The 57,433-nt window shown below is 72.7% G+C and carries 47 protein-coding genes (1 of these 47 cut by a window edge); 23 read left to right on the top strand and 24 right to left on the bottom strand.

What is annotated here, in order from left to right; translation table 11 throughout:
- The 3 genes in view from ACGFI9_RS27080 to ACGFI9_RS27070 are tightly spaced (at most 25 nt apart) and all read left to right on the top strand, a layout consistent with a single transcriptional unit that may run on beyond the window.
- A protein-coding gene (locus ACGFI9_RS27080; RefSeq protein ID WP_393182241.1) for an ABC transporter permease crosses the window boundary here: on the top strand, positions 1–577 show its 3' portion. It extends 410 nt beyond the left edge of the window; only the last 577 of its 987 coding nucleotides appear in the window; the start codon falls outside the window, past its left edge; its stop codon occupies positions 575–577.
- Positions 578–602: 25 nt separating this feature from the next.
- A complete protein-coding gene (locus tag ACGFI9_RS27075) occupies positions 603–1,631 on the top strand; it encodes an ABC transporter ATP-binding protein (protein ID WP_393182491.1) in 1,029 nt (342 codons plus the stop codon).
- The gene (locus tag ACGFI9_RS27070; protein WP_393182239.1) at positions 1,624–2,640 is read left to right on the top strand and encodes an ABC transporter ATP-binding protein; all 1,017 of its coding nucleotides are present in this window, start codon (positions 1,624–1,626) and stop codon (positions 2,638–2,640) included. The genes ACGFI9_RS27075 and ACGFI9_RS27070 overlap by 8 nt, the downstream gene beginning before the upstream one ends.
- Positions 2,641–2,712: 72 nt before the next feature.
- Here the strand turns inward: ACGFI9_RS27070 and ACGFI9_RS27065 are convergent, their stop codons facing one another.
- The gene (locus ACGFI9_RS27065) at positions 2,713–3,066 is read right to left on the bottom strand and encodes a chorismate mutase (protein ID WP_393182238.1); all 354 of its coding nucleotides are present in this window, start codon (positions 3,064–3,066) and stop codon (positions 2,713–2,715) included.
- A gap of 291 nt (positions 3,067–3,357) precedes the next feature.
- On the opposite strand from ACGFI9_RS27065, the gene pcrA reads away from it, so the two are divergent.
- Positions 3,358–5,859: a DNA helicase PcrA gene (gene pcrA, locus ACGFI9_RS27060; protein WP_393182236.1), complete on the top strand. Its 2,502-nt coding sequence runs from the start codon at positions 3,358–3,360 to the stop codon at positions 5,857–5,859.
- A gap of 59 nt (positions 5,860–5,918) precedes the next feature.
- On the opposite strand, the gene ACGFI9_RS27055 is transcribed toward pcrA, so the two are convergent.
- Complete coding sequence (locus tag ACGFI9_RS27055) at positions 5,919–6,695, bottom strand: M23 family metallopeptidase (protein ID WP_393182234.1); 777 nt, start codon at positions 6,693–6,695, stop codon at positions 5,919–5,921.
- Positions 6,696–6,944: 249 nt separating this feature from the next.
- On the bottom strand, positions 6,945–7,655 hold the full coding sequence (locus tag ACGFI9_RS27050) for a M23 family metallopeptidase (protein WP_393182232.1): 711 nt from the start codon (positions 7,653–7,655) through the stop codon (positions 6,945–6,947).
- Positions 7,656–8,295: 640 nt separating this feature from the next.
- On the opposite strand from ACGFI9_RS27050, the gene ACGFI9_RS27045 reads away from it, so the two are divergent.
- The 3 genes from ACGFI9_RS27045 (at position 8,296) to sucD (ending at position 11,314) form a co-directional block, all read left to right on the top strand.
- A complete protein-coding gene (locus tag ACGFI9_RS27045; RefSeq protein WP_393182230.1) occupies positions 8,296–8,700 on the top strand; it encodes a cobalamin B12-binding domain-containing protein in 405 nt (134 codons plus the stop codon).
- A 545-nt stretch (positions 8,701–9,245) separates the two neighbouring features.
- On the top strand, positions 9,246–10,424 hold the full coding sequence (gene sucC, locus ACGFI9_RS27040) for an ADP-forming succinate--CoA ligase subunit beta (RefSeq protein WP_393182229.1): 1,179 nt from the start codon (positions 9,246–9,248) through the stop codon (positions 10,422–10,424).
- 2 nt (positions 10,425–10,426) lie between these two features.
- Positions 10,427–11,314, top strand: coding sequence for a succinate--CoA ligase subunit alpha (gene sucD, locus ACGFI9_RS27035; RefSeq protein ID WP_393182227.1), 888 nt, complete (start codon positions 10,427–10,429; stop codon positions 11,312–11,314).
- 57 nt (positions 11,315–11,371) lie between these two features.
- Here the strand turns inward: sucD and ACGFI9_RS27030 are convergent, their stop codons facing one another.
- Positions 11,372–11,641 carry a DUF4190 domain-containing protein gene (locus tag ACGFI9_RS27030; RefSeq protein ID WP_393182225.1) on the bottom strand — a complete coding sequence of 90 codons (270 nt, stop codon included), beginning with the start codon at positions 11,639–11,641 and terminating at the stop codon, positions 11,372–11,374.
- A gap of 160 nt (positions 11,642–11,801) precedes the next feature.
- Here ACGFI9_RS27030 and ACGFI9_RS27025 point away from each other — a divergent pair, with 160 nt between their 5' ends.
- Positions 11,802–13,151 carry a DUF6350 family protein gene (locus ACGFI9_RS27025; RefSeq protein ID WP_393182223.1) on the top strand — a complete coding sequence of 450 codons (1,350 nt, stop codon included), beginning with the start codon at positions 11,802–11,804 and terminating at the stop codon, positions 13,149–13,151.
- 128 nt (positions 13,152–13,279) lie between these two features.
- Here ACGFI9_RS27025 and ACGFI9_RS27020 read toward each other — a convergent pair whose 3' ends face one another.
- The gene (locus tag ACGFI9_RS27020; protein WP_393182221.1) at positions 13,280–13,951 is read right to left on the bottom strand and encodes a DUF4190 domain-containing protein; all 672 of its coding nucleotides are present in this window, start codon (positions 13,949–13,951) and stop codon (positions 13,280–13,282) included.
- A gap of 245 nt (positions 13,952–14,196) precedes the next feature.
- Between ACGFI9_RS27020 and purN the strand changes: the two genes are divergently transcribed.
- The 4 genes from purN to ACGFI9_RS27000 all read left to right on the top strand — a co-directional run bounded on the left by purN (position 14,197) and on the right by ACGFI9_RS27000 (position 20,041).
- Positions 14,197–14,817 carry a phosphoribosylglycinamide formyltransferase gene (gene purN / locus ACGFI9_RS27015; RefSeq protein WP_393182220.1) on the top strand — a complete coding sequence of 207 codons (621 nt, stop codon included), beginning with the start codon at positions 14,197–14,199 and terminating at the stop codon, positions 14,815–14,817.
- Complete coding sequence (purH, locus tag ACGFI9_RS27010; RefSeq protein ID WP_393182218.1) at positions 14,814–16,385, top strand: bifunctional phosphoribosylaminoimidazolecarboxamide formyltransferase/IMP cyclohydrolase; 1,572 nt, start codon at positions 14,814–14,816, stop codon at positions 16,383–16,385. The genes purN and purH overlap by 4 nt, the downstream gene beginning before the upstream one ends.
- Positions 16,386–16,643: 258 nt before the next feature.
- Entirely contained in the window at positions 16,644–17,177 is a 534-nt protein-coding gene (locus ACGFI9_RS27005; protein WP_393182216.1) for a hypothetical protein, read from the top strand.
- 230 nt (positions 17,178–17,407) lie between these two features.
- Positions 17,408–20,041 (top strand): glycosyl hydrolase, encoded by a 2,634-nt coding sequence (locus ACGFI9_RS27000; protein WP_393182214.1) that lies wholly within the window; start codon positions 17,408–17,410, stop codon positions 20,039–20,041.
- A 124-nt stretch (positions 20,042–20,165) separates the two neighbouring features.
- Here the strand turns inward: ACGFI9_RS27000 and ACGFI9_RS26995 are convergent, their stop codons facing one another.
- From ACGFI9_RS26995 to ACGFI9_RS26975, 5 genes are all read right to left on the bottom strand, one after another.
- The gene (locus ACGFI9_RS26995) at positions 20,166–21,194 is read right to left on the bottom strand and encodes an ABC transporter ATP-binding protein (RefSeq protein WP_393182212.1); all 1,029 of its coding nucleotides are present in this window, start codon (positions 21,192–21,194) and stop codon (positions 20,166–20,168) included.
- Entirely contained in the window at positions 21,178–22,215 is a 1,038-nt protein-coding gene (locus ACGFI9_RS26990; RefSeq protein ID WP_393182210.1) for an ABC transporter ATP-binding protein, read from the bottom strand. The genes ACGFI9_RS26995 and ACGFI9_RS26990 overlap by 17 nt, the downstream gene beginning before the upstream one ends.
- Positions 22,216–22,220: 5 nt before the next feature.
- Positions 22,221–23,168: an ABC transporter permease gene (locus ACGFI9_RS26985; RefSeq protein ID WP_393182209.1), complete on the bottom strand. Its 948-nt coding sequence runs from the start codon at positions 23,166–23,168 to the stop codon at positions 22,221–22,223.
- Positions 23,161–24,099: an ABC transporter permease gene (locus tag ACGFI9_RS26980; protein ID WP_393182207.1), complete on the bottom strand. Its 939-nt coding sequence runs from the start codon at positions 24,097–24,099 to the stop codon at positions 23,161–23,163. The genes ACGFI9_RS26985 and ACGFI9_RS26980 overlap by 8 nt, the downstream gene beginning before the upstream one ends.
- Positions 24,100–24,188: 89 nt before the next feature.
- On the bottom strand, positions 24,189–25,787 hold the full coding sequence (locus ACGFI9_RS26975) for an ABC transporter substrate-binding protein (protein WP_393182205.1): 1,599 nt from the start codon (positions 25,785–25,787) through the stop codon (positions 24,189–24,191).
- A gap of 413 nt (positions 25,788–26,200) precedes the next feature.
- On the opposite strand from ACGFI9_RS26975, the gene ACGFI9_RS26970 reads away from it, so the two are divergent.
- Positions 26,201–27,064: a bifunctional methylenetetrahydrofolate dehydrogenase/methenyltetrahydrofolate cyclohydrolase gene (locus ACGFI9_RS26970; RefSeq protein WP_393182203.1), complete on the top strand. Its 864-nt coding sequence runs from the start codon at positions 26,201–26,203 to the stop codon at positions 27,062–27,064.
- 99 nt (positions 27,065–27,163) lie between these two features.
- A complete protein-coding gene (locus ACGFI9_RS26965) occupies positions 27,164–28,114 on the top strand; it encodes a malate dehydrogenase (RefSeq protein WP_393182201.1) in 951 nt (316 codons plus the stop codon).
- A 180-nt stretch (positions 28,115–28,294) separates the two neighbouring features.
- Here ACGFI9_RS26965 and ACGFI9_RS26960 read toward each other — a convergent pair whose 3' ends face one another.
- Positions 28,295–29,074 (bottom strand): MBL fold metallo-hydrolase, encoded by a 780-nt coding sequence (locus ACGFI9_RS26960; RefSeq protein ID WP_393182199.1) that lies wholly within the window; start codon positions 29,072–29,074, stop codon positions 28,295–28,297.
- 133 nt (positions 29,075–29,207) lie between these two features.
- Here ACGFI9_RS26960 and ACGFI9_RS26955 point away from each other — a divergent pair, with 133 nt between their 5' ends.
- Positions 29,208–30,425: an NADP-dependent isocitrate dehydrogenase gene (locus ACGFI9_RS26955; protein ID WP_393182197.1), complete on the top strand. Its 1,218-nt coding sequence runs from the start codon at positions 29,208–29,210 to the stop codon at positions 30,423–30,425.
- 316 nt (positions 30,426–30,741) lie between these two features.
- Here the strand turns inward: ACGFI9_RS26955 and galT are convergent, their stop codons facing one another.
- From galT to ACGFI9_RS26935, 4 genes are all read right to left on the bottom strand, one after another.
- Entirely contained in the window at positions 30,742–31,821 is a 1,080-nt protein-coding gene (gene galT / locus ACGFI9_RS26950) for a galactose-1-phosphate uridylyltransferase (RefSeq protein ID WP_393182195.1), read from the bottom strand.
- Positions 31,818–32,606, bottom strand: a complete 789-nt coding sequence (locus tag ACGFI9_RS26945; RefSeq protein WP_393182193.1) for a DeoR/GlpR family DNA-binding transcription regulator — start codon at positions 32,604–32,606, stop codon at positions 31,818–31,820. Before ACGFI9_RS26945 ends, galT begins: the two co-directional genes overlap by 4 nt.
- 162 nt (positions 32,607–32,768) lie before the next feature.
- Entirely contained in the window at positions 32,769–34,298 is a 1,530-nt protein-coding gene (gene cysC / locus ACGFI9_RS26940) for an adenylyl-sulfate kinase (protein ID WP_393182191.1), read from the bottom strand.
- A 222-nt stretch (positions 34,299–34,520) separates the two neighbouring features.
- A complete protein-coding gene (locus ACGFI9_RS26935; protein WP_393182189.1) occupies positions 34,521–36,068 on the bottom strand; it encodes a glycosyltransferase family 2 protein in 1,548 nt (515 codons plus the stop codon).
- 254 nt (positions 36,069–36,322) lie between these two features.
- Between ACGFI9_RS26935 and ACGFI9_RS26930 the strand changes: the two genes are divergently transcribed.
- The 4 genes from ACGFI9_RS26930 to ACGFI9_RS26915 are packed head-to-tail and all read left to right on the top strand — an operon-like array spanning position 36,323 to position 39,775.
- Positions 36,323–37,237 (top strand): ABC transporter ATP-binding protein, encoded by a 915-nt coding sequence (locus ACGFI9_RS26930; protein WP_393182187.1) that lies wholly within the window; start codon positions 36,323–36,325, stop codon positions 37,235–37,237.
- Positions 37,230–38,111, top strand: a complete 882-nt coding sequence (locus tag ACGFI9_RS26925) for an ABC transporter permease (protein ID WP_393182186.1) — start codon at positions 37,230–37,232, stop codon at positions 38,109–38,111. The genes ACGFI9_RS26930 and ACGFI9_RS26925 overlap by 8 nt, the downstream gene beginning before the upstream one ends.
- Positions 38,108–39,061 carry an ABC transporter ATP-binding protein gene (locus ACGFI9_RS26920; RefSeq protein WP_393182184.1) on the top strand — a complete coding sequence of 318 codons (954 nt, stop codon included), beginning with the start codon at positions 38,108–38,110 and terminating at the stop codon, positions 39,059–39,061. Before ACGFI9_RS26925 ends, ACGFI9_RS26920 begins: the two co-directional genes overlap by 4 nt.
- Positions 39,062–39,064: 3 nt before the next feature.
- The gene (locus tag ACGFI9_RS26915) at positions 39,065–39,775 is read left to right on the top strand and encodes an ABC transporter permease (RefSeq protein WP_393182182.1); all 711 of its coding nucleotides are present in this window, start codon (positions 39,065–39,067) and stop codon (positions 39,773–39,775) included.
- Positions 39,776–40,019: 244 nt separating this feature from the next.
- Here ACGFI9_RS26915 and valS read toward each other — a convergent pair whose 3' ends face one another.
- The 6 genes from valS to ACGFI9_RS26885 all read right to left on the bottom strand — a co-directional run bounded on the left by valS (position 40,020) and on the right by ACGFI9_RS26885 (position 50,235).
- Positions 40,020–42,638, bottom strand: a complete 2,619-nt coding sequence (gene valS / locus ACGFI9_RS26910) for a valine--tRNA ligase (RefSeq protein WP_393182180.1) — start codon at positions 42,636–42,638, stop codon at positions 40,020–40,022.
- 112 nt (positions 42,639–42,750) lie between these two features.
- The gene (locus tag ACGFI9_RS26905; protein ID WP_393182178.1) at positions 42,751–44,319 is read right to left on the bottom strand and encodes a trypsin-like serine protease; all 1,569 of its coding nucleotides are present in this window, start codon (positions 44,317–44,319) and stop codon (positions 42,751–42,753) included.
- Positions 44,320–44,482: 163 nt separating this feature from the next.
- Positions 44,483–46,387 carry an ABC transporter ATP-binding protein gene (locus ACGFI9_RS26900; RefSeq protein WP_393182176.1) on the bottom strand — a complete coding sequence of 635 codons (1,905 nt, stop codon included), beginning with the start codon at positions 46,385–46,387 and terminating at the stop codon, positions 44,483–44,485.
- Positions 46,384–48,198, bottom strand: coding sequence for an ABC transporter ATP-binding protein (locus tag ACGFI9_RS26895; protein WP_393182174.1), 1,815 nt, complete (start codon positions 48,196–48,198; stop codon positions 46,384–46,386). Before ACGFI9_RS26895 ends, ACGFI9_RS26900 begins: the two co-directional genes overlap by 4 nt.
- Before the next feature lie 37 nt (positions 48,199–48,235).
- A complete protein-coding gene (locus tag ACGFI9_RS26890; RefSeq protein WP_393182172.1) occupies positions 48,236–48,748 on the bottom strand; it encodes a methylated-DNA--[protein]-cysteine S-methyltransferase in 513 nt (170 codons plus the stop codon).
- Positions 48,745–50,235 (bottom strand): DNA-3-methyladenine glycosylase 2 family protein, encoded by a 1,491-nt coding sequence (locus ACGFI9_RS26885; RefSeq protein WP_393182170.1) that lies wholly within the window; start codon positions 50,233–50,235, stop codon positions 48,745–48,747. Before ACGFI9_RS26885 ends, ACGFI9_RS26890 begins: the two co-directional genes overlap by 4 nt.
- Positions 50,236–50,549: 314 nt before the next feature.
- Between ACGFI9_RS26885 and ACGFI9_RS26880 the strand changes: the two genes are divergently transcribed.
- Complete coding sequence (locus ACGFI9_RS26880; protein ID WP_393182168.1) at positions 50,550–51,005, top strand: hypothetical protein; 456 nt, start codon at positions 50,550–50,552, stop codon at positions 51,003–51,005.
- Here ACGFI9_RS26880 and ACGFI9_RS26875 read toward each other — a convergent pair.
- Complete coding sequence (locus ACGFI9_RS26875; RefSeq protein ID WP_393182166.1) at positions 50,937–51,962, bottom strand: EamA family transporter; 1,026 nt, start codon at positions 51,960–51,962, stop codon at positions 50,937–50,939. The two genes, ACGFI9_RS26880 and ACGFI9_RS26875, sit on opposite strands and share 69 nt — an antisense overlap.
- Before the next feature lie 92 nt (positions 51,963–52,054).
- Between ACGFI9_RS26875 and ACGFI9_RS26870 the strand changes: the two genes are divergently transcribed.
- Positions 52,055–52,564, top strand: a complete 510-nt coding sequence (locus ACGFI9_RS26870) for a MarR family winged helix-turn-helix transcriptional regulator (RefSeq protein ID WP_393182164.1) — start codon at positions 52,055–52,057, stop codon at positions 52,562–52,564.
- Between the two features lie 34 nt (positions 52,565–52,598).
- Complete coding sequence (locus ACGFI9_RS26865) at positions 52,599–53,345, top strand: Type 1 glutamine amidotransferase-like domain-containing protein (RefSeq protein WP_393182162.1); 747 nt, start codon at positions 52,599–52,601, stop codon at positions 53,343–53,345.
- On the opposite strand, the gene ACGFI9_RS26860 is transcribed toward ACGFI9_RS26865, so the two are convergent.
- A complete protein-coding gene (locus ACGFI9_RS26860; protein ID WP_393182160.1) occupies positions 53,333–53,896 on the bottom strand; it encodes an exonuclease in 564 nt (187 codons plus the stop codon). The two genes, ACGFI9_RS26865 and ACGFI9_RS26860, sit on opposite strands and share 13 nt — an antisense overlap.
- 104 nt (positions 53,897–54,000) lie before the next feature.
- On the opposite strand from ACGFI9_RS26860, the gene ychF reads away from it, so the two are divergent.
- Positions 54,001–55,086, top strand: coding sequence for a redox-regulated ATPase YchF (gene ychF / locus ACGFI9_RS26855; protein ID WP_393182158.1), 1,086 nt, complete (start codon positions 54,001–54,003; stop codon positions 55,084–55,086).
- Between the two features lie 448 nt (positions 55,087–55,534).
- Here ychF and ACGFI9_RS26850 read toward each other — a convergent pair whose 3' ends face one another.
- Positions 55,535–56,035 (bottom strand): hypothetical protein, encoded by a 501-nt coding sequence (locus tag ACGFI9_RS26850; RefSeq protein WP_393182156.1) that lies wholly within the window; start codon positions 56,033–56,035, stop codon positions 55,535–55,537.
- Positions 56,036–57,433 lie beyond the last annotated feature (1,398 nt).

Below are 57,433 nucleotides of genomic sequence, written 5' to 3'. Positions count from 1 at the left end.
CGCGATGGGCATCATCGCCGGCTACCGCGGTGGCTGGGTGGACGCGCTGCTCTCCCGGATCGCGGACATCTTCTTCGGCCTGCCGTTCGTGCTCGGCTCGATCGTCATCCTGACCACGTTCAACGGCGCGGGCACGGACAACAGCGAGTGGCAGATCATGGGCCTGGTGATCATGTCGCTCACCGTGCTGAGCTGGCCGGTGACCATGCGGCTGATGCGTTCCTCGGTGCTGGCCACCAAGGAGGCCGACTACATCGTCGCCGCGCGGGCGCTGGGTGCCGGCACCGGCCGGATCATCCTCAAGCACCTGCTGCCGAACTGCCTGGCTCCGCTGCTGGTGTACGGCACGATCATGGTCGGCTCGTTCATCGGCGCCGAGGCCACCCTGTCCTTCCTGGGCATCGGCCTGAAGACCCCCGTCGTGTCCTGGGGCATCATGATCAGCGAGGCGCAGAACTACATCCGGGTCTCGCCGTTCCTGCTGTTCTTCCCCGCCGCGTTCCTCGTCGCCGCCGTGCTGAGCTTCGTCATGCTCGGCGAGGCGGTCCGCGAGGCCCTCGACCCGAAGCTCCGATAGGGGAACTGAGTTGTCCGACATTCTCGTGACCGAGCAGTCCGCCGCGGGCGCCGACGGATCCGGCCGCCCCTCGGGCCGCCTGCTCGAGGTCGACGACCTGCGGGTGGAGTTCCGTACCCGGGACGGCGTTGCCAAGGTCATCAACGGGGTGACGTACCACGTCGACGCGGGGGAGACCCTCGCCGTGCTCGGCGAGTCCGGCTCCGGCAAGAGCGTCACTGCGCAGACGATCATGGGCATTCTCGACACCCCGCCCGGCTTCGTCACCGGCGGGCAGGTCCGCTTCCACGGCAAGGACATGCTCAAGATGTCCGCCGAGCAGCGGCGCCGGATCCGGGGTGAAGGCATTGCGATGATCTTCCAGGACTCGCTCTCCGCCCTCAACCCGGTTTTCACCGTCGGCTTCCAGATCGCCGAGCAGTTCCGCATCCGCCGCGGCATGAGCCGCGCGGACGCCAAGAAGCGCGCGATCGACATGCTCGACCAGGTGAAGATCCCCAACGCCAAGGGTCGGTACAGCAACTACCCGCACCAGTTCTCCGGTGGTATGCGGCAGCGCGCGATGATCGCGATGTCGCTGGCCCTCGACCCGGAGGTGCTGATCGCGGACGAGCCGACCACCGCGTTGGACGTGACCGTGCAGGCCCAGATCATGGACCTGCTCGGCGAGCTCCAGCGGGAGCGGCAGATGGGCATGATCCTGATCACCCACGACCTCGGCGTGGTCGCCGACGTCGCGGACCGGATCGCGGTCATGTACGCCGGCCGGATCGTCGAGGAAGCCGACGTGTACGACCTGTACGCCAAGCCGGCGCACCCGTACACCCTCGGCCTGCTCAACTCGATCCCGCGGATGGACGAGAAGGGGCAGGAGCTCCGCACCATCAAGGGCCTCCCGCCGAACCTGATGAACATCCCGTCGGGCTGCCCGTTCAACCCGCGCTGCCCCATGGCGCAGCCGGTGTGCCGGGAGAAGGTGCCCCCGCTGCTGCAGATCGGCCGCGCCCGGGCCAGCGCCTGCCACTTCGCCGAGGAGCTCGTGAACCGTGACTGAGAACATCATCGAGGTCCGTGACCTGGTCAAGCACTACCCCGTGACCAGGGGTGTGGTGTTCAAGAAGACCATCGGTCACGTCAAGGCGGTCGACGGCGTCTCCTTCGACCTGAAGGCCGGCGAGACGCTCGGCGTGGTGGGCGAGTCCGGCTGCGGCAAGTCGACGCTCGCCCGGGTGCTGATGAACCTGGAGCGGCCGACCGCCGGCCAGGTGCTCTACAAGGGCCAGGACATCTCCAAGCTCTCCGGCGGGGCGCTGCGGCGCCTGCGCCGGCAGATCCAGCTGGTGATGCAGGACCCGTACACCTCGCTAAACCCGCGGATGACGGTCGGTGACCTGATCGGCGAGCCGTTCGAGATCCACCCCGAGGTGGCCCCCCGGGGCAGCCGGCGGGGCAAGGTCAAGGAGCTGCTCGACCTGGTCGGCCTGAACCCGGAGCACATCAACCGGTACCCGCACCAGTTCTCCGGCGGTCAGCGGCAGCGCATCGGCATCGCCCGGGCGCTCGCCCTGCGGCCCGAGGTCATCGTCTGCGACGAGCCGGTGTCCGCGCTGGACGTGTCGATCCAGGCGCAGGTGATGAACCTGCTGGAGAAGCTCCAGGCGGAGTTCGGTCTCTCGTACGTCTTCATCGCCCACGACCTGTCGGTGGTGCGCCACCTCTCCGACCGGGTCGCGGTGATGTACCTCGGCAAGATCGTGGAGATCGGCACCGAGGACGAGATCTACGAGCGGCCGACGCACCCGTACACCCAGGCGCTGCTGTCGGCGGTGCCGGTGCCGGACCCGACGCTGCGGGACAACAAGGCGATCATCCGGCTCACCGGTGACGTCCCCTCCCCGGTCAGCCCGCCCTCGGGTTGCCGGTTCCGCACCCGGTGCTGGAAGGCGCAGGACGTCTGCGCCCAGGAGGTGCCGCTGCTCCAGATCCGGTCGGGCTCGGACCACCCGAGCGCCTGCCACTTCGCGAAGCCGCGGGAGATCGTGCCCACCCACGAGGCGGCCTGATCCCACCCGGACCGCCTGCCGGCGTCACCACGACGCCGGCAGGCGGTTCGTGCTATCCGGGCCCGGCACCCCTCACAGCGGGCCGCGGCCGGCGCGCAGCAGCAGCAGCGCCAGCTGGGTGCCGTCCGCACCGAGCGCCTGCCGGAACCGCTCCAGGATCTCCCGCTCCCGGGAGAGCACCAGGCGGGTGCCGCCGGAGGCCATCCGGGTGGCCCCGACCTCCTGGGACAGCCCGGCCCGCTCCTGCCAGAGCGCGATGATGGTCCGGTCGATCTCGTCGATCCGCTCCCGGATGGCCACGATCCGCTCGGCGGCCGCCGTGTCGTCGGTGCCGGTCCGGGCCGAGGCCGCCTCCGTCGGGTTCGTGCCGTTCGGCCGGTCGTGCCCCGCCAGGCTGCCGCTGGACTCCACCACGTCAGTCATCATCGTCGTACCCCTCGGGGTCTCGGGCCCGGTGCCCGGATCCCGGGACGAAAAAGCCCCGGGCTCCAGGAGCCCGGGGCTTTCGCAGGTCTTGTGATCAGGCGCGACCTACGGCTGCCGGACTCCCGGGGCCGTAGTAAAAGTAGAAGCGCTGACCGAACACGCCGTCGAGTATGCCGACCCGGGGGCGGCCGGCGCAAGGAAACCCACCAACCTGTGGGACGTGACGCCTTTGTCTCGTCCGGGCCCGCGCGCACCGGAGATGTCCGGCCGGCGGCATAGACTCGCCGTGCGATGCATCCTCTCTTTGACATCCCCGCGTCCCCGCCCGCACCGACCCCGCCGCACGGCTCCGGGGCCCGTGACGACGCCGGCCCGGCGGGCGGCCATGATTCGGCCTCCCTGCCGCCGGGCGACGCTCCGGGCCGGATGACGGCCGGTCCGTCGCCGCGCCGCGACCGGGTGCCGTCGGCCGGCCGACCGGGCCCGCAGGCCCTTCTCGACGGGCTGAACGGCCCGCAGCGGGACGCGGTCACCCACGCCGGCTCCCCGCTGCTGATCGTGGCCGGCGCCGGCTCCGGCAAGACCCGGGTGCTGACCAACCGGATCGCGTACCTGCTCGCCGCGCGGGACGTGCACCCCGGCGAGATCATCGCGATCACCTTCACCAACAAGGCCGCCGGCGAGATGAAGGAGCGGGTGGCCGCCCTGGTCGGCCCGCGCGCCCGGCTGATGTGGGTGTCGACGTTCCACTCGGCCTGCGTCCGCATCCTGCGGGCCGAGCACGAGCACGCCGGCCTGAAGTCGACCTTCTCCATCTACGACGCGGACGACTCCCGCCGGTTGATGCAGCTCGTCGCCCGGGAGCTGGACCTCGACCCCAAGCGCTACCCGGCGCGCGGCCTCGCCGCCCAGGTCTCCAACCTCAAGAACGAGCTGGTCGACCCGGAGGAGTTCGCCGGCCGGGCGAAGGGGCCCAACGAGCGGGCGCTGGCCGAGGCGTACACGCTCTACCAGCGGCGGCTGCGCGAGGCGCACGCGCTGGACTTCGACGACCTGATCATGACGACGGTGCACCTGCTCCAGTCGCACCCGCACGTCGCGGAGAGCTACCGGCGCCGGTTCCGGCACGTGCTGGTCGACGAGTACCAGGACACCAACCACGCCCAGTACGTGCTGATCAAGGAGCTGGTCTCCGGCACCGAGGGGATCCCGCCGGCCGAGCTGTGCGTGGTGGGTGACGCCGACCAGTCGATCTACGCGTTCCGCGGCGCGACCATCCGCAACATCCTGGAGTTCGAGCGCGACTTCACCGACGCCCGGACGATCCTGCTGGAGCAGAACTACCGCTCCACCCAGACCATCCTCAACGCCGCCAACGCGGTGATCGACCGGAACACCTCCCGCAAGCCCAAGCGGCTCTGGAGCGACGCCGGGGCCGGCGAGCAGATCGTCGGGTACGTGGCCGACACCGAGCACGCCGAGGCCGACTGGGTGGCCCGGGAGATCGACCGGCTGGTCGACGCGGGCGACACCCGACCCGGCGACGTGGCCGTCTTCTACCGCACCAACGCCATGTCCCGGGTCTTCGAGGAGGTGTTCATCCGGGTCGGCCTGCCGTACAAGGTGGTCGGCGGGGTGCGCTTCTACGAGCGCAAGGAGGTCCGGGACGCGCTGGCCTACCTGCGCGCGGTGGTCAACGACGACGACACGGTGAGCCTGCGCCGGATCCTCAACACGCCCCGCCGGGGCATCGGCGAGCGGGCCGAGGCGTGCGTGGAGGCGCTCGCCGGCCGGGACCGGATCTCCTTCGGCGCGGCGCTGCGCCGGGCCAAGGACGCGCCGGGGATCTCCACCCGCGCCGCCAACGGCATCGCCGAATTCGTCGCGCTGCTGGACTCCGCCCGCGAGCTGGCCGAGACCGGCACCCCGGAGGACGTGCTGGAGGCCCTGCTGACCCGCTCGGGCTACCTCACCGAGCTGGAGGAGAGCCTCGACCCGCAGGACGCCGGCCGGGTGGACAACCTCCAGGAGCTGGTCAGCGTCGCCCGGGAGTACACCGAGCGGATCGAGGCGCTGGGCGCCGACGGCGAGCGGGCCACCGTGGCCGGCTTCCTGGAGCAGGTGGCGCTGGTCGCCGACGCCGACCAGGTGCCCACCGACGACCCGGACCACCAGGGCGTGGTCACCCTGATGACCCTGCACACCGCGAAGGGCCTGGAGTTCCCGGTGGTCTTCCTGAGCGGGCTGGAGGACGGGGTCTTCCCGCACCTGCGCTCGCTCGGCGACACCCGCGAGCTGGAGGAGGAGCGCCGGCTCGCGTACGTGGGCATCACCCGGGCCCGGCAGCGGCTCTACCTGTCCCGGGCGGTCACCCGGTCGGCCTGGGGGCAGCCGGCGTACAACCCGCCGTCCCGGTTCCTGGAGGAGTTGCCGCCGGAGCTGGTCCGCTGGGAGCGCATCGAGGGGTCGTACACCTCGTGGGCCGGCGGGGGCGGCGGCGTCGGCGGCCGCGCGGACCGCACGCCCGGCGGGCGTGGCGGCTTCACCGGGGGTACGCCCAAGGCGGCGCAGCTCGCCAAGCGGCTCGGGGTGGACGCCAGCCGGCTGGCCACGGCGAGCGAGCTGAAGCAGGCGCCGAAGGTCGCGGTGGGGGACCGGGTCAACCACCAGCGTTACGGGCTGGGCCGGGTGCTGGCCGTGGAGGGGCACGGTCCGGGCGCCCGGGCGCAGATCGACTTCGGCGACCAGACCATGTGGCTGGTGCTCCGCCACGCCCCGATCGACAAGCTCTGACGACGGCGAGGCCCGGCCCGGCGGATCGCCGGACCGGGCCTCTCCTCGTGCCGTGGCCGTCAGCAGGCCACGTCGATGCCCCGGGCGCGCAGGAACGGCGCCGGGTCGATCTGGTTCCACATCGCGCCCTTGTGCACCTCGAAGTGCAGGTGCGGGCCGGTGGCGTCGCCGGTGGCGCCCTCGTAGCCGATGACCTGGCCGGCGCTCACCTTCTGGCCCACCTCGACGATCAGGCGGCTCTGGTGCGCGTAGTGGGTCAGGTAGCCGTTGTGATGGTCGATGAAGACCGAGTTGCCGTACCCGTCGCCGGCGTCGCCGGCCTTGACCACGGTGCCCGCGGCGGCGGCGTGGATCGGGGTGCCGGCGGGCATCGCGAAGTCGATGCCGGCGTGCAGGGTGCCCCACCGCTGCCCGTAGCACGAGGTGATCGTGGCGCCCTTCATCGGGATCACCCAGGTGGGCTTCGGCTTGCTCGTCTTCTTCGGCGTCGGCTTGGCGGTCGCCGTCGGCTTCGGGCTGGCCGTGGTCGGGCTCGGCGACGGGCTGACCGCGGTGGCGGACGGCGTGACCGGAGTGGTCGACTCGCGGACCGAGCGGTCGGCGCGGCGGGCGTCGGCGGCGCGGGCCTGGGCGTCGAGGTCCACCGCCGTCGGGGCCGGAGTGCCGTGGTCGGCGGTGGCGACGGAGACGCCGCCGAGGCCGAGGGCGACCAGGGCGGCCGCGCCGATGACGAGGTATGTGGTGCGCCGGACCGGGCGCTTGCGCCGGTGCCGGGCGGGGGCGTTCGGGGTGTTCTCGTTCTGGGCGGAGCTGTCTTCCTGCACGGGGACCTTCATCAGTCGAGGGGCACGTGACCTCGAAATACTGGTGTCGGCGCAGCCGGCGACGGGTAGTGACTCCGGTGGGCGGCCCGACCCGTCGCCGGCTCCCGGCCGGGCTCATGCCCGCGCGGGCGGTTTGTCCGGGAAGAGGATCATGCGGCGTCGTGCGGTCGCTCACATTTGCCGGTGTGACCCGGCAGACTTTCGCGCAACGAAAACCGCCCGGATCGAATGATCCGGGCGGTCAACGGGCGGTACGCAGCGTCAGGAGGCGGCTACCTCGTCGTAGATTGCCTCGACTTCGAGCTGGATGTCCACTCCGCGTTCCTTGAGGAACGGCACCGGGTCCAGCGGCTGCCCGTTGACATGGATCTCCAGGTGCAGGTGGGACCCGTAGGAGTGGCCGGTGTTGCCGACCAGCCCGAGCTGGTCGCCTGCCTTCACCTGCTGGCCTTCCTTGACGTTGATCGCCGAGGAGTGGCCGTAGATGGCCTCGCTGCCGTCCGCGTGCTGGACGATGACGGCGTAGCCGTACCCGCCGAACCAGCCGGCCTTGGTGACCGTGCCGTCGTGGACCGCCACGTACGGCGTGCCCTCCGGGGCGACCAGGTCGATGCCGGTGTGCAGCTTGCCCCAGCGCATCCCGTAGGGCGAGTTGAATTCGTAGCCGTGCAGCGGGAGCAGCCAGACGTCCTGCTCGGTCGACGTCTTGTCGATGCGGCTGTCACGGGTGGCGCGGTCGGCGGAATCCCCACGGGCCGTCACGTCCTGGCTGGTGATCGAGGCCTGCTTGAGCTCGTCGAGGGCCGACGGGCTGACGCTCTTGGCGTCCGGGAGGGCGTTCGCGCCGAGGGCGACGATGCCGGCTCCCACGAAGGCGGTGGTCACGACCGCGGCGTAGCGGCTCCGCGGGGGGGTGGGTACGCGGCGGCGGCCGCGATATCTATCGGGCTCAGACGACAGGCGCTGGCGCACGCACACCCTCCGTTGTCGGGGATCCGATGCGACCTCGAGCCGTTCGGTGAAGCTCCGCCGAACGTCCGGTGGCCGCGTCGTCACCCGTCCGTGGACCTGATGACAACCGTGGACACGTTAGCCAACCGCCACTCCAGTCACAAGCCGAAGCGCCGAATTGGCGTTTCATTCTGTCCCTTTCCGTCCGCTCTTGTCATGGCTCGTGCCGCCGGTCGGGTGGCCCGGTAACTGCCCGTTCGTCGCGCACAGTGACCGTTAGGCGGAGGCGTCCGGCTTCCGGGACGGCCCCTTCGACGCTATGCGCCGCCCCGGCCGTTCCCGGCACCCGGCCCCGCGTCCGCCGGCGTCCCCGCCCGGCCGCGTCCTCCAAGCGGCGTCCTCCAGCGCCCCCGGCCGTGTGCTCAGGGGCCCAGGGCCCCGCCCGGGTCGGGCCGGGGCCGGGGCGTCCGGCGGGGCCGAGGGCGTCCGGCGGGGCCGAGGGCGTCCGGCGGGGTGGAGGCGGCGGGTCCGGACCGGGCGCGGCGGGGTGGGGTCGGGTGAGCCGCGCCCCAGGGGTGCGGCCCGGGTTTCCGGCCCCGGCCCGGCCGGGTTACCGTTCGTTCAGGTGAGGAGTGCCCTAGCCGGCGAAAGGTGTGCGCTGATGAGCTCTCGTATCCGGGTCGTCGTCGCGAAGCCCGGCCTGGACGGCCACGACCGGGGCGCGAAGGTCGTCGCGCGCGCCCTGCGGGACGCCGGCATGGAGGTCATCTACACCGGCCTGCACCAGACGCCGGAGCAGATCGTGGAGACCGCCATCCAGGAGGACGCCGACGCGGTCGGCCTGTCCGTCCTGTCCGGCGCGCACATGACCCTGTTCAAGCGGGTGCTGGAGCTGCTCGCCGAGCGCGACGCCGGCGACATCGTGGTCTTCGGCGGCGGCATCATCCCGGACGCCGACATCCCCGAGCTGGAGCGGCTCGGCGTCGCGAAGATCTTCACGCCGGGTGCGACCACCCAGGCCATCGTGGAGTGGGTCCGGGAGAACGTCGCCCAGCCGGTCGCCTGACCGGCCGCGTCGGCCACGGGGCCGGTATCCGGACAGGGGGAGGGGCCGGACGCACCCCTCACACGCCCGGCCCCTCTATGCACGATGCCCCGCCGCCACCCCTCGACCGACAGGGCATCGGCCGTTTTTGTCGTCGCGCCGAACCAGCGCTCCGACATCAGACTCAACGACGCCCCCACCAGGGGGTTACGCCCATTCCCCAACATCCCCCGGACGGCTGAACCGCACCCGCCCCGCCCCCAGATCCGCGCTGATTCAGGGAAAGAGTGGCCATGGCGTGCCGGGAAGCCACTCTTTCCGGGAATCAGCGCGCTGCTGCCAGGTGGTCGTGGGTTGCGCGGGCGGTCGGTGGCGGGTGGGGTGGGGCCGAAGCGCCGGGTGGCTGTGCATTACCGCACACCGCGCACCCGCTCGGTTGCCCCCGGTTCCCATCTCGTTAGGCTGCGGCAAATGGCCTGTCTCATCCGATGACGGGCGTCAAACTGATTTCCAACGCTGGTGACGGCGCGACGGCGCGCCGTGGAGACGGGACGGGACGCGCAATCGTGGACCTGTACGAGTACCAGGGGCGGGACCTGTTCGAGCGGCACGGGTTGCCCGTGCTCGCCGGCGGCGTCGCCACTACCCCGGAGGAGGCCCGCGCGATCGCCGAGCGCCTCGGCGGCCGGGTGGTCGTCAAGGCGCAGGTGAAGGTCGGCGGCCGCGGCAAGGCCGGCGGAGTGAAGCTGGCCGAGGGCCCGGAGGAGACGGTGGCCCGGGCCACCGACATCCTCGGGATGGACATCAAGGGTCACACGGTCCACAAGGTCATGATCACCGTGACCGCGGACGTGGCCGAGGAGTACTACTTCTCGTACCTGCTCGACCGGGCGAACCGCACCTTCCTCTGCATCGCCAGCGTCGCGGGCGGCATGGACATCGAGCAGGTCGCCGCCGAGACCCCCGAGAAGGTCGTCAAGGCCCCGATCGACGCCAACACCGGCGTGGACGAGGCGAAGGCGCGGGAGATCGTCACCGCGGCCGGCTTCCCGGCCGAGGTCGCCGACCAGGTCGTCGAGGTCGCGGTCAAGCTGTGGCAGGCGTTCGTCGCCGAGGACGCCACGCTGGTCGAGGTGAACCCGCTGGCCAAGACCAAGGACGGCAAGCTGCTGCTGCTGGACGCCAAGGTCACCCTGGACGAGAACGCGGCGTTCCGGCACCCGGACCACGAGGCCCTGGTCGACCAGGCGTCGGTGGACCCGCTGGAGCAGGCCGCCAAGGAGAAGGACCTCAACTACGTCAAGCTCGACGGCGAGGTCGGCATCATCGGCAACGGCGCGGGCCTGGTCATGTCCACCCTCGACGTGGTCGCGTACGCGGGCGAGCGGCACGGCGGCGTCAAGCCGGCCAACTTCCTCGACATCGGCGGTGGCGCCAGCGCCGCGGTGATGGCGAACGGCCTGGAGATCGTGCTCTCCGACCCCTCGGTCAAGAGCGTCTTCGTCAACGTCTTCGGCGGCATCACCGCCTGCGACGCGGTCGCCAACGGCATCGTGCAGGCGCTGGCGCTGCTGGAGCAGCGGGGCGAGCAGGTCACCAAGCCGCTCGTGGTCCGCCTCGACGGCAACAACGCCGAGGCCGGTCGGGCGATTCTCGACGGCGCGAACAACCCGCTGATCGAGCGGGTCGACACCATGGATGGCGCGGCCGACCGGGCCGCCGAGCTGGCAGCTGCGGGGGTCTGATCATGGCTATCTGGCTGACCAAGGACTCCAAGGTCATCGTGCAGGGGATGACCGGTTCCGAGGGTTCCAAGCACACCCGGCGGATGCTCGCGGCCGGCACCAACGTGGTCGGCGGCACCAACCCGCGCAAGGCGGGCCAGACCGTCGACTTCGACGGCACCGAGCTGCCGGTCTTCGCGACGGTCGCGGACGCGATGAAGGAGACCGGTGCCGACGTCACGGTCATCTTCGTGCCGCCGCAGTTCACCAAGGCCGCGGTCATCGAGGCGATCGACGCCGGCATCGAGCTGGCCGTGGTGATCACCGAGGGCGTGCCGGTGCACGACACCGCCGCGTTCTGGGCGTACAACGTGGCGAAGGGCGAGCGCACCCGGATCATCGGCCCGAACTGCCCGGGCATCGCCTCGCCGGGCGCCTCCAACGCCGGCATCATCCCGGCCGACATCACCGGCAGCGGCCGGATCGGCCTGGTCAGCAAGAGCGGCACGCTGACCTACCAGATGATGTACGAGCTGCGGGACATCGGCTTCTCGACCTGCGTCGGCATCGGCGGTGACCCGATCATCGGCACCACCCACATCGACGCCCTGGCCGCGTTCGAGGCCGACCCGGAGACCGACGCCATCGTGATGATCGGTGAGATCGGCGGCGACGCCGAGGAGCGGGCGGCCGAGTTCATCAAGGCCAACGTGACCAAGCCGGTGGTCGGCTACATCGCCGGCTTCACCGCCCCGCCCGGCAAGACCATGGGCCACGCCGGCGCGATCATCTCGGGCTCGGCGGGCACCGCCGACGCGAAGAAGGCCGCGCTGGAGGCGGTCGGCGTCAAGGTCGGCAAGACCCCGACCGAGACCGCCGAGCTGATGCGGGAGATCATGTCCGGCCGCTGAGCGGTCGCGTGACGTGCCGAGGGGGTCGACCGGGTCCGGTCGACCCCCTCGGCTGTCTCACCGGTACCAGTAGGGGGTGTAGTAGTTGCCCCGGGCCCGGATGATCGCGCTGGCGATGAGGTTGATGACGCCGACCGCGATCGCCAGCCAGCCGAGCAGCGGCGACTTCCCGAATCGCCGGGCGTCCCGGATCGACAGGTAGCCGAAGACGATGCCCAGGATGCCGCAGCAGAGCAGGCCGAGGATGATGCCCAGGACGCCCCAGAGGGTGGTCCGGTCGCGGCCGGCGGCCGGCGGCGGTGGCGGCGGCGGATACGGAGCGTTCACGGCTTCCTCCGAGCGGTCGGTGCCGCGACAGGAAAGGTCGCGTCCTGGGCCGAGGCTAAACCGGATCAGCGCTGCTGAGCCGCTGGATCAGGGAACTCGCCGCGGTCCGGAGGCGGTATCGGACTGCCGCCGCGGGCGCGACGTGCCAGAGTAGAACCTGATGTCACCCGTCACCCCCGAAAAGCCCCATCGCCCCGCCACCGGGGTCACCGCCGACGCCCGGCCCACCGGCCGTGCCGGAGCGGCGCGCCGGGTGCCCGCGCCCCGGTCGGGGGAGGGCCCGCGCGGTCGGGCGCCGCTGCCCGTCGCCGCCGGGGTGGCGGCCGGGTGGGCCGCCCTGACGTCCTGGCTGCCGGTCACCCTCGTGCTCGGTCTGGCGCAGCTCACCGAGGACGCCGGCTCGCTGCCCGGCGCGCTGCGCGCCGGCCTCGCCGGTTGGCTGCTCGGCCACGGGGTGCCCCTGGAGACCTCCGCCGGCCCGCTCGGCCTGACCCCGCTGGCCCTGACGGCGCTCGCCGTCTGGCGGCTCACCCGGGCCGGCGTGCACGTCAGCCGGGCGATCGGCGCCCGTGGTGGGCGGTCCCCCCGCCAGGCGCTCACCGTCGGGGTCGCCGTCGGCCTCGGGTACGCGCTGCTCGGCGTCCTCGCCGCGATCACGGTCAGCGCCGGCGGCCTGCGCGTCTCCCCGGTCCGGGCCGGGGTCACCTTCGCCGTGGTCGGCGCGCTCTCCGCCCTGGTCGGCGCGGTGCGGACCACCGGCGTGTCGGGGCTGCTGGCCCGGCGGTCCGCGCCGCCGCTGCGGGACGGGATGCGTACCGGGCTGGTCGCCGGGCTGCTGCTGCTCGGTGCGGGCGCGGGGGCGGCCGGGCTGGCGGTGGCGACCGGCGGCGGCGACGCCGCCGACATGATCGGGGCGTACCGGACCGGGGTGGCCGGTCAGGCCGGCGTCACCCTGGTCAGCCTCGCGTACGCCCCGAACGCCACCATCTGGTCGGCCAGTTATCTGCTCGGCCCCGGGTTCGCCGTCGGCACCGACACGGCGGTCCGGACCAGCGAGGTGTCGGTGGGCGCGCTGCCGGCCGTACCGCTGCTCGCCGGACTGCCGCGCGGCCCGGTGGACGGGCTCGGCGCGGCGCTGCTCGCGGTGCCGGTGCTGGCCGGGATGGCGGCCGGCTGGCTGCTGGCCCGGCGGCTGCTGCGGATCGCGGCCGAGGAACGGGTGGCGGTGGGCTGGCCGGCGCTGCTGGTCCCGGCGGCGCTCGCCGGCCCGGTGGCGGGCGTGCTGGTCGGCGTGGCCGCCGCCATCTCCGGCGGCTCGCTCGGCGGCGGCCGGCTGGCCGAGATCGGTCCGGTGTGGTGGCAGGTGGCCGGCGTGGCCACCCTGGTCGTCGCGGTGGGTGCCGCGATCGGCGCCGCCGCCACCCGCACCCTCACCCGCGTCACCCCCACCCCGCGCCCACCCCGCCCCCGCGCCTCCCACCCCCCGCGCCCCGCCGCCGAGTCGCGTTGATCAAGGAGTTCGCGTCAGGAAACGGCGGCCGACTCCTGACGCGAACTCCTTGATCAATCGCAGCGGGGGGCCGACATGGGGGAGGGGGGCGCCGGTCGTGCCGGGCGCCCCCCTTGGGCGGGTTCGGGTCAGGAACCGAGGTTGCTCAGGTTGATGGCGGCGCCGGCGATCGCGTTGATGATGCCGATGACGAGGCCGATGCCCCCGCAGATCAGTGCCGCCTTGGCCTGGCCGCCGTTGGTCGCCTCACCGGTCTGGACCTTCTTCTGGCCCATGAAGCCGAGCACCACGCCGGCGATGCCGGCCGGGATGCCGATCAGCGGGCAGCAGAGGCCGAGCACGATGGACGCGATGCCGGCGATCATGCCGATCAGGCCAAGGTTGTTGTTCTGGCCCTGCGCCTGCGGGTAGCCGGCGGCCGGGTACTGCGGCGCGGCGCCGTACGGCTGCTGCCCGTACGGGTCCTGGTACGGCTGCTGGCCGTAGGGCTGCTGCTGCCCGTAGGGCTGCCCGGAGGTCGGCTGGCCGTACGGCTGTCCGGAGGTCGGCTGCTGACCGTAGGGCTGGCCGGAGGTCGGCTGCTGGCCGTACGGCTGTCCGGAGTTCGGCTGCTGCCCGTACTGCGGGGCCTGCGGCGGCTGGGCGTACGGGTCCTGCCCGTACGGCTGGCCCGAGGTGGGCTGCTGGCCGTACTGCGGGGCCTGCGGCGGCTGGGCGTACGGGTCGTACTGCGGGGAGGTCGGGTCCTGAGGGGGCTGCTGCTGGCCGTACGGGTCCTGACCGGGGTAACCGGGCTGCATTGCTCAGTGCTCCTCAAACTGGGGGTCGACGGTCCGTGGTCGGTTGCTGCCGCTCATCATTCCGCCCAGCACCGGGACGCCGCGGCACACGGGCCCGGGACCAAGGTCACGATGTCGACGCCGGGCCGGCGGGGAGGCCGGACACCGGGCGACGGCAGCGTATCGTGCCGATGCCACCTCGGAGATCACCGCGGACGCGGCCGCCCGAGCGCTGGACCTCCCTCCCGGCCCGATAGGGTTGCGCCGTGACCGAGCCCGCGTCCGTCGCCCGCCTCGTCGTCCTCGTCTCCGGCTCCGGCAGCAACCTCCAGGCGCTGCTGGACGCCGCCGCCGACCCCGGGTACGGGGCGCGGGTGGTCGCCGTCGGCGCCGACCGCGACGGGATCGCCGGCCTGGACCGGGCCGCCGCGGCCGGGGTGCCCGCCTTCGTCGAGCGGCTTAAGGACCACCCGACCCGCGAGGACTGGGACAAGGCGCTCACCGCCCGGGTGGCCGAGCACGAGCCGGACCTGGTGATCAGCGCCGGCTTCCTCAAGCTGGTCGGCCCGCACTTCCTGGCCGCGTTCGGCGACCGCTACCTCAACACGCACAACACCCTGCTGCCGGCGTTCCCCGGCATCCACGGCCCTCGGGACGCGCTCGCGTACGGCGTCAAGGTCACCGGGGCCACCCTGTTCTTCGTCGACGCCGGGATGGACACCGGTCCGATCGTCGCCCAGGTCGCCGTGCCGGTGCTGGACGACGACGACGAGGAGACGCTCACCGAGCGCATCAAGGAGGCCGAGCGGCGCCAGCTCGTCGAGCAGGTCGGTCGGCTGGTCCGTCAAGGTTGGACGATCACCGGCAGAAAGGTCACCGTTCCGTGAGCACCTCAGAGGACGCGCGCCGCCCGATCCGGCGGGCGCTGGTCAGCGTCTACGACAAGACCGGCCTGGTCGAGCTGGCCCGGGCCCTGCACGAGGCCGGGGTGGAGATCGTCTCGACCGGGAGCACCGCGTCGACCATCTCCGGTGCGGGCGTGCCGGTGACCCCGGTCGAGCAGGTGACCGGCTTCCCGGAGATCCTCGACGGCCGGGTGAAGACGCTGCACCCGAAGATCCACGGCGGTCTCCTCGCCGACCTGCGCAAGGACGCGCACGCCGCCCAGCTCGACGAGCACGGCATCGCCGGCATCGACCTGCTGATCTCCAATCTCTACCCGTTCCAGGCCACGGTCGCCTCCGGCGCGAGCCAGGACGAGTGCGTCGAGCAGATCGACATCGGCGGTCCGGCGATGGTCCGGGCCGCGGCCAAGAACCACGCGTCGGTCGCCGTGGTGACCGACCCGGCGGCGTACCCGGCGCTGCGGGCCGCGCTGGCCGAGGGCGGTTTCACGCTGGCCCAGCGCCGCGCGCTGGCCGCCTGCGCGTTCGCCGACATCGCCGAGTACGACGTGGCGGTCGCCGAGTGGTTCGCCACCACCGTGGCGCCGGCCGCCGACGGGTGGCCGGAGTTCGCCGGCCTGTCGCTGCGCCGGCAGGCGGTGCTGCGCTACGGCGAGAACCCGCACCAGGCGGCGGCCCTGTACGCCGACCCGGCCAGCCCGGCCGGCCTGGCCCAGGCGGAGCAGTTGCACGGCAAGGAGATGTCGTACAACAACTACGTCGACGCCGACGCCGCCTGGCGGGCCGCGAACGACTTCCCGGAGCAGCCGGCGGTGGCGATCATCAAGCACGCCAACCCGTGCGGCATCGCGGTCGGGGCGGACGTGGCAGAGGCGCACCGCAGGGCGCACGCCTGCGACCCGGTGTCGGCGTACGGCGGCGTGATCGCGGTGAACCGGCCGGTGAGCGTCGAGCTGGCGCGGCAGGTCGCGGAGATCTTCACCGAGGTCCTGGTGGCCCCGGGCTTCGACGAGGGCGCGGTGGAGATCCTCCAGGCCAAGAAGAACATCCGGCTGCTGCGTGCCCCGGAGTTCGCCCCGCTGCCGGCGGAGTGGCGGCAGGTCACCGGCGGCGTGCTGGTGCAGTCGCGGGACCGGATCGACGCCGAGGGCGACGATCCGGCGAACTGGCGCCTGGCCACCGGCGAGGCGGCCGACGAGGCCACCCTGCAGGACCTGGCGTTCGCCTGGCGGGCGGTGCGGGCGGTGAAGAGCAACGCGATCCTGCTGGCCAAGGACGGCGCCACGGTCGGCGTCGGGATGGGCCAGGTCAACCGGGTGGACTCGGCGCAGCTCGCGGTCAGCCGGGCCGGCGCCGACCGGGCCCGGGGCGCGGTCTGCGCGTCGGATGCCTTCTTCCCGTTCGCCGACGGCCCGAGGATCCTCATCGAGGCGGGCGTCCGGGCGATCGTCCAGCCGGGCGGCTCGATCCGGGACGAGGAGACCATCGCGGCCTGCAAGGAGGCCGGCGTGACCATGTACCTCACCGGCACCCGGCACTTCTTCCACTGATCACCAGGCACGAACAGGGGCGCGGCCGACGGGGCCGCGCCCCTGTTTCATTTGTTGACACTCCGATTCGGAGCGATGTCACGAGCCGAGGGCTGACCAGCCGAAAGTACGACTGCTCGCCCGTTGCCCGGTTGTGAAAGTTGTTGCTAGCGTTGTCCCGCAGCAAGCGATCGACCCTCCCCGTTCTCGCCGCCGCCCGCTCCCGCCCGTGGCCACCGCCCCGCGCGAGCTGCCGCCCCTCCTCCCGACAGGTTGCCCATGCGCGTACTCGACCGGTTGACCGCCGTCGTCGTCGCGTTGGCGTTCGTCCTGGCCGGCCTGGGGGTGCCCGTCCGCGGCGAGACCCTTCAGCCCGGCGCGGTGGTCACCGCCGCGCACCGGTCGATCGTCCACGACGGCCCGTCCGTTCTTCCTCCGGACGGACGGTCCGGGCGACGACTCCAGCTCGGCGCGTCTGACGCCGCGCCGCGACCTGGAGCCGTCGTCGACGCATCGGCCGCCACGCCGGGCCGTCCCGCCCCGCCCTCCGGCGACCCCCGAGCCGTCGGCGCGCGCCTCACGCACCCCGACGCTCCGTCGGAGCTGTGGACGGAAGTATCCGGCGGACCCGGTGGTGATCACCGCGCCGGCGTCGTGACCAGCGACGGACCGGACGATCTCCTTCCGGCCGTGCCCCTGCGCGTCGGTGGCGCCCCGCACTCGGTGGCCGCCCCGCCCCGCTACCGGGAGCCGGCCGTCTCGCTGCCGCCGCACGGCAGCCTGCCCAGCCGGGCCCCGCCGGCTCTCGCCTGACCCTTCCCGCACCACCCGACCGGCCGCGACTCCGGTCCCGCCCGGGGTTCGACTGTTCCCGGTCAGGGCACGGCGTCAGCCGCGCCGAGCCGGCATGGTCGCAGTCGGCCGAGGTCGACCGCGGACGGTCTCCGTCCGATCACGAAAGCGCCACGAGGCGTCATCCGTCGCCCCGTGGTTTCCCACCCGGGCCACCCTGCCCGGGGTCCCCTGAATCCCGGAGGATTCACATGTCCAAGTCCCGCTGGCGCAAGCCGGCGACAATCGCGGGCGCGCTGGTGCTCACCGCCGCGCTCGGTGGCGTGGTCGCCACCAACCACGAGGTGCAGGAAGCCCTCGGCCTGGCCGACGAGCCGGGCGCCAACATGCCCTGGCACCCCAGGGAGTTCATGGAGATGGCGGCCGGCGAGTCGTCCGAGGAGGCCGGCGAGGAGGCCTTCGAGGCGCGTACCATCGCCGAGCAGTTCGCCCAGGCCCGCTACGCCCCGGGCATCGTCTCGCCGGGCGCGTACTCGAACGCGCTGAGCCAGCTCAACGGGCTCGCCGTCACCAAGGGCACCTGGCGCGAGGTCACCAAGATCAAGTACGACGGTGACGACCCCCGCTACCGCGACTACGCGTCCAACTCCTCCGGAGGTGCCGGCCTGGTCACCGGCCGGATCACGGGCCTGGCCGCGGACAACAACGGTTACGTGTACGCGGCCGGCGCGGACGGCGGCGTGTGGCGCTCCTCGACCGGCGGCGGGAGCTGGACGCCGATCACGGACGCGCTGCCCACGCTGTCCAGCGGCGACATCGTGCTCGCCGGCGACGGTTCGCTCTGGTACGCCACCGGCGAGGGCAACACCGGTGCCACGTCGTTCGTGGGCGCCGGCGTCTACCGGCTGGCCAACCCGAAGAGCGGCGCCTTCGCCGCGACCGACCGGGTCGGCGGGACCGAGCTGGAGAGCACGGTCATCAACAAGCTGCGCTTCTTCGACGGCAAGGTCTGGGCCGCCACCAACCGGGGCCTGCTCTCGCACGCGATGAGCAGCACCGCCGGCGCCTGGAAGCTGGAGTTCGCGCCGAACCCGAGCTACCTGCCGGGCGGGGCGAACGCGGGCACCGCGAACGCCGCGTACAAGAACATCGTCAACGACGTGGCCCAGGACCCGCGCAACCCGAAGCACGTGGTGGTCGCCTCGGCCTGGCGCTCCGGCGACACCTACAACGGGTTCTACGAGACCGCCGACTACACCGCCGGCGGCTGGGCGAAGGTCAACCCGACCGGTTCCATCCCGGCCGACGACATCGGCTACGTGACGTTCGCCTTCTCCGCCGACGGCGGCAAGCTCTACGCGATCAACCAGTCGCCGAAGCTGCTGAACAAGCCCGCCGGCAACGTGAACAGCTACCTGGACGGCATCTACGTCTCCAACAACGGCTCGCCCTCGGGCCCGTGGAGCAAGATCGCCGACTCCGCCAAGCTGGGCAACTCCGGCTCGGCCCTCAAGCAGACCGTGATCGGCAAGGGCTACGGCCCCGGCATCCAGGCCTGGTACAACCAGTTCCTGACCGTGGACCCGGCCAACCCGAACCACGTCTGGGCGGGCCTGGAGGAGGTCTACGAGTCGTACGACGCGGGCGCCAACTGGAAGACCGTCGGTCCGTACTGGAACTTCGGCTTCTCCTGCTGGAGCATCTACGACGCGCAGAACAAGTGCAACAAGACCACCCACTCCGACCAGCACTCGGTCGCGGTCGGCAACGGGTTCGTCTACGTCGGCAACGACGGCGGTGTGTACCGCCGGCCGATCAACGGCAGGACCGACAAGGACGGGCACGCGACCGACTGGCAGAGCCTCAACGACGGCACCATCGACGCGCTGCAGTACTACTCGGTGGCGCTGGGCAAGGACCCGGCGAAGGCCGGCACCATCGTCTCCGGCGGTCTGCAGGACAACGGCACCTCGATCCTGCGCCCCGGCGACACGGTGATGGGTTCGCACTTCGGCGGTGACGGCGGCGACTCGCAGGCCGACCCGGCGAACGGCTGCCGGCAGGTCCAGGAGTACACCAACCTGGCCATGCGGGTGACCGAGAACTGCAACGCCAACACCGGCTCGGGCACACAGGCGGACTCCACCTCGCGGGACATCCAGCCGTACACCTCGTCGCCGGGCGACGAGCCGGCCCGGTTCATCGCGCCGTTCGCGCCGGACGACCACGACGCGAACGTCTGGGTCGCCGGTGGCCGGCACGTCTGGGTGAACACCAAGGGCTACGCCATCCAGGACGGCAAGGGCTGGACCAACGTGTTCGACCTGGGCGCCGGCCACACCGCCACCTCCGTCGCGGTCTCCGGCGGCATGGCGTACGTCGGCTGGTGCGGCCCGTGCAACAACGCCGGGTTCGCCCGGGGTGTCGCGGTCGGCAAGGTCAACGACCCGTCGAGCTGGCACCAGATCGCGCTGCCGGGCGACTTCCCGAACCGGTTCGTGCAGGGCGTCGGGATCGACCCGGCGAACTCCGCGCACGCGTTCCTCGCGGTCAACGGTTTCTCCCGCCGGTTCACCGAGGGTCCGGGCGCCGGCTACGGCCACGTCTTCGAGACCACCGACGGGGGCGCGACCTGGAAGGACGCCTCGGCGAACCTGCCGGACGTGCCGGCCAGCTCGATCAAGGAGCTGTCCAACGGGGCGCTGGTGCTCGCCACCGACCTGGCCACCTTCTACCGCGCGCCCGGCGCCACCAACTGGCAGCGGCTGGGCACCGGCCTGCCGCTGACCGTCGGCATGGACGTCGAGTACAGCCCGATCGACAACTCCGTCTACGTCGCGACCCACGGTCGAGGCATCTGGGCGTTCGACCTCGCCCAGCTCTGACCGTCGTCCGGTCCGGTCCGGCCCCCGATCCGGGCCGGGCCGGACGGCATCCGGTGCAAGGAAGGGCCCCTTCTCGACGCCTGGCGTCAAGAAGGGGCCCTTGCTCTCATCCGTGCCTCGCGGGTCAGGCGGCCGGGCGCACCTCGGCGAAGTGGCAGGCCGAGGGGTGCGGGTCGGCCGCGCGGAGCACCGTGTGCGGCTCCTGGGTGGCGCAGACCTCCTGCGCCTTCCAGCACCGGGTCCGGAACCGGCAGCCCGACGGCGGGTCGGCCGGGCTGGGCACGTCGCCGGTGAGCCGGATGATGTTCCGGTCCGCGCGGGCGTCCGGGTCGGGCACCGGCACCGCCGAGAGCAGCGCCTGGGTGTACGGGTGGGTGGCCCGCTCGTAGATCTCCTCCTCGGTGCCGATCTCCACGATCTTGCCGAGGTACATCACCGCCACCCGGTCCGAGATGTGCCGGACCACCGACAGGTCGTGCGCGATGAAGATGTACGACAGCCCGAACTCGTCCTGGAGCTGCTCCAGCAGGTTGATCACCTGGGCCTGGATGGAGACGTCCAGGGCCGAGACCGGCTCGTCGCAGACGATGATCTCGGGCCGCAGGGCGAGCGCGCGGGCGATGCCGATGCGCTGCCGCTGACCGCCGGAGAACTGGTGCGGGTAGCGGTTGATGTGCTCCGGGTTGAGCCCGACCACGTCCAGCAGCTCCTGCACCCGCTGCCGCTTGCTGCCCTTCGGGGCCGCCTCCGGGTGGATGTCGAACGGCTCGCCGACGATGTCGCCCACCGTCATCCGCGGGTTCAGCGAGGTGTACGGGTCCTGCATCACCATCTGCATGTTCCGGCGCAGCCGGCGCAGCTCCGACCCGGAGGCCTTGAACAGATCCCGGCCCTCCAGCTTGGCCCGGCCGGCGGTCGGGGTCTCCAGCCGCATGAGCAGCCGGGCCAGGGTGGACTTGCCGCAGCCGGACTCGCCGACCACGCCGAGCGTCTCGCCCCGGCGCAGCTCGAAGCTGACCCCGTCGACGGCCTTGACCGCGCCGGTCTGCTTCCTGAACAGCACTCCCTGGGTGATCGGGAAGTGCTTGACCAGGTTGTCGACGGCGAGGATCGTCTCGCCACGGACCTTGGTCGGGCTAGCGGGCGCTGTCATCACGGACCTCCTGCGCGAAGTGGCACGCGCTGGTCCGGCCGTCGCCGAGGACCAGGTCGTGCGGCACCACGTCCACGCAGACCTGCTGCGCGTACGGGCACCGGGGGTGGAACGGGCAACCGGAGGGGATGCGCATCAGGTTCGGCGGCAGCCCCTTGATCGTCGAGAGCGCCTGCCCGCGTACGTCCAGCCGCGGGATCGACTCCAGAAGTCCCTTGGTGTACGGGTGGGCCGGCGCCCGGTACAGCGAGCGCACGTCGGCGTGCTCGACGATCCGGCCGGCGTACATGACGGCGATCCGGTCCGCGACGCCGGCGACCACGCCGAGGTCGTGGGTGATCAGGATCATCGCCATGTCGAGGTCACGGCGCAGGTCGGCGAGCAGGTCCATGATCTGGGCCTGCACGGTGACGTCCAGCGCGGTGGTCGGCTCGTCGGCGATCAGCACCTTCGGGTTCAGGGCGAGCGCCATGGCGATCATGACGCGTTGCCGCATCCCGCCGGAGAACTGGTGCGGGTAGTCCCCGAGCCGCTTCGCCGCGGCCGGGATCTTGACCAGGTCCATCAGCTCGGCGGCCCGCCGGCGCGCGTCGGCCCGGGACATCCCCTCGCGCTGGCGCAGCGTCTCGCCGATCTGCCAGCCGACCGGGAAGACCGGGTTCAACGCGGAGAGCGCGTCCTGGAAGATCATCGCGATCTCCTTGCCGCGCACCTGCCGGCGCTGCTCCTCGGACTGCGTCAGCAGGTCGCGGCCCTGATAGAGGATCTGGCCGGACCGGACGTGCGCCGGGGGAGTGTCCAGGATGCCCATGATCGCCTGGGCGGTGACCGACTTGCCGGAGCCGGACTCGCCGAGCACGGCCAGGGTCTCGCCCGGGTCGAGGTGGTACGACACCCCGTTGATCACCTTGGCCACACCCTCCCGGGTGCGGAACTCGACGTGCAGGTCCCGTACCTCGAGCAGGTGGCCACCCGGCGGGGTGGGGGAGGCCGGGGTCGGTACGACAGCGGACTGGGTCATGTGTGTCACCGCAGCTTCGGGTCGAAGGCGTCGCGGATCGCGTCGCCCAGCATGATGAAGGCGAGCACGGTCAGCGCCAGGAAGGCGGAGGGGACGACCAGCGGGGTCGCGGACTCCCGCATGTGCACCCGGCCGGCGTCGATGTCGATGCCCCAGGAGATGGTCGGGGCCTTGAGGCCGATGCCGAGGAAGCTCAGCGTGGCCTCGGCGGCGATGAACGAGCCGAGCGCGATGGTGAGCACCACGATCGCCGGGGCGAGCGCGTTCGGCAGGATGTGCCGCCACATGATCCGGCCGTTGCCGGCGCCGAGCATCCGGGCCGCGGCCACATAGTCCTGCTCCTTGGCGGTGATCACCGAGGAGCGGACCACCCGGGCCGCCGTGGTCCAGCCGAGCACCGCCAGCACGAAGATCACCGCGAACAGCCGGACGTTGTCGCTGCTGGTGCTCACCCGCTTGAGCAGCACGATCGCGGCGAGCAGCAGCGGGATGCCGAGCACGATGTCGATCACCCGGGAGAGCACCGCGTCGACCCAGCGGCCGAAGTAGCCGGCGAGCATCCCGACGACCAACGCGATCAGGCCGGTGAACAGCGCGGAGAGCGCGCCGACCAGGAGCGAGGCGCGCGCCCCGTAGACCGCCCGGGCGTACGTGTCGCAGCCCTGGAAGTCGTACCCGAAGATCGCCCCGCCGGACGGCCCGGCGTGCTGCCGGGAGAGCACGCAGTCGCGCGGGTCGTTGGCGGTGAACAGGGACGGGACGGCGGCCATCGCGGCGACCAGCACGACCAGGGTCAGGCTGACCCAGAAGATCGGGTTGCGGCGCAGGTCGCGCCAGGCGTCGCCGGCCAGGCTGCGCGGCTTCTGCGCCGCGGCCGGGGTGCCCGGCTCGCCGGAGACGCCCCGCCGTGCGGCCTGATTCTCCGTGGCCGCCACGGTTTCGAAATCACTCATAGCGGATCCTCGGGTCGAGTACGGCGTACAGGACGTCCACCACCAGGTTGGAGACGAGGTAGACCACGACCAGCACGCTGACGATGCCCACCACCAGCGGGCCGTCCTCGGTGCGGATGCCGCGGAACAGGTTGAAGCCGACGCCGGGAATGTTGAACACGCCCTCGGTGATGATCGCGCCGCTCATCAGGTTGCCCAGCTCGACGCCGAGGAAGGTGACCACCGGGATGAGCGAGTTGCGCAGCACGTGCACGCTGACGATCCGCCGTTTGACCAGGCCCTTCGATCGGGCGGTGCGGACGTAGTCGGCGCGCAGGTTCTCCGCCACGGAGGTACGGGTCAGCCGCAGCGCGGTGGCCAGCGAGAGCGAGCCGAGCACGATGCCGGGCAGCAGCAGCGCGTACAGGTCCGGCTCGGCGCCGGCGGTGGGCGGGAAGAGCTGCCACTTCACGCCGAGGAAGTACTGGGCCAGCGGGGCGAGCACGATGGTCGGGATGCCGAGCACCAGCAGGGTGAGCACCAGCGTCGAGTTGTCGAAGATGCCGGCCCGCCGGATGCCGGCGATCACCCCGGCGGTGACCCCGAAGACGACGGTCACGGCCATCGCGATCAGCGCGAGCTGCACGGTGACCGGCCAGGCGGTGGCGAGGATGTCGCCGATCTGCCGTCCGGTCAGCGACTGCCCCAGGTCACCCTGGAGCAGGTTCTTCAGGTAGTCGAAGTAGCGGTAGAAGAAGCCGCCGACGCCGGTGGCGTCCAGGTGGTACTTCTCGGTCAGGTAGGCCCGCTGGGCCGCGGTGACGGGGCGTTCCCCCGCGAGCGCCTGGATGGGGTCGCCCTGGCCGGCGAACATCAGCGCGTAGACGATCAGGGTGGTCCCGAAGAAGGCGAGGACCATCTGGAGCAGTCTCCGCAGAATGAAGCGGAACATACTGTGAAGTCTCTCTGAAAAGGGGCGAAGGGTACGCCGTCCCGCGGGTCGGGCCACCCGCAGGTGGCCCGACCCGTCGTACGGGGCTGTTACTTGACGGCCTCGATCTTCAGCAGGTTGACCCGGTCGAAGAGGTCGACCTCGACGTTCTTGACCTTGGTCGAGTGGCCGAAGTTGTTCTGGCCGTACCGGAGCGGGATCACCGGCATGTCCTCGGCCAGGAGGTCCTCCGCCGCCTGGTACTTCCTGATCGCCTCGTCCTGCGTCGGGGCGCTGGCGCCCTCGGCGAGCAGCTTGTCGAACTGCGGGTTGCTGTAGCCGTAGTAGTTCGACGAGCCGTTGGTGCTGTACAGCGGGCCCAGGTAGTTCTCCATGGACGGGTAGTCCATGACCCAGCCCATCCGGAACAGGCCGACCGACTGCTTCTGCTTGAGCTTGGTCAGCAGGTCCGCGAACTTCGGCTCGGCGGTGCCGACGCACTCCACGCCCAGGTTGGTCTTGAGCTGGTTGCAGGTGGCGTCGATCCAGTCCTTGTGGCCGCCGTCGCCGTTGTAGGACAGCTCGATCTTCTTCGGGCCGCCCGCGGCCTCGTACATCGCCTTGGCCTTGGCCGGGTCGAACTGACCGGCCGCGCCGATGGTGTCCTCCCGGTAGCCGGCGACGACCGGCGATACGAACGAGCGGGCCGGCTGCTGCGAGCCCTTGAAGATCGACTTGGTGATCTCCTCGCGGTCGATCGCCATCGAGATGGCCTTGCGCACCTCGGGCTTGCTGAACTCCTTCTGGAAGGTCGGGAAGGCCAGCACCTGGAGCGACGAGGCGGGGCTCTGCTGGAACCGGTCGCCGAGGTCGGTCGGGGCGGTCGACAGGTTCTCGGTCGGGATCTCCTTGATCACGTCAAGGTTGTCCGACAGCACGTCCGCGTACGCGGCCGTCATCTGCTGGTAGATCCGGAACTCGACGCCGTGCACCTTCGGCTGCTGGCCGGGGAAGGCGTCGTACTTCTCCACCTCGACCTTGGCGTCGTGCTGCCAGGTGCCCTTCATCTTGAACGGGCCCTGACCGATCGGCGCCTGCTCGTACCCCTCGGCCAGCACGCCCGGGGCGGAGAAGGCCGCCTTGGGCAGCGGGTAGAAGGCGGTGTAGCCCAGCATCGACTTGAAGTCGACGTACGGCTGGGAGAGCGTCACGGTGAAGGTCAGGTCGTCGACCTTCTTGAGGCCGCTCAGCGTCTTGGCCTTCGGCTTCTCGCCCTGCAGGTCCTCGTAGCCGGCGACCTTCTCGAAGAAGTAGCTGGAGTTCTGGCCGTTCGGGGCGTACGCGCCGTAGTTCCAGGCGTCGATGTAGTTGTCGGCCGTGACCTTCTCGCCGTTGTGGAAGGTGTAGCCGGGCTTCAGCTTGATCGTCCAGACCTTGTTGTCCGACGACGTCACCGACTGGGCCGCCACCTCGTACGGCTTGTTCGACTGGTCGTAGTCGACCAGGGGGCTGAACAGGGCGGCCAGCACCTGCGAGCCACTCGTCTCGTTGGTGTTGGTCGGGACCAGGTGCTGCGGCTCAGCGATCTCGATTCGCACGGCCGCGTTGGGGTCGCTCTTGCCGCCCTCGCCGCCCGTGCCGCAGGCCACCAGGCCCAGGGTCACCGCGAGCGGGAGGGCGGTCCAGGCAGCGAGCCTACGAACACGCATGGGGGCTCCTCATCTCCTCACGCTGCGCAGTCAGGCCCGGCGCTGGGTAACGCTGCGCAACGACCGGCAACGGTAAGTCGCCGTGGGTCGCTTCGGCAACGAGAGCGTTGCGAAGCGATAACGGAGTGGGGATCCCCGGCTTGTGCGCGTCTCGCCGTTCTGCTACGCGATTTGGGCTCCAGTGCTGGTCAGTGGCCGGATTGGGATCGTCCGGCCGTGCCTCCGGCGCCCTGTCCACCTGCTCGCGCGGTTGTCGACCGGCTGTCCGCTGCGCCCCGGTCGATCATCGCCTGTCCGTCCCCCCATGTGGGGCAATCCACAGCCGGTAACTCTCGGTGACGAAACCCACGTAACAGATCGTCACCATTCCCTGTCGTCGTTCCGGGCGGGCCGGGCCGTGAGACGATCCAGACGTGACGGCGACGATCCTGGACGGCAAGGCGACCGCGGCGGAGATCAAGGACGAGCTGCGGGCGCGGGTCAAGGCGCTGGCGGAGCGCGGCATCACCCCCGGACTCGGCACGGTCCTGGTCGGCGCCGACCCCGGTTCCCAGGCGTACGTCAACGGCAAGCACCGGGACTGCGCCGAGGTGGGCATCGCCTCGATCCGGCGCGAGCTGCCCGCCGACGCCACCCAGGACCAGCTCGACGCGGTCCTGACCGAGCTGAACGCCGACCCGGCCTGCCACGGCTACATCGTCCAGCTCCCGCTCCCGGCGCAGCTGGACACCCAGCGGGCGCTGGAGATGATCGACCCGGCCAAGGACGCCGACGGCCTGCACCCGGTCAACCTGGGTCGCCTCGTCCTCGGCTACCCGGGGCCGCTGCCCTGCACCCCGCGCGGCATCGTCGAGCTGCTGCGCCGGCACGACGTCGGGCTGAGCGGCGCGAAGGTGGCGGTGGTCGGCCGGGGCAACACGGTGGGCCGGCCGCTCGGCCTGCTGCTCACCCGGCGCAGCGAGAACGCCACGGTGACCCTCTGCCACACCGGCACCCTCGACCTCGCCGCGCACACCCGGGAGGCGGACATCGTCATCGTCGCGGCCGGCGTGCCCGGGCTGCTCACCGCCGAGATGGTCACCCCGGGTGCGACCGTCGTCGACGTCGGCATCACCCGGGTGATCGGGGCCGACGGCAAGGGCCGCTACACCGGCGACGTCGACCCGGGAGTGGCCGAGGTGGCCGGCAAGCTGGTGCCGATGCCGGGCGGGGTCGGTCCGATGACCCGGGCCATGCTGCTCACCAACGTGGTCGAGCGGGCCGAGCGGCAGGACTGACCACCCGAGCGGGTCATAACCGTCCGCCCCTGGCCGGAACGGTGTCAGGATGGCTGATACGGTCCGGAAAACCGACTGGCATCAGGGAGTGGGACGACCATGGGTAAGAAGGTCACTGTCGTCGGGGCCGGCTTCTACGGCTCCACCACCGCACAGCGCCTGGCCGAGTACGACGTCTTCGACACCGTCGTGATCACCGACATCGTGGAAGGCAAGCCGGCGGGTCTCGCGCTGGACCTCAACCAGTCGCGCGCCATCGAGGGCTTCGAGACCAAGGTCGTCGGCGTCACCACCGGCCCGAACGGCGAGGGCTACGAGGCCATCGAGGGCTCCGACGTCGTCGTCATCACCGCCGGCCTGCCCCGCAAGCCGGGCATGAGCCGGATGGACCTGCTGGAGACCAACGCCAAGATCGTCCGCCAGGTCGCCGAGAACGTCGCCAAGTACGCCCCGAACGCCGTCGTCATCGTCGTCTCCAACCCGCTCGACGAGATGACCGCGCTGGCCCAGCTCGCCACCCAGTTCCCGAAGAACCGGGTGCTCGGCCAGGCCGGCATGCTGGACACCGCGCGGTTCTCCAACTTCGTCGCCGAGGCGCTGAACGTACCGGTCAAGTCGGTGCGGACCCTGACCCTGGGCTCGCACGGCGACACCATGGTCCCGGTCCCGTCGAAGAGCACCGTGGACGGCAAGCCGCTGCGTGACGTCATGCCGGCCCAGCAGATCGAGGAGCTGGTCGTCAAGACCCGCAACGGTGGCGCCGAGGTCGTCGCGCTGCTGAAGACCGGCTCGGCGTACTACGCCCCGTCGGCCGCCGCCGCCCGGATGGCGAAGGCCGTGGCCGAGGACTCCGGCGACGTCATGCCGGTCTGCGCCTGGGTCGACGGCGAGTACGGCATCTCCGGCGTCTACCTGGGCGTCGAGGCCGAGATCGGCCGCGAGGGCGTCCGGCGGGTCGTCGAGACCGACCTGGACGCCGACGAGCTGGCCAGCCTCAAGGAGGCCGCCGAGGCCGTCCGCGCCAAGCAGGCCGACGTCGCCAACATGTGACCCGAGAACCACCGCCGAAAGGGCGGGCCGGCTCCCGCCGGCCCGCCCTTTCCCGTCCCTCCGGCCCAGCTCCCCCCTCCGCCCCAGCTCCGTTGATCAAGGAGTTTGCGTCGCGGCCGGCGCGGTTTCTGACGCAAACTCCTTGGTCAACAGGGGCGAGGGTGAGGGCTGGGGGAGGGGTCAGAGGGGGGTGAAGGGGTGGCCGAGGTGGGGGGTGGCGAGGGTTACCGGGGTCAGGGAACGCAGGAGGGTTGTGCGGGTGGTGCGGGCCGTCAACGGGTCCTGCTCGTGGGCGTAGGGGAGCGTCGGGTCGACCAGTTGCACGGTGTGGACCAGCAGGTCGCCGGTGACCAGGAGGCGGTCGTCGCCCGAGTCGACCAGCACGGACTGGTGGCCGGGGGTGTGCCCGGGGGTGCTCAGCACGCGTACCCCGGGGGTCAGGTCGGTGTCACCGTCGACCAGCCGGAGCTGGCCGGCGGCGCGCAACGGCCCCAGCAGCCGGGCCGGCAGCTCCGGGTGGAACAGGGCCAGCGCGTCCAGCTCGGCGCGCTGCAGCAGGTGCTCCGCATTGGGGAAGAGCGATCCCGCCCAGCCGACGTGGTCGCTGTGCAGGTGGGTGAGCACCACGGTCCGCACGTCCGCCGGGTCGATGCCGGCCGCGGCCAGCTCCGCCGGCAGCCGCCCGGGCACCGGCGCCCAGCCGGCGGCGAGCGAATCGGCCGGGCCGATGCCGGCGTCGACCAGGGTGACCGGGCCGTCCCCGGTACGCAGCGCGAAGCAGCGGAACGGCAGCCACCAGCGCCCGTCCGGGGTGACCGTGTCCGGGTCGCGGCGGTCCGCCGCCGCCCACTGGGCGGCGGTGGCGTCCGGGAACGCCTCCTCCCGGGGCTGGAAGAAGGGCCCCGCCCCGTCGAGCAGGGCGGTGACCGTGATAGACCCGACCGTGTGATCCAGCGGCATCCGGGAAGGATGGCACCGCGGCCCGTCCCGGGCGACCCCGTTTCCACAGGGTGAGGCCGGCTGGGGAGCCCCGGTCAGTTTCCAGTACGCTCGTACTGCTTGAGCATGTGTCCCCCGAGAGGAGCGCCGGCCGATGGCGAAGATCAAGGTAAACAACCCGGTCGTGGAAATCGACGGCGACGAGATGACCCGGATCATCTGGAAGCAGATCCGGGAGCAGCTGATCCTGCCGTACCTCGATGTCGACCTGCACTACTACGACCTGTCGATCCAGCACCGCGACGAGACCGACGACCAGGTCACCGTCGACGCCGCGAACGCGATCAAGGAGCACGGCGTCGGCGTCAAGTGCGCCACGATCACCCCGGACGAGGCCCGGGTGGAGGAGTTCGGCCTGAAGAAGATGTGGCGGTCGCCGAACGGCACCATCCGCAACATCCTCGGCGGCGTCGTCTTCCGCGAGCCGATCATCATGTCCAACGTGCCGCGGCTCGTCCCGGGCTGGACCAAGCCGATCATCATCGGCCGGCACGCGCACGGCGACCAGTACAAGGCCACCGACTTCGTCGTCCCCGGCCCGGGCACGGTGACCATCACCTACACCCCGGCCGACGGCGGCGCGCCGATGGAGATGGAGGTCGCCAACTTCCCGGGCGGCGGCGTCTCCATGGGCATGTACAACTTCGACGACTCGATCCGGGACTTCGCCCGCGCCTCCATGCGCTACGGCCTGGACCGCGGCTACCCGGTCTACCTGTCGACGAAGAACACCATCCTCAAGGCGTACGACGGCCGGTTCAAGGACATCTTCGCCGAGGTGTTCGAGAACGAGTTCAAGTCGGAGTTCGAGGCCGCCGGCATCACCTACGAGCACCGGCTGATCGACGACATGGTCGCCGCCGCGCTCAAGTGGGAGGGCGGCTTCGTCTGGGCCTGCAAGAACTACGACGGTGACGTGCAGTCGGACACCGTCGCGCAGGGCTTCGGCTCGCTGGGCCTGATGACCTCCGTGCTGATGACCCCGGACGGCCGCACCGTCGAGGCCGAGGCCGCGCACGGCACCGTCACCCGGCACTACCGGCAGTGGCAGAAGGGCGAGAAGACCTCGACCAACCCGATCGCCTCGATCTACGCCTGGACCCGGGGCCTGGCCCACCGGGGCAAGCTGGACGGCACCCCGGCGGTCACCGAGTTCGCCAACACGCTGGAGCAGGTCATCGTCGAGACCGTCGAGGGCGGCCAGATGACCAAGGACCTCGCGCTGCTCATCTCGCGGGACGCCCCGTGGCTGACCACCGACGAGTTCATGAACGCGCTCGACGAGAACCTGGCGCGCAAGCTCGCCGCCTGATCCTCGCCCGGGTCACCGACCGAGCCCGCCGGCGCCACGCCGGCGGGCTCCGTCGTGTCCGGCCCGCGTCACCGGAGGGGGCAGCGGTTCGTTGAGCAGGGTGGACGAGATGCCAGTCCCGTCCAGGAAGGTTGACCGCGGTCGCCTCACGGTCTGAGTGCCGATCAGCCAACCTTCCCGGCTGTCGCGCGCAGCCGCCGTCCCTTCCCTTGCGGGGGGCCCTGTCCCGGGCCCCCCGCGCCCTGTTGTGCGCGCCTTCCGGCTGTTAACAGGGGGCCCCTGCGCTACCGGAGGCGTTAAGAAGGGGCCCTTCCTTTCAGGCGGCGCGGAGCAGTTCCGCCGCCCGCTCCGGGGCGATGTCGTTGATGAAGACGCCCATCGCCGACTCCGTGCCGGCCAGGTACTTCAGCTTGTCCTTGGCCCGCCGGATGCTGAACAGCTGCAGGTGCAGGTGCCCCAGCTCGCGGTCCACCCGTACCGGGGCCTGGTGCCAGGCGGCGATGTAGGGCATCGGCAGGTCGAACAGCCCGTCGAAGCGGCGCAGCACGTCCAGGTAGAGCGGGCCGAAGGCGTCCCGCTCGGCGTCGTCCAGCGCGGGGACGTCCGGCACCGGCCGGTGCGGGGCCACGTGCACCTCGAACGGCCAGCGGGCGGCCGCCGGCACGTACGCCGTCCAGTGCTCGTTGGCCGCCACCACCCGGTCCCCGGCGGCGCGCTCGGCGGCGAGCACGTCCGCGTACAGGTTGCCGCCTCCGGTGCGCTCGGCGTGCCGGCGGGCGGCGGCGAGCATGGTGCGGGTCCGGGGCGTGACGAAGGGAAACGCGTAGATCTGCCCGTGCGGGTGGTGCAGGGTCACGCCGATCTCCACGCCCCGGTTCTCGAACGGGAAGACCTGCTCCACCCCGGGCAGCGCGCCCAGCGCGGTGGTGCGGTCGGCGAGGGCGTCCAGCACGGTCCGCACCCGGCGCGGGGAGAGGCTGGCGAACGAAGCGTGGTGGTCGTCGGTGAAGCAGACCACCTCGCACCGGCCGCGCCCGGGGCGGACCGGGGTGAACGGGGTGATCTCGGGGGCCGGCTCCTCGGCGACCCGCTGGCTCAGCGACGGGAAGCGGTTCTCGAAGACGGCCACGTCGTAGTCGGGGGCCGGGATCTCGCTGAGCCGGTCACCCCGGGACGGGCAGAGCGGGCACTCGTCGGCCGGGGGGAGGAAGGTGCGGGTCTGCCGGTGCACCGCCACCGCAACCCACTCGTCGGTGAGCGGGTCGTACCGGAGCTGGGAGGCGCGCGGCGGCGGGGGCAGCTCCCGCCGGTCCGGCTGGTCGCGGACCGCGTCGTCCCGCTCGTCGAAGTAGATCAGCTCACGGCCGTCGGCCAGCTCGATCTGCGTACGCTTCACTCCGCCCCCTCGTTGCTGGTCACGATCACCAGCTCGCCCACCCTGTCCTCGAGTACCCGTCGCGCCTCTGGTGCCAACCGGTCGTCGGTGACCAGTACGTCCGCCGCGTCCAGGCCGACGATCGAGGAGATGCCGACCGTGCCCCACTTGGTGTGGTCGGCCAGCACGACCAGCCGGTCGGCCGCCGCCACCAGGGCCCGGTCGGTGTCCGCCTCCATCAGGTTGGGCGTGGTGAACCCGGCCCGCTCGCTGATCCCGTGCACGCCGAGGAAGAGCAGGTCGAGGTGGAGCGCCCCGAGCGCCGCCACGGCCAGCGGGCCGACCAGCGCGTCCGAGGGGGTCCGCACCCCGCCGGTGAGCACCACGGTCTGGTCCGGCCGGCCGCCGACGTGCAGGATCTCGGCCACCGGCAGCGAGTTCGTCACCACGGTCAGCCCCGGCACGTCGACCAGGTGGCGGGCCAGCTCGGCGGTGGTCGTACCGGCCGAGAGGGCGACGGCCGCGCCGGGGCGGACCAGCTGCGCCGCCCGGGCGGCGATGGCCCCCTTCTCGGCGGACTGCCGCACCGACTTGGCGCGGAAGCCGGGTTCGTCGGTCGAGCCCGGGCCGGGGAGGGTGGCCCCGCCGTGCACCTTGGCCAGCAGCCCCTGCTCGTGCAGCGTCTCCAGGTCGCGCCGGATGGTCATGTCGGAGACGCCGAACTCGGCGGCCAGCTCGGTGACCCGGACGCCGCCGGCGGCGCGGACCCGGTCCAGGATGGCGGCCTGCCGCTGCCGCGCGAGCACCCGCGGTCACCTCCGCTCTCTCGACCACGTGCCCACGCGGTCGAACGTGTTCCAACAAAGATGAACACTAGCGCGCAGCGGCGCACAGCGGAAGCGGACCCGGGGCGCGGACGCACGACCGCCGCCGTCCCGGGGCGGGACGGCGGCGGCCGGTGGTGCTGATCAGGCGGACTGGAGGCGGGTCTCCACCCAGCCGGTCTCGGTCAGGTGGTCCATCACCCGCTGCACCGCCTCCTCGACGGTCAGGTCCGTGGTGTCCACCACCAGGTCCGCGTCGGTCGGCTCCTCGTACGGGTCGTCGACGCCGGTCATCCCGGTGAGCAGGCCGGCCCGGGCGCGCGCGTACAGGCCCTTGCGGTCGCGCTGTTCGCACACCTCCAGCGGGGTGGCCACGTGGACCAGCAGGAACCCGGCCCCGGCGGCGTGCGCCATCTCCCGGGCGGTGGCCCGGGCCGCCGCGTACGGGGCGATCGGGCAGCAGATGCCGACGCCCCGGTGCCGGGCGATCTCGGCGGCCACCCAGCCGATCCGGCGCACGTTGGCATCCCGGTCGGCCTTGCTGAAGCCCAGCCCGGCGGAGAGCTCCCGGCGCACCACGTCCCCGTCGAGCAGGGTGATGGTCCGGTCGCCGCCCTCGCGCAGCAGGTCGGCCAGCCCGCGGGCGATGGTCGACTTGCCGGAGCCGGAGAGGCCGGTCAGGAAGACCACCAGCCCCCGGTGCCGGCGCGGTGGGCGGGCCCGGGCCAGCTCCTTCGCCACCGCCGGCGGGGTGTGCCACTCCGGCAGCGGGAAGCCCCGGTCCAGCAGGTCCTCGATCTCCTCCTGGCTGAGCGCCAGCCGCCGGTTGCGCGGCGGGATGTCCTCCCGCCACCGCCACTGCCCGTCCCGGTTGTCGTACGCCAACTCCCGGGGGACCAGCACCCGCAGCCCGGCCCCGGAGAGCATGCCCTCGGTGGAGAGCAGGTGGGTCACCCCGTACGCGGCGGCCACCCGGGCCCGCAGCAGGGCGTCGCTGATCTCGTCCCGGCGGCGGGCCAGCGGCACCGCGACCAGGGTGGCCGGGGGCATCCGGTCCCGAGCGGCGAACACGCTGCGCACCAGCGCCTCGGCCGGCAGCCCGCCGACCGCCTCCTCGCCCACCGGGATCAGCACCAGCAGGTGCGCGCCCAGCGTGCGGGCGGCGTGGGCGATCTGCGCGAGCTGCGGCCGGTGCAGCGGACGGTCGGCGAAGACGCCGAGCACCCGCCCCGGGGGCAGCAGCGCCCTGACCTCCTCCGGGCTGCGCCGCAGCCGCTGGAACGGCCCGTGGCCGCCGTCGCCCAGCTCGCGTACCGCGCCGCCGACACCGACGATCCCCTCGCGGACCGGCCAGACGTCGGTCACGTCCATCGCGGCCACCGGGGCGCCCTCGCCGTCGGTGAGCACCAGCGCCCGGCGCAGCGGGTCGTCCAGCACCAGCCCCTCGGCCAGCGCGGCCGGGACCTGAAGGGTCACCGGCACCGGCCAGGGCGTGCCGTCGGCGAGCCGGCCCCGCCGGCTCAGCGAGGCGAGGTCGGCGCGGGTCATGAACCCGGTCAGCGGGGCGTACGCCCCGGTCAGCAGCAAACCCAGATCGGCCAGCTCACCGGTGCGCGGCGCGTACGTCGGCGCGTCCCGCAGCACGTCCTCGGGAAGCACCCACCCGTTGCTCATCGAACCCCCAACTTCACCGGCCGGCCCACAGTTTCTCAGCCGACCGGCGATCGGTCGAGAGCGCCACTCCCCTCCGGGTCGCGGGCGGGCGGACGGCCGGGGGAGTGGTGCCTGCCGGCCGGGACGAGCGGGCGGGGCCGAACCGTTCGCGCCGGATGGCGACGCTGGTCAGTCCGGCGGGCCCGGCCTGCCCGGCTGGGCGGCCCGGTCGCCGGTCGGCGCCTACGCGGCCAGCACCAACTGCGCGGCCGGTCGGCGGCGGAGCCGGCGGGTGACCCGGCGGAGCCGGTGGGTCGCCCGGCGCAGCCGCGACCAGAGGCCCCGCTCGTTCTCCAGCCGCGGCGGGGCGCCGTCGGCGGCGCAGTGCACGAGCAGCGGCAGCCGGGTGTCCCGAGTCCATCCCGCGCCGGTCACCCGGGCCTTCAGCTGCCAGGTGCCCCGGGTCCGGCCGCCGTTGAGCGCGGTGAAGTCGACCGTCGCGGTCACCCGGTGCACGATCCGCACGGCATCCCCGTCGGGCACCCGCTCGGTCTCGACGGTGACCGGCAGGAAGATCTCCTCCTGGGAGTCCCGGTGGCGGGCCACCAGGTCCACCTTCGGCCGGCCGGCCGGGGTGGCGCCCGGCGGCGGCTCGACGCCGGCCACGGGGAAGACCGGCAGGTCCCGGCCGTCGGCGCCGAACCGCATCGGCTCCTCCCCGGCGCAGAGTTGGGCGGCGACGGTGAGCGCGAGGGTCGAACCGGCGACCGACCAGCGCCGCACGGCGGCGTGCGCCCGGACGCCCGCCTCCCACTCGGCCAACCGGCGCAGGTCGGCGACCCGGCCCTGTTCGGCGAGGGACGCGATGGCCCGGTGCAGCGGCGGCAGACCGGCGGCGACGCCCGGGGCGAACCGGTCCCGGATGATCTGCCGGATCTCCCCGGCCACCTGCTCGATCCAGTCCGCCGGGGCGTCGGTCATCCGGCGTCCGCGCAGCCGTTCCACCATCTCGTTGCGCAGCCACCGCCGGTGCAGCCGGTCGCGCAGCGGGCCCGGCGGAATGTGCGCGTCCACGATGTCGAGCGCCTCACGCAGGGCGGCGTAGTACTCGGCCGGCTCCATCCGGTTGGCGGTCACGTTGCCCGCGTCGGCGCGTCGTTGGTGGTGGTAGCAGGTGTAGTCGGCCAGCACGCAGGTCCGCCCGGAGAGCAGGTACGCCCGGACCACCATCCGGTGGTCCTCGAGCCGGCGGTGCGGCCCCTCCGAGAACCGCAGCTCGTGCTTGTCCAGGAACGCCCGCCGGAACAGCTTGTGGCAGGTCAGGCTGTCGATCAGCGGCGCGTTCGCGAGGGTGGCGTCGAACCGGTTCTTCCGGAACAGTTCCCGGGGGACGCTGCGCCGGTGCCCGGCCATCTTGCCGACCACGATGTCCGCGTCGTGCGCCCGGGCGCAGGCGTGCAGCCGCTCAAGCGCCTCGTCCGCGAACCAGTCGTCGTCGTCGGCGAAGAAGACGTACTCGCCCCGGGCGCGCTCCACGCCGACGTTGCGCGGCCGCGACGGCCAGCCCGAGTTCGCCAGGTGCACCACGTGGAAGTGCGGACGGGTGGCGGCCAGGTCGTCGAGGCGTTGCGGTGTGCCGTCGGTCGAACCGTCGTCGACGAAGATCACCTCGAATTCGCCGGCCGGCAGCGACTGGCGCTCCAACGAGGCGATCAGCCGGTCGATGTGCGGCCCGCAGTCGTGCGTGGGCACCACCACGCTCACCTTCGGACACTCCGCGTCGACGATCATCCGATTCCCCCGGTTTGATCGGTGCGGCACCGCCCCGGTCGGCGGCGCCGGCTCCCCATGGTGGACGCCCCACCGGCATGTTCGGTTGCAGGTTCGTTACCGGCAGTTCACCTGACCGAGGTGGGGAGCCGGGCCGGTTTCACGAACGGCGGGTCTCCCGGACCGGGCCCTAGGGGCCGGCCCGGCCAGGATCAGGGAATCGCCGGGGTCGCAGTCGGTCCCGCGGGGTGCCCCGACTCCCTACGCTGGAGCCCGTGACACTGCTCGCGACCGAGTCGCTGACCAAGACGTACGGAGGTCGGGTCACCGCGTTGACCGACCTCACGGTGTCGGTCGAGCCGGGGATCATCGGGCTGGTCGGCGCCAACGGCGCCGGCAAGTCCACCCTCATCAAGATCCTGCTGGGCCTGCTCGCCCCGACCAGCGGTCGGGTTTCCGTGCTCGGCCTCGACCCCACCACCGATCCGGCGGCCGTCCGGGCCCGGGTCGGTTACATGCCCGAACACGACGCGCTGCCGCCCGACCTCTCCGCCGCGGAGCTGGTCACCCACCTGGGCCGGATGAGCGGCCTGCCGCGTACGGTCGCCCGGGAACGGGCCTCCGAGGCGCTGCGCCACGTGGGGCTGCACGAGGAACGCCACCGCGCCGTCGGCGGCTACTCCACCGGCATGAAGCAGCGGGTCAAGCTCGCCCAGGCCCTGGTGCACGACCCCGACCTGCTGCTGCTCGACGAGCCGACCAACGGCCTCGACCCGGCCGGGCGGGACGCCATGCTGGCCCTCATCCACCGGATCGGCACCGAGTTCGGCATCTCCGTGCTGGTCTGCTCCCACCTGCTCGGCGAGGTGGAGCGGATCTGCGACACGCTGGTCGCCATCGACGGCGGCCGGCTGCTGCGCGCCGACCGGGTCGCCGCGATGACCTCCGCCACCGATGTCCTCGCCGTCGAGGTGAGCGAGGGTACGGAGGACCTGGCGAACCGCCTCGCCGGGCTCGGCCTGCCGGTGTCCCGGGAGGGGCGGCTGCTGCTCGTGCCGCTCGCCGACGACGCCACGTACGACCAGATCCTCGGCGCGGTCGCCGAGCTGGACCTGCCGCTGCACCGGCTGGACCAGCGCCGGCACCGGGTGGCCGAACTCTTCGCCACGAGGGAGCCCAGCCATGCCTGAGCCGACCGGCGTCATCCACGACATCGGGTACCAGCGCTACACCGGCCCCCGGCTGGGCCGTCGGCAGGTCTTCGGCGCGCTCTACGTGCACGGGCTGCGGACCGCCTTCGGGCTGGGCCGCTCCGCCAAGGCGAAGATCTTCCCCTGGCTGGTGGTCGGCATCGTGGTGGTGGTCGCCGCCGGGCTGACCGCGGTACGCACCCAGACCGGCCAGGTCGTCATGACGTACGCCCAGTTCGCCGACGCGATGAGCTGGCTGGTCATCTTCTTCGTCGCGGTGGTCGGGCCGGAGCTGGTCTCCCGCGACCTGCACAGCGGCGTCCTGCCGCTCTACTTCTCCCGCCCGCTGCCGCGCGGCGACTACGCGCTGGCCAAGCTCGGGTCGCTGATCACCGCGCTCTGGCTGCTGCTCGGCGCGCCGCAGCTGGTGATGTTCCTGGGTGCGGCGTTCACCACCAAGGACGGGATGGGCGGGGTCTGGGACGAGCTGCTCGACCTGCTGCCCGGCCTGCTGTACGCGGCCCTGTGGGCGGTGGTCTTCGCCTCGGTGGCGCTGCTCATCGCCTCGCTCACCGGCAAGCGGGCGTTCGCGGCCGGCGGCATCGTGGCGGTGTTCCTGATGACGGCCCCGATCGTCGGCATCCTGTCGATCATGCCGTCCCGCACGGTCAACGAGCTGGCGATGCTCGGTTCGCCCACCGCCCTGATCCACGCCGTCGGCCAGTACACCCTCGGCGACCTGCTGGTCCCCGGCGGGCAGACCGAGGATCAGATCGGCGACTTCGGGCCGCTCTACGTCGCCGTTGCCGTGCTGCTGGTGGCCGGCTGCGTCGCCCTGCTGCTGCTGCGATACCGGAAGGTGGCCGCCCGATGACCACGATCAGCGCCGAGCCGGCGGCCCCGGCCACCCCCGCCTCCACCCTTGACCTGGCCGGCGTCTCCCGCTGGTACGGCAACGTGGTGGCGGTCAACGACGTCACCATGCGGCTCGGTCCCGGGGTGACCGGTCTGCTCGGCCCGAACGGCGCCGGCAAGACCACCCTGCTGCACATGATGGCCGGCTTCCTGTCCCCGTCCCGGGGCGCGGTCACCCTGGACGGCGAGCCGACCTGGCGCAACCCGGCCGTCTACCGACGGCTGGGCCTGGTCAGCGAGCGGGAGGCCGTGCACACCTTCCTCACCGCGTACGAGTTCGTGCTGGCCAGCGCGAAGCTGCACCGGCTGCCCGACCCGGAGGCGGCGGCCCGCCGGGCCATCGACCTGGTCGAGATGACCGACGCGCAGGACCGGAAGATCGGCACCTACTCCAAGGGCATGCGGCAGCGCACCCGGGTGGCCGCCGCGCTGGTGCACGACCCGCGGGTGCTGCTCCTCGACGAGCCGTTCAACGGGATGGACCCGCGGCAGCGGCTGCACATGATGGCCCTGCTGCACCGCCTCGGCGACGCCGGCCGGACCATCCTGTTCAGCTCGCACATCCTGGAGGAGGTCGAGCAGGTCTCCGGCACCGTGCAGGTGATGGTGGCCGGCCGGCTCGCCGCCTCCGGCGACTACCGGACCATCCGCCGGCTGATGACCAACCGGCCACACGTGTTCGCGGTCCGCTCCACCGACGACCGGGCGCTCGCGGTCGCGCTGATCGCCGAGGAGTCGGTGACCGGCGTGGAGCTGGGCCGGGCCGGACTCACCGTCCGGGCCGGCGACTACGGCGCCTTCACCCGGGCGCTGCCGAAGATCGCGCTGGCCCGGGGCATCCGGGTCCGGTCGCTGACGCCCGAGGACGAATCGCTGGAGAGCGTCTTCTCCTACCTGGTGGGGAGCTGACCCATGTCGACCGTTACCTGGATCACCGCGCGCGGACTCTTCGGTCGGCGCCGGTTCCTGCTGCTGCTCCCGCTGCCGGCGCTGGTGCTGGCGCTCGCGATCCTGTCCCGCTCGCTCGGCGTCGACCCGGGCCAGTGGGGGCCGGCGGTGCTGGTCGGGCTCGGGCTCGCCGTGGTGCTGCCGGTGATCGCGCTGATCGTCGGCACCGGGGTGCTCGGCGCCGAGATCGACGACGGCACGGTGGTGCACATCCTCACCAAGCCGCTGCCGCGCTGGCAGATCGTGCTGCCCAAGCTGGCGGTGGCCACCGGGGTCAGCGCGGTCACCGTCGCCGTCCCGCTCTACGTCGCGGGCGTGCTCGCCCATTCGGTACGCCTCGGACTGGCGCTCGCCGCCGCGTCGGCGCTGGGCGCGCTGGCGTACTCGGCGCTGTTCCTGGCGCTCAGCCTGCTCACCCGCCGGCCGGTGCTGCTCGGCCTGGTCTACGTGCTGATCTGGGAGGGGCTGCTGGGCCGGTTCGTGGACGGCACCAGGGTGCTCTCCATCCAGCAGTGGGTGATCGCGCTGGCCGACCGGATGGCCCCCACCGACCTGCTCGGCACCACCGTCTCGGTCCCCGTCGCCGCGGTCCTCACCGCCCTCGTCGCGGTCGGTTCCACGGTCCTCGCCATCGACCGCCTCCGCTCCTTCAGCGTGGCCGGCGAAACGAGCTGACCTCTCCCGCCGCCGCCCCACCCTCCCCGGGGCGGCGGCCCGTCCGCCCGCCGAGCCCACCTCGGCGGGCGGACCACCCCCTCGCCCCCTCACCTCGCCGTGGGGCCTGATTCAGGGAAATAGTGGCCTCGGCGGCGCGGATAACCACTATTTCCGTGAATTAGTGCGGATCTTGGGCGGGCGTGGGCGTGGGCGTGGGCGCGGGGGCGGCGCGAGGCGCGGAGCGCGGGCGGAATGGGGTGGGTTAGAAGGCGCAGGCGATGACCAGTTCGGGGGTGCGGTCGGGGAGGAGGTCGAGCTTGGCGATCCGGCCGGCCGCCCGGACGTCGTCGGCGACCAGGGTGAGCTGGTCGAGCAGGGCGGCCGGGCCGAGCGCCTCGGCCAGTGGCACCTCCGCCTTCATCGACAGCTTCCGCTCCGACTTGGCCCGGCGCACCTGACTCAGCGCGTCCGCGGCCAGCCGCAGCAGCTCGGGATCGCCCGGCGCCTGCACCGCCCGACCCACCTCGTAGGTGGTGGGCCAGGGAGCGCGGTGCACCGAGCCGTACCGCCACCAGGACCACACCTCCTCGGTGACGAAGGGCAGCACCGGCGCGAAGAGCCGCAACTGCACCGACAGCGCGGTGGCCAGCGCCGCCCGGGCCGAGTCCGCCCCCGGCCCGGTGCCGTAGGCGCGCTCCTTCACCAGCTCGATGTAGTCGTCGCAGAACCGCCAGAAGAACGCCTCCGTCGCCATCAGCGCGGCGGTGTGGTCGTACCCGTCGAAGGCGGTGGTCGCGGCGGCGACCACGCCGGAGAGTTCGGCGAGCATGGCGGTGTCCAGCGGCTCGGTGGCCGACAGCTCCAGGTCGCGGCGCGGCGTCAGACGCGCCGAGCTGGAGTTGTCGTACGGGGCTCGCAACCCGTCGGCGGCGCCCAGCCCGAGCGCGAACTTCGACGCGTTGAGCAGCTTGGTGGCGAGGCGACGACCCACCTTGATCTGCGCCGGGTCGAAGGAGAGGTCCATGCCGGGCTTGCCGTTGGCCGCCCAGTAGCGGACCGCGTCCGAGCCGTTCTGCTCCAGCAGCGCCATCGGGGTGACCACGTTCCCCTTGGACTTGGACATCTTCTTCCGGTCCGGGTCCAGGATCCAGCCGGAGAGTTCCACGTCCCGCCAGGGCAGCACGCCGAACTCCAGGTGGGAGCGGACCAGGGTGGCGAAGAGCCAGGTCCGGATGATGTCGTGGCCCTGCGGACGCAGGTCCATCGGGAAGACCCGGCGGAACAGGTCCGGGTCGGTCTCCCAGCCGCCGACGAGCTGCGGGGTCAGCGACGAGGTGGCCCAGGTGTCCAGCACGTCCGGGTCGCCGACGAAGCCGCCCGGCACCCCGCGCCGCGCCTCCTCGTAGCCGGGCGGCGGCTCGCTGGACGGGTCGACCGGCAGCATCGCCTCATCCGGCGTGAGCGGGTGCGACCAGTCCGGCTCGCCGGCGTCGTCGAGCCGGTACCACACCGGCACCGGCACGCCGAAGAACCGCTGCCGGCTGACCAGCCAGTCGCCGGTCAGGCCACCCACCCAGTGTTCGTAGCGGTGCCGCATGTGCTCCGGCACCCAGTGCAGCTCCCGGCCCCGGGCCAGCAGTTCCTCCCGCAGTCCGGCGTCCCGGCCGCCGTTGCGCAGGTACCACTGCCGGGTGGAGACGATCTCCAGGGGCCGGTCGCCGCGCTCGTAGAACTTGACCGGGTGGGTGATCGGGCGCGGCTCGCCGACCAGGTCGCCGGCGTCGGCCAGCAGCTCCACGATCGTCCGCCGGGCCCCGTTCACGGTCTGGCCGGCGAGCGCCGCGTACGGCTCCGCCGGCACGCCGGCCGGCGGCTCCGGCAGCAGCCGCCCGTCCCGGCCGATCACCACCCGGGTGTCGAGCTGGAGTTCCCGCCACCAGGTCACGTCGGCCAGATCACCGAAGGTGCACACCATCGCGATGCCGGTGCCCTTCGCCGGGTCCGCGAGCGGGTGTGCGTGCACCGGCACCTCGACCCCGAAGACCGGGCTCCGCACCGACGTGCCGACCAGGTCCGCGTACCGCTCGTCGCCGGGCTGGCAGACCAGCGCCACGCAGGCCGGCAGCAGCTCGGGGCGGGTGGTGTCGATCAGCACCTCCCGCCCGTCCGGCGCGTGGAACCGCAGCCGGTGGTACGCGCCCGGCCGCTCGCGGTCCTCCAGCTCCGCCTGGGCCACCGCGGTGGCGAACCCGACGTCCCAGAGCGTCGGCGCCTCGGCCTGGTACGCCTCGCCCCGGGCCAGGTTGCGCAGGAACGCCCGCTGGCTGGTCGCCCGGGCCAGCCGACCGATCGTGGTGTACGTCAGCGACCAGTCCACCGACAGCCCGAGCCGCCGCCACAGCGCCTCGAAGACCTGCTCGTCCTCGGCGGTGAGCCGCTCGCACAGCTCGATGAAGTTGCGCCGGGAGATCGCGGTCGGCTTCTTCCGGGCGTCGTCGCTCACCGGGGTGGCCGGCGGCGTCCAGTCCGGGTCGTACGGCAGGGCCGGATCGGGGCGCACCCCGTACACGTTCTGCACCCGCCGTTCGGTGGGCAGGCCGTTGTCGTCCCACCCCATCGGGTAGAAGACCGTGCGGCCGCGCATCCGCTGGAACCGGGCCACCATGTCGGTGTGGGTGTACGAGAAGACGTGCCCCATGTGCAGCTCGCCGGATACGGTCGGCGGCGGGGTGTCGATCGAGTACACATCCGAGCGCTCCTTGGAGCGGTCGAACGCGTACGTGCCGTCCTCCTGCCAGCGGCGCGCCCAGGTCTCCTCGATGCCGTCCAGGGTGGGACGCTCGGGGACGCCGGCGCGGGCCGTCCTCGCCGTATCGGTCATCGCCCGATCGTAGGCACCCGGTGACGGATCGCTCCACAGCTTTGCCGCTGCGGCGTCCGGGCGCGCCGCGCCGCCAGCCCGGGCCGCACCCGGACGGGCGGCCGGTGGGGCGTCAGCGGGCGGTCAGGCCGCTCCCCGGACCCTGGGTGGCGAGCTGGAAGTAGACCCGGCCGCCCTGCAACGCGTTGACCCGGGCCAGGATGGTGGAGACCGGGGCGTAGTGGTTGCGCTCGTCCGGGTCGGTGCACGCCCCGGAACCGGGGTCGCCGCCGGAGAGGATGCCCAGCGCCTTGCCGTCGGACTCGGTGAAGAGCGGGCCGCCGCTGTCGCCCGGCCGGGCGCAGATGTGCACGTCGATGCCGCCGGCGGTCTTGTCGTAGATCTCGCCGCACCGGGTGCCGGGCAGGTAGCCGGCGCCGGCGCCGGAGTCGACGTACTCCTCGCCGGACTTCGGCGTGTAGCCGGAGCCGGTCGCGCAGACCACCCAGCCGGTCTGGATGGCGCTGTAGGGCATCACTCCCCTGATCGACACGTCCCGGGACGTGCAGTTCGTGCGATCCGCCGGGCACCAGTAGTTGACCAGGCTCGGTCCGGCGGCGGCGGGGTACTTCCAGCGCTCCAGCGCTCCCGGCTGGTACGGCATGATCGCGTAGTCGTTCGGGAAGGCGTTCTCGGCCAGCACCGGGGCGGTCGACTCGATCGACACCGGCACCTTCGGCCCGAGGAACTGGTGCCACGTCGTGTCGACGTGCTGGTGCCGCCCGCCGACCACGCAGTGCCCGGCGGTCAGGATGTACCACTTCCCGGTCCGGGTGCGGAGGTTGAAGCCGACCGTGCAGCCGCCGACCGTTCCGTCGTCCCGCGGCACGTCCAGCCGGATGCCGCCGCGCATCGGCGCCTGCGCGCAGTAGCGCGGGTCGCACGCCTTCGGCACGGCGCCCGCCGGCCGGGGCCGGGCCGTCGCGGGCACGCCGGCGGCGGCGAGCGCTTCGGCCAGCCGGCTGTCGTCGGCCGCGATCCGTCCCCCGGTGACCACCGACAGCGCGTTGCGCGGCACGTCCACCAGGACGTCCTCGCCGGCGGTTCCGCCGAGCGCGGCCGCGAGCCGGGTCGCCGCGTCGGTGAGCCGGCGCAGCGAGTGGCGTACCGCGACCACCCGGATGTGCGTGGCGTCCGCCGCGCCGGCCACGGCCGCGCGCATGGCGGCGGGGTCGGTGGCGGCGACGACGAGCACGCCGCCGGCCGTCTGGTCCAGCCACATGCCGGCGTACGCGTCGGGCTGGTCGGCGGCCAGCCGGTCGGCGAGCGGGCCGGAGAACTCCTGCAGGGCGAGCCGCCGGGCCGCCTCGGTGGCCGAGACGTCGTAGCGCTCGCGCAGGTAGGCGATCGAGGCGGGGGCGGCCGCGGCGACCTGGGCGGCCGGCCGGGCGGCTGCGGCGGTCCCGTCCCCGGGGGACGCCGGCCGCCCGCCGGTGGTGGTCCGGCCGGTGCGGTTACCGAGGCCGGCCTGCGCGGCGGTCGTCGAGTCGTCCGCCGCGAAGGCGGCGTCGGGCCGGCCGGTGGCTGTCGCGGCGGCCGGCGACCGGTCGGCGTCACCACCCCGGCTCAATCCCACCGCGGTCGCCCCGATCGTGCAGGCGACGACAACTCCGGCAACAACCACGCGTCGGCGGATACGCACGCCGCGAACCTCCCCGTGTCGGCGATGCCGATCGGCCCGGTCGACGTCCGGCGTCGGGTCGTCCCGGCTGGGACCGGGGGACGGGGCTGATCAACGAGCCGAGAGTCTAGCCGCAGCAGCCGCCGGTCCGCTCGCCTCCGCGTGACCGCCCCCGCCCCCGCGGTCAGATCAGCGAGTCCCGCCACTGGCGGTGCAGGGCGGCGTACCGGCCACCGGCGGCGGCCAGCTCGGCCGGCGGCCCGTCCTCCACGATCCGGCCGCCGTCGAGCACCAGCACCCGGTCGGCGGTCTCCACCGTGGAGAGCCGGTGCGCGATGACCAGGGCGGTACGGTCCCGCAGCACGCTGCGCAACGCCCGCTGCACCAGGCGCTCGGTCGGTACGTCCAGTGACGAGGTGGCCTCGTCCAGGATCAGCACGCGCGGGTCGGCCAGGAACGCCCGGGCGAACGCGACGAGCTGGCGCTGCCCGGCCGAGAGCCGGCCACCCCGGCGGTGCACGTCGGTGGCGTACCCGTCGGGAAGCGCGGTGATGAAGTCGTGCGCGCCGATGGCGCGGGCGGCGGCCGCCACCGCCGCGTCGTCGGCATCCGGCCGGCCGAACCGGATGTTCTCCGCCACCGAACCGCTGAACAGGTGGTTCTCCTGGGTCACCAGCACGATCGCCCGGCGCAGCTCGGCGTCGGCCAGGTCCCGCAGGTCCACCCCGTCCAGGCTGACCGTCCCGGCGGCCGGGTCGTGGAACCGGGCGAGCAGCTTGGCGATGGTGGACTTGCCGGCACCGGTCGGCCCGACCAGCGCGACGGTCTGCCCGGCCGGCACGGTCAGCTCCAGCCCGGCCAGGATCGGCGTCTCCGGCCGGTAACCGAAGGAGACCGACCGGAACACCACCGTGCCGGGGCACGCGACCGCGGGCAGCCGTACCGGCCGCTCCGGCTCGGCCACCGCGGGCCGCTCGTCGAGCACCCCGGCCAGCTTCTCCAACGCGGCGGTGGCCGACTGGAGGGCGTTGTAGAACTGGCTCAGCTCCTCCATCGGCTCGAAGAAGCGGCGCAGGTAGAGCAGGAAGGCGGCGAGCACGCCGACCTCGGTCTGGCCGCCCAGCACCCGGGCGCCGCCGTAGCCGAGCACCAGCGCGGCGGTCAGGTTGCCGATCAGCCGGATGCCCGGCGAGTAGACCGCGATCAGCCGGAACGCCGCCAGGCTGGCCTGCCGGTAGTCGTCGTTCACCGCCGCGAAGATGCGCCGGTTGCGCGACTCCCGCCGGTACGCCTGCACCGCCCGGATGCCCCGCAGCGACTCGACGAAGTGGACGATGACCAGGGCCACCGTCTCCCGGGCCCGGCGGTACGCCCCGGCGGACGCGCGGGCGAACCAGCGGGACAGCAGGAACAGGAACGGGAAGGCGAGCAGGGTGACCGCGGCCAGCGGCGGGTCCAGCCAGAGCAGGATGCCGGCCACCGACAGCACCGAGAGCGCCGCCATCACCAGCTTGTCGATCCCGCCGTCGACCAGCTCGGCGATCGAGTCCAGGTCGCTGGTCAGCCGGGCCACCATCCGCCCGGAGGCGTAGCGCTCGTGGAACCCGACGTCGAGGCGGAGGAAGTGGTCGTACACCAGCCGGCGGAGATCGAGCAGGACGGCCTGGCCGATCCGGGCGGCGAGGGTGAGGAAACCGCGGCGGGCCCCGTACTCGGTGCCGGTGGCGACGGCGAAGGCGGCGGCGACGGCGACCAGCGGACCGGGGTCGCCGGCCCGCAGCGGGCCGATGCCCCGGTCGATGCCGAGCATGACGAGGTACGGGCCGGCCATCGCGGCGGCGTTCTGGACGAGCAGCAGGATCACCGCCAGCCCGAGCCGGCCCCGGTGCGGCCGCAGCAGCCGGCCGAGCAGCGACCGGCTGCGGGCGCGGAGCCGGGCCACCGCCTCCGGGGTGGTGTCCTCGGCCCGGCTGCGGTCGGCGTCCGGGTCGGTGGCCCGCCCCCGCCAGCGGGACAGGTCGACGTCCTCGTCCGGAGCCCGGCGTGGCCGGGGGACCGGGGGCGGCCCGTCGGACGGGGCAGCCGTCACGAGCGCACCAGGCCGGCGCCGTCGGGCCGCCGGTCCGGCTCGGCGGAGAGCACCGCCCGGTACGCCGGCACCCCGGCCAGCAGTTCCGAGTGGCTGCCCACGGCGACGATCCGCCCGCCGTCGAGCAGCGCCACCCGGTCGGCGAGCGCGACCGTGGACGGGCGGTGCGCCACCAGCAGGGCGGTGGTGTCCCGCAGCACCCGCCGCAGCGCCGCCTCGACCAGCGCCTCGGTGTGCACGTCGAGCGCGGAGAGCGGATCGTCGAGGACGAGCAGCGCCGGCCGGCCGAGCACGGCCCGGGCCAGCGCCAGCCGCTGCCGCTGCCCGCCGGAGAGGGAGAGCCCCTGCTCGCCGACCCGGGTGGCCAGCCCCCACGGCAGCTGGTGGGCGAACTCCGCCCGGGCCAGCGCCAGCGCGGCGCGTACCTCGTCCTCACCGGCGTCCGGCCGGCCGAGGGTGAGGTTCTCCCAGACCGACATGGAGAACAGGGTCGGCTCCTCGAACGCCACCCCGACCAGCCGGCGCAGCGACCCGAGCCGCAGGTCGCGCAGGTCGTGCCCGTCGAGGGTGATCCGGCCGGCGGTCACCTCGTGCAGCCGGGGGACCAGCGAGAGCAGGGTGCTCTTGCCGCAGCCGGTCGCGCCGACCAGGGCCAGCGTCTCGCCCGGCTCGACGGTCAGGTCGATCTCGCGCAGCACCGGCGGCCCGGCCCCCGGGTAGCGGAAGCTGACCCGTTCGAAGCACAGCCGGCCCCGGACCTGACCGCGGTCCAGCGACCGGGCGTACGGGGAGTCCACGATGGCCGGCCGGGTGTCCAGCACCTCCTGGATCCGGTCGGCGGCGGTCGCCGCCTCCTGCCCGTTGGCGATGATCCAGCCGAGCGACTGCACCGGCCAGATCAGCATGAGCTGGAGGCTGACGAAGGCGACCAGCTCGCCGATGGTGAGCACGCCCCGGGCGACCGCCGCCGCGCCGGCCACCAGCACCACTCCGAGGGTCAGGTTGGGCACCAGGTCGAACAGGGCCGAGGTGCGGGCCAGCAGTCGTGCCTTGTCGATCCCGATGTCGTGCAGGGCTCGGGCCCCGCCGTCGAACCGGGCCGCCAGCTCCGGCCCCCGCCCGTACGCCCGCATGGTGCGCAGCCCCAGCGCGGTCTCCTCCACCAGGGTCGCCACGTCGCCCTGCTGGTCCTGCATCCGGCGGGAGGTCGCGTGGTAGTGCCGGGCGAACCGGCGGCTGATCAGGAACAGCGGCACCGCGCTGGCCGCCACCAGCAGGCCGAGCCATGGGTGCAGCCGGATCAGCAGCACCACCACGGCGGCGTAGGTGACCAGGTTGAGCACCAGGAAGAGCAGGCCGAAGGAGAGGAACCGGCGGATCACCGACAGGTCGCTGGTGATCCGGGAGAGGAGCTGACCGGACTGCCAGCGGTCGTGGCACGCGGCCGGGAGGCGTTGCAGGTGGGCGTAGACGTCGGCGCGGATCACCGCCTCCATGCCGAGCGAGGAGGAGGACTGGGTCCACCGCCGGACGAAGATCAGCACCGCCTCGGCCAGCCCGAGCAGGAGGGCGAGGACGCCCAGCCGGACCAGCCCGGCGGCGTCGTGCCGGGCCACCGGTCCGTCCACCACCCGCTGCACCACCAGGGGTACGGCCAGGCCCGCCGCCGTGGCGGCCAGGGCGGCGAGCAGCAGCCAGGCGAACTCGGCCGCGTACGGGCGCAGGTAGGGGTGCAGCCGCCAGAGGTTGCGCAGCGGGTGGGTGCGGGCGTCGTTACGCGCCGCCGGGTCGCCGTCGCTCTGCGCAGGCACTACCCGACGGTAGCGGCTGGTGGGAGCGTTGCCGCTGTCAGCTTGCCGTCAACCGTCCCTCATGACCGAGAAGCCACTTCTTCACGTCCAGGCCCCACCGGTAGCCGCCGAGCGTGCCGTCGGTGCGCAGCACCCGGTGGCACGGGACGAAGAGCGCGGCGGCGTTGCGGGCGCAGGCCGCCGCGGCGGCGCGTACCGCGGCGGGGCGTCCGGCCAGCCCGGCGAACCCGGTGTACGTCACCGGCTCGCCCGGCTTGACGTCGCGCAGCACCCGCCAGGCGTGCGCCAGGAAGGCGCCGTCGGTGTGCTGCTCCACGGCGACCGGGTCGATCGCGGTCAGGTCACCGTCCAGGTACGCCCGGACGGCCGCGGTCACCGGCCCGAGGTCGGCCCGCGCCCGCAGGTCGCCGCGCATGCCCGGGTGCATCAGCGGCAGCAGGGCCGCCGGGTCGGCGGTGAAGCCGGCGGCGCGGACCGCCCCGGTCGGTCCGGTGAGGACGCTCAGCGGGCCGGCGGGGGTGTCGATGACGGTGCTGTCCAGTGTGGTCATGCTGCTCTCCAGAGTCGGATCACCGCGTACGACCGCCAGGGACGCCAGCGGTCCGCGTACGTGTTCAGGGTCTTCGGGTCGTCGGGCAGGCCGAGCGCGGCGGCGCCCCGGCGTACGCCCAGGTCGGTGGGGAGGAGGGCGTCGGGGTCGCCGAGGGCCCGCATCGCCACGTAGCCGGCGGTCCACGGGCCGACCCCGGGCAGCGCGAGGAGCCGCCGTACGGTCTCCTCCCGGTCCCCGCCCGGTTCGAGGTCGAGCTCCCCCTCGGCCACCGCCCGCGCCACCGCCCGCAGCGTCTCCCGCCGCGCCCCCGGCATCCGGAACGCGCGGTCCGGCAACCCCACCACCTCCTCCGCGCTCGGGAAAGCGGCCAGCTCCTGTTGATCATGAAGTTGTTGTCGCGACACGCCGGGCTCGCCGGCGACAACCTCATGATCGACGGCGCGCTGGGCGGCGGCGGTGGTGAGGAGGTGGGTGAGGGTGGTGCGGGCGGAGGTCAGGGAGATCTGCTGGGTGGTGATGGCGCGGACGGCCATCTCGAAACCGTCGACCGCGTGCGGGAGCCGGACGCCGGGCTCGGCCCGGACCGCCGCCGCCAGTGCGGGATCGTCGGCCAGGGCGGCGTCGATCGCCACCGGATCGGCGTCCAGGTCGAGCAGGCGGCGGCAGCGGGCCACCGCGGGCGCCAGGTCCCGCAGGTCGGTCAGGCGCAGCGTGGCGGCCACGTGCCCGTCGGCCGGGGTCAGCGCGACCGTGCCGACGCCGTGCGGTAGCCGCACCCCCCGGCGGTACGTCCCGTCGCGCACCTCCTCCACGCCGGGCAGCGCCCGGAGGGCGAGGAAGTCCAGCAGCGCCCCCGCGTGCAACGGCGGCCGGTACGCCAGCCGCAGCGAGATCGTGCCCGCCCCGCCCGCCACCAGCCGGCCGCCCCGGGTCACCCGCAGCTCGGACGGGGTGGTCCCGTACACCTCGCGGACCGTGTCGTTGAACTGCCGGACGCTGCCGAAGCCGGCGGCGAACGCGATCTCGGCCATGCCCAGGCCGGTCGTCTCGATGAGGATCCGGGCGGTCTGCGCGCGTTGCGCCCGGGCCAGCGCGAGCGGCCCGGCCCCCAGTTCGGCGTGGAGCATCCGGTGCAGGTGCCGCTCGGTGTAGCCGAGCCGGGCCGCCAGCCCCGGTACGCCGTCCCGGTCGACCACCCCGTCCGCGATCAGCCGCATCGCCCGCCCCACCACGTCCGCCCGGACGTCCCACTGGGGCGAACCGGGGGCGGCGTCGGGGCGGCACCGGCGACAGGCCCGCAGCCCCGCGCCCTGCGCGGCGGCGGCGGACGGGAAGAACCGGACGTTCTGCCGCTTCGGGGTCACCGCCGGACAGGACGGCCGGCAGTAGATTCCGGTCGAGGTCACGCCGGTGTAGAACCAGCCGTCGAAGCGCTGATCGCGGCTGTCGACGGCTCGATAGCACCGTTCGAAGTCCAACTCCACACCAACGATCCTGCCTCGCAGGTCCGGCCGTCGGCTGGCGGGATTCGGACCTGGCCGTACGCGGCCCTGCTGGCTCCCAAGATCCGCCCTGGTTCACGGAAGGAGTGGCCATTCCGCGTCCGGCGCCCACTCTTTCCGTGAATGAGGCCCTCGGGTCGGGCCGGGAGCGGCGGGACGGCCCAGGTCAGGCCGGGTATCGCTGACGTGGCAACGGATTCCGGGGGGCAAAGTGTCGGTAGTGGTCGGTACGGTCCCGCCACCAACTCAAGAAAAGGTGCGGGGATGGCGAGCGTGGCCGGGCGAGGTGCCCGCTGATGCGGTCGGGGCGGATACGGCTGGACCGCGCGGTGGTGCAGGGCTTCTACGACCGGATGCGGGTGGTGGCGCCGGCCGCGTACGGCGCGATCGAGCGGGACCGGGCCGACGACCCGGGGCGCGCCTTCGCCGAGACCGCCTGCGGCCGGCTCGCCGGCTCGCTCGACGCGGCCGGGCTGCGCGCGCTCGGCATGTGGGCCCACCACTGGTGCATGCGCTTCTACGACGACGACACCCGGGTCGGGCTGCGCCTGGTCCGGGAGATCGCCGGCCGGGCCGGGCTGGGCTGGACGGTCGACGAGGTGCGCTGGCTGCTCGACCAGTCGTACGCGGCCGGCCCCGCGGCGGCGCACCGGTTCGTCCTGCCGCGCGCCGCCGCGGCCGAGCTACCGCCCGGCGCCCTGCCCGAGTGGGGCGAGGGGGCGCCGGAATTCCCCCGCCTGCTCGCCGGCTGACCTCGCCGGCCCGCCGCCCGGCCGGACCGGCACGGGTTGCGCCAGCTCCGCCGGCCCGACCGGCACCGGACGCGACGCCGAGGTCCCGGGCCGGCCCGGTCCGGGACGGCCGGGCAGTTGGCCGAGCACCATCGCGGTGACCGCCACGGCGAAGCCGACGAGCTGGGTCGGGCTGAGCGCCTGGTCCAGCACCAGCCAGCCGAGCGCGGCGGCGGTCAGCGGGCTGAGCGCGCCCAGCACCGACACCCGGGTGACCGGCAGGCGGGCCGCGCCCCGGAACCAGAGCGCGTACGCCAGTGCGGTGCCGACCAGCCCGAGCCAGGCGTACCCGAGCAGGGCGGGCCCGTCCGGCGCGGGCGGCGCGCCCTCGACGGCGGCGGCGACCGGCACGATCAGCAGGCCGCCGGCGACGAGCTGCCAACTGGTCGCGGCGAGGGTGCCGACGCCCGCCGGCCGCCCCCAGCGGCGGGTGAGCACCAGTCCGGCGGCCATCGAGGCGGTGCCGGCGAGCCCCGCGGCGACGCCGAGCGGGTCGAGGCCGGCACCGGGGCGCAGCACCACGAGGGCGACGCCCAGCGGCGCGGCCAGCGCGGCGAGCAGCGCCGGGCGTCCCGGCCGGTCGCCGAGGACGGCGGCGCCGAGCGCCGCGACCAGGAGGGGCTGAGCCGCCCCCAGCACGGCCGCCGTGCCGCCGGGCAGCCGGTACGCGGCGACGAAGAGCAGCGGGAAGAACGCGCCGATGTTGAGCGCGCCGAGCACCGCCGCCCGCCACCACCAGCCGCCGTGCGGCCGGCGCCGGGTCAGGGCGAGCAGCAGCAGTCCGGCCGGCAGCGCGCGGAGCACGCCGGACCAGAGCGGCTGGCCGGCCGGCAGCAGCTCGGCGGTGACCAGGTACGTGGTGCCCCAGGTGACGGGGGCGGCGGCGGTGAGCAGGACGTCGGTCCAGCGGCGGCGCATGGGAACCCTCTTTCCTCGCTGCTAAGTAGCTTAGCGCTAAGCTAATCAGTGCCGAGCGAAAGGGGAAGTGCGAGGTGCGGCACAATCCGGGCGTGGCAGCGGATGACGTGGACGTGATCGTCGAGCAGTGGCGGCGGGAGCGGGCCGGGATGCGCCCCGAGCCGATGGCCGTCTTCGGTCGCATCTACCGACTTGCCCGGCTGGTCGGCGACCGCCAGGAGCGGGTGTACGCCGGCTGGGGGATCGGCCGGGGCGAGTTCGACGTGCTCGCCGCGCTGCGGCGCTCCGGCGAGCCGTACACGCTGGCCCCGAAGGCGCTGGCCGCGGCCCTCATGCTCACCTCCGGCGGGATGACCGGCCGGCTCGACCGGCTGGAGCGGGCCGGTCTGGTGCGGCGCGCCCCCGACCCCGCCGACCGGCGGGCGCTGCGGGTCAGCCTCACCGACGAGGGCCGGCGGGTGGTCGAGGAGTCGGCCGAGGCCGGGCTCGCCGTGCAGCGCCGCATCCTCGACGCGCTGCCCCCCGACGACCAGGAACGCCTCGGCGACCTGCTGCGGACCCTGCTCGCCGCCGCCGAGGCGGACCAGCCCGGCAGGGCATGATGATCGTGACCGTCGCCGACCCGAGGGGGAGACCGTGCCCGCCAGCGCACCGACCATCGTCGCCACCAGCATGGGCTTCAGCAGCCGCCACCGCGGCCCGTGGGACGCCCAGCCCGGGCCGGTCTTCGACCTGATGGCCGAGCTGGCCCAGGCCGGCGACGCGCCGAAGATCTGCTACCTGAACCAGGCGGTCGGTGACCAACCCACCTCGTTGACCCTCTTCCACGGCGCCTTCGCCGGCACCCGGTTCCGCGCCTCCCACCTGGCCCTGTTCCCGATGCCGAACGTCGAGGACATCCGCGCGCACCTGCTGGCCCAGGACGTCATCTGGGTCGGCGGCGGCAGCGTGGCCAACCTCTGCGCGGTGTGGCGGGTGCACGACCTGCCGGACATCCTGCACGAGTGCTGGCAGGCCGGCGTGGTGCTGGGCGGCGTCTCCGCCGGGTCGATCTGCTGGCACCTCGGCGGCGCCACCGACAGCTACGGACCGGAGCTGCGGCCGTTCACGGGCGGGCTCGGCTGGCTCCCGTACGGCAACGGCGTGCACTACGACAGCGAGGCGCAGCGCCGACCGCTCATGCACCGGCTGGTCGCCGACGGCACGCTGCCGACCAGCCACTGCACCGACGACGGGGTCGGGCTGGTCTACCGGGGCACCGAACTGGTCGAGGCGGTGGCCGACCGGGCGGGGGTGGCCGCGTACGAGGTCACCCGGGCCGAGGACGGCACCGCCCGGGAGACCCGGATCGAGCCCCGGCTGCTCACCGCTCAGTCCGCCTGAGCCCGCCGGCGGCGTGCCGCGTCGAAGACCTGGGCCAGTTCGGCCGCGTCCTCCCCGGCGTGGTGGGTGTGCGGCACGTCGGTCAGGCCGAGCTGGTGCTTGATCGTGCCCTTGCGGGTGTCCCGCCACTCGACGCCGGTCAGCCCCATCCAGTAGCTGCGCAGGTCGATGCCGGAACCGGTGGCGCCGAACGGGCTGTGCCCGACGAACCGGACGAAGTACCAGTGCACGAACATGCCGTCCCAGACCGCCGGGGCGGCCAGGAACACCGGCCGGCCGATCGCCCGCAGCCCGTTCACCCACCTCGCGGCGGCCCGCATCGCCTCCTCGGCGGTGGGGGCCTCGCGGAGCAGGCGGTCCCGGTCGAGCCCGGAGACGGCCAGCGCGGCCGGGACGAACTCGTCGGAGATCGGCCGCAGCTCGGTGTAGAAGGCCAGCTCCGGGCGGCCGGCCACGGCCATGCCGAGCGAGATCATGCTGTACGGCCCGGGGATCGGCCCGTCCGCCTCCACGTCCACGGCGAGGTACAGCTCGGGCAGTCGGTCGGTCACTGGCGCACGCTAGCAACGCGTACGCGGTGACCGCCGTCCCTTTTCCCGGCCCGGGCGGACCTGCCTGCCCGCCGGCGGCGGCGAACCGCGTAAGCTGGCTCGTCGTGAGTCTCACCATCGGCATCGTCGGCCTGCCCAACGTGGGCAAGAGCACCCTGTTCAACGCGCTGACCAAGAACGACGTGCTCGCCGCGAACTACCCGTTCGCCACCATCGAGCCGAACGTTGGCGTGGTCGGGCTCCCCGACGAGCGGCTGACCAAGCTCGCCGAGATCTTCAGCTCGCAGAAGGTCCTGCCGGCGCCGGTCTCGTTCGTCGACATCGCCGGCCTGGTGCGGGGCGCCTCCAAGGGGCAGGGCCGGGGCAACGCGTTCCTGGCGAACATCCGCGACGCCTCGGCGATCTGCCAGGTGGTGCGCGCCTTCTCCGACCCGAACGTGGTGCACGTCGACGGCAAGGTCTCCCCGGCCGACGACATCGAGACGATCAACACCGAGCTGATCCTGGCCGACCTCCAGACGCTGGAGAAGGCGCTGCCCCGGCTGGAGAAGGAGGCCAAGCTCCGCAAGGACCGGGCCGCCGCGGTCGAGGCCGCCAAGAAGGCGGTCGAGGTCCTGGACAACGGCACCACCCTGTACGCGGGCGCCGCCGCCGCCAGGATCGAGCTGGAGCACCTGCGCGAGCTGCACCTGCTCACCACCAAGCCGTTCCTCTACGTCTTCAACGTCGACGAGGCCGAGCTGGGCAACGCCGAGTTCCTCGACGAGCTGCGTGCCCTGGTGGCGCCGGCCGAGGCGGTCTTCATGGACGCCAAGATCGAGTCTGAGCTGGTGGACCTGCCCGAGGAGGAGGCCCGCGAGCTGCTGGAGTCGATCGGGCAGTCCGAGCCGGGCCTCGACCAGCTCGTCCGGGTCGGCTTCCGCACGCTCGGGCTCCAGACGTACCTGACCGCCGGCCCCAAGGAGGCGCGGGCCTGGACCGTCCCGGTCGGCGCGACCGCGCCGGAGGCCGCGGGGGTCATCCACAGCGACTTCCAGCGCGGCTTCATCAAGGCCGAGGTGGTCTCCTACGCCGACCTCGTCGAGGCCGGATCGATGGCGGCGGCGAAGGCCGCCGGCAAGGTCCGGATCGAGGGCAAGGAGTACGTCATGCAGGACGGCGACGTGGTGGAGTTCCGCTTCAACGTATGACCGTCGGGCCGGGAGACCGGGGGATGGCCGGCAGTAGGTGGGCGTGCTTCCATGACTGCATGACCAAGCCCGGCGTGCGGCCGACTTCCAAGCAGGTTGCTCAGTTGGGTGTGTGGTTCCTGGTCTTCGGCTTGGGTGTCCTCACGATCGAGGTTTGGGTGGGCGACCATCCGTTTAGGGGGAGCCCGGCGTCGTGGGGCCTCGGGAAGACCTTCTCTGTGATGGGGGCCGGGTTCCTCTGCTGGGCCGCACTGCGTCGACAGCAGCGGTGACAGCAACCAGCCCGGATGAAGACGACCGGGGCCAGCGTCGCACGGACGGTCGGCTGAGGCAGGAGACGCTCCGAGACGCCGCCGGACGACGCGCCCAGAACTTGTAAGCGAGTAGCCAGGCCGCACCCCAAGATCCGGAACAGTGCGGATGGGGGTTCCTGCTCTAGGAGCTGGCGTTATGCACTCTGTGGCAGGTGGCGTGCCAACTCGGCCCGCAAGGCCTGGACCCCGGGCTGCATGAGGCCGACGTCGACGGTGTAGATACGGCGGCCGCGATGCTGGCGGGGACGCTGTGCGGGAGCGGGAGGTGCCACCGCATCCGGTCGCAGGGCCACCTGAAGGACGGCGAACGGGCCAGGCCGGCGGATCGTCGCTGACTCGATCGCCCCCCACGAGAGAACAACCGGTCGCCCGCTCCGGGCCAATTCGACGGCCGCGCTTGACATCCGAACCCACGCCCACCGTCCCCGATGAACGACGACCCAGCCGCCGCTGAAGACAACGGCGAAAATGAGGCCGCCCACAAGGGCTAGGAGCGGATGGTCCGGAAGCTCCCAAAGGATCAACGCGAGCGCGGCCCGGACGACCAGCCACGAAGCAGAGGCGATGAGGAACATCGCGACAAAGACCCGCCGGACCGGAAGCCAGAAGGTCACCCAGTCGGGCGCGACGGTCATTGGCGCTCTATCCATCGACATGACGGCAGGGTAAAGGAGCCCTGCCAGAGCGGCCAGTGACAGCGGCCCTAGGCCCACGAAGCCACGAGACGTCGGTCAAGATTGACAATGAGCAGCAGCGGGCACCCGGAAATGGCGGAGCAGCCAAGCGAGCAGCCAAACCGGCGAGCAGCAGCGGACGATCGCGGACGTTGGCGCCAACTTGAGCAGGAGGACCAGGCGGTGGACCAGCGCTGTGGTACCGACTCGTAATGCGTGGGTCACTGTCGAGTTGAGCTGCACAGGACGCAGCGGCGACACCGTCCCCACCCCTCGCCACCGCGCGCCGGATTCTGACACGCCTACGACGGTTGACAACCCTGGTTGTCGAGCGGACCCTGAAGTCAGGAGGCCACTGATAAGGGAGCCGATCATGTGGGAGCTGACGTCGGACGAGCGACGGGAACTGCGGCGGGAACTGGGTGCTGTTGCCGCTGACTGGGCGCAGCGACTGCGGTACTCCGCTGTGGATGCGGGGGGCAACGCTGCCCAGGAGCCGAGCTCCGCGGAGAGGATGCGGACTCACCTTGCGCGGATGGCGGCAGGTGAGCAGATGCGTCGCCTTCTCGCTGACCTCGTGTCCGCCAGTGCCGAGGAAGCGGTGCAGCACGGTGCCGGCTATCCCGAGCTTGGCGCAGCGGTAGGCGCCAGTCGGCAGGCCGCGCGTAAGCGATGGCCTGGCCTGTCGAAGAGGCGCGCCACCGAGTGGAAGCAACCGCCCGGGGGCATCGGTTGGGCCGGCAACCAACCGGGGTGTCCGGGACCGTTTTTGGGAACCTGAGGGGGCCGGCTTGACATCCGTGGCTGACATCAACGGTGGCGGCTGAAGCCGGACGAGCGTGGACGGCTATCGGCTCTGACCCGAACTGGACGTCAGCGGACGTTGCGGCCTTTGCCGATAGCGCCTTGTAAGCGAGACGTCGGAGTCGGGCGGAGTCAGCAGCGAGTCAGCAAACAGTCCGCTGCGCGACGACAACGGGCGGAACGAACGACGTCGCTGCCGTGCGTGAGCGGGCTAGATGACATCTGCCGGCACTGGTTGACAACCACGACCAGGCTCCCCCCAGCGGGGGTCAGTCTGACGGGCCGGCGGCACGGCTGCCGACAGCAACGCTGACAGCAACGCCGCCGGACGGCGGCGCGCTGGCGAGCGCAGGGACGGAGAGAGCTTCGAGCGTGCAGCCGTTCCCGGACCTGCGCAGACGCGGTGCACAGAGCTTGTAAACGAGTGCTCCCTGGGCCGTGTTGACTCGGTGAGCATGCACGGCGAGCCAGGTCCTGCTGGACCAAGTCTGGCGCGCGTGGTGCACCTTGAAGCCGGCTGTAGCGAGCAGGGCGGTCAGACTCGGCAGGCGGTGG

Source organism: Micromonospora sp. NPDC048930, assembly GCF_043197935.1.
Lineage (GTDB): Bacteria > Actinomycetota > Actinomycetes > Mycobacteriales > Micromonosporaceae > Micromonospora.
Note: the sequence above shows the minus strand (reverse complement) of the source record. Positions and strands in the feature narration are given on the sequence as shown.

Coding starts and splice junctions, on each gene's coding strand:
- ACGFI9_RS26880 (WP_393182168.1), top strand. CDS start 50,550: ATGCGGTCGGGGCGGATACGGCTGGACCGCGCGGTGGTGCAGGGCTTC.
- ACGFI9_RS26875 (WP_393182166.1), bottom strand. CDS start 51,962: ATGCGCCGCCGCTGGACCGACGTCCTGCTCACCGCCGCCGCCCCCGTC.
- valS (WP_393182180.1), bottom strand. CDS start 42,638: ATGACCGATACGGCGAGGACGGCCCGCGCCGGCGTCCCCGAGCGTCCC.
- cysC (WP_393182191.1), bottom strand. CDS start 34,298: ATGAGCAACGGGTGGGTGCTTCCCGAGGACGTGCTGCGGGACGCGCCG.
- ACGFI9_RS27055 (WP_393182234.1), bottom strand. CDS start 6,695: ATGAAGGTCCCCGTGCAGGAAGACAGCTCCGCCCAGAACGAGAACACC.
- ACGFI9_RS27025 (WP_393182223.1), top strand. CDS start 11,802: ATGTCACCCGTCACCCCCGAAAAGCCCCATCGCCCCGCCACCGGGGTC.
- ACGFI9_RS26850 (WP_393182156.1), bottom strand. CDS start 56,035: ATGACCGTCGCGCCCGACTGGGTGACCTTCTGGCTTCCGGTCCGGCGG.
- ACGFI9_RS26915 (WP_393182182.1), top strand. CDS start 39,065: ATGTCGACCGTTACCTGGATCACCGCGCGCGGACTCTTCGGTCGGCGC.
- ACGFI9_RS26980 (WP_393182207.1), bottom strand. CDS start 24,099: ATGTTCCGCTTCATTCTGCGGAGACTGCTCCAGATGGTCCTCGCCTTC.
- ACGFI9_RS26935 (WP_393182189.1), bottom strand. CDS start 36,068: ATGATCGTCGACGCGGAGTGTCCGAAGGTGAGCGTGGTGGTGCCCACG.
- ACGFI9_RS26920 (WP_393182184.1), top strand. CDS start 38,108: ATGACCACGATCAGCGCCGAGCCGGCGGCCCCGGCCACCCCCGCCTCC.
- ACGFI9_RS26965 (WP_393182201.1), top strand. CDS start 27,164: ATGGGTAAGAAGGTCACTGTCGTCGGGGCCGGCTTCTACGGCTCCACC.
- ACGFI9_RS27045 (WP_393182230.1), top strand. CDS start 8,296: ATGAGCTCTCGTATCCGGGTCGTCGTCGCGAAGCCCGGCCTGGACGGC.
- ACGFI9_RS26995 (WP_393182212.1), bottom strand. CDS start 21,194: ATGACAGCGCCCGCTAGCCCGACCAAGGTCCGTGGCGAGACGATCCTC.
- ACGFI9_RS27065 (WP_393182238.1), bottom strand. CDS start 3,066: ATGATGACTGACGTGGTGGAGTCCAGCGGCAGCCTGGCGGGGCACGAC.
- ACGFI9_RS26955 (WP_393182197.1), top strand. CDS start 29,208: ATGGCGAAGATCAAGGTAAACAACCCGGTCGTGGAAATCGACGGCGAC.
- ACGFI9_RS26960 (WP_393182199.1), bottom strand. CDS start 29,074: ATGCCGCTGGATCACACGGTCGGGTCTATCACGGTCACCGCCCTGCTC.
- ACGFI9_RS26985 (WP_393182209.1), bottom strand. CDS start 23,168: ATGAGTGATTTCGAAACCGTGGCGGCCACGGAGAATCAGGCCGCACGG.
- ACGFI9_RS26925 (WP_393182186.1), top strand. CDS start 37,230: ATGCCTGAGCCGACCGGCGTCATCCACGACATCGGGTACCAGCGCTAC.
- ACGFI9_RS27000 (WP_393182214.1), top strand. CDS start 17,408: ATGTCCAAGTCCCGCTGGCGCAAGCCGGCGACAATCGCGGGCGCGCTG.
- pcrA (WP_393182236.1), top strand. CDS start 3,358: ATGCATCCTCTCTTTGACATCCCCGCGTCCCCGCCCGCACCGACCCCG.
- ACGFI9_RS26975 (WP_393182205.1), bottom strand. CDS start 25,787: ATGCGTGTTCGTAGGCTCGCTGCCTGGACCGCCCTCCCGCTCGCGGTG.
- ACGFI9_RS26890 (WP_393182172.1), bottom strand. CDS start 48,748: ATGACCACACTGGACAGCACCGTCATCGACACCCCCGCCGGCCCGCTG.
- ACGFI9_RS26990 (WP_393182210.1), bottom strand. CDS start 22,215: ATGACCCAGTCCGCTGTCGTACCGACCCCGGCCTCCCCCACCCCGCCG.
- sucD (WP_393182227.1), top strand. CDS start 10,427: ATGGCTATCTGGCTGACCAAGGACTCCAAGGTCATCGTGCAGGGGATG.
- ACGFI9_RS27020 (WP_393182221.1), bottom strand. CDS start 13,951: ATGCAGCCCGGTTACCCCGGTCAGGACCCGTACGGCCAGCAGCAGCCC.
- ACGFI9_RS27005 (WP_393182216.1), top strand. CDS start 16,644: ATGCGCGTACTCGACCGGTTGACCGCCGTCGTCGTCGCGTTGGCGTTC.